41 protein-coding genes, 3 tRNA genes and 1 pseudogene (1 of these 45 running past the window's edge) are annotated in these 43,457 nt (G+C 68.1%); 21 read left to right on the plus strand and 24 right to left on the minus strand.

The features are described from left to right. Together ABZV40_RS28315 and ABZV40_RS28320 are read right to left on the minus strand one after the other, a co-directional pair. Nucleotides 1–71, minus strand: partial view of an NADP-dependent oxidoreductase gene (locus tag ABZV40_RS28315; protein WP_355447855.1) — the start only. Its footprint begins 742 nt before the window's first position; the window shows 71 of its 813 coding nt (coding positions 1–71); the start codon lies at nucleotides 69–71; the stop codon falls past the left edge of the window. A gap of 88 nt (nucleotides 72–159) precedes the next feature. Beyond that, a tRNA-Leu gene (locus ABZV40_RS28320) sits at nucleotides 160–242 on the minus strand. 117 nt (nucleotides 243–359) lie between these two features. Between ABZV40_RS28320 and ABZV40_RS28325 the strand changes: the two genes are divergently transcribed. From ABZV40_RS28325 to pknB, 7 genes are read left to right on the plus strand one after another with little or no spacing between them, the layout of a single operon-like run. Then, nucleotides 360–1,595, plus strand: a complete 1,236-nt coding sequence (locus ABZV40_RS28325) for a DUF3662 and FHA domain-containing protein (protein ID WP_355447858.1) — start codon at nucleotides 360–362, stop codon at nucleotides 1,593–1,595. A gap of 50 nt (nucleotides 1,596–1,645) precedes the next feature. Further along, nucleotides 1,646–2,107, plus strand: a complete 462-nt coding sequence (locus tag ABZV40_RS28330) for an FHA domain-containing protein (RefSeq protein WP_355447861.1) — start codon at nucleotides 1,646–1,648, stop codon at nucleotides 2,105–2,107. Continuing rightward, nucleotides 2,104–3,537, plus strand: coding sequence for a PP2C family serine/threonine-protein phosphatase (locus ABZV40_RS28335; RefSeq protein WP_355447864.1), 1,434 nt, complete (start codon nucleotides 2,104–2,106; stop codon nucleotides 3,535–3,537). Before ABZV40_RS28330 ends, ABZV40_RS28335 begins: the two co-directional genes overlap by 4 nt. A gap of 3 nt (nucleotides 3,538–3,540) precedes the next feature. Beyond that, nucleotides 3,541–5,013 carry an FtsW/RodA/SpoVE family cell cycle protein gene (locus ABZV40_RS28340; protein WP_355447867.1) on the plus strand — a complete coding sequence of 491 codons (1,473 nt, stop codon included), beginning with the start codon at nucleotides 3,541–3,543 and terminating at the stop codon, nucleotides 5,011–5,013. Continuing rightward, nucleotides 5,010–6,485, plus strand: coding sequence for a penicillin-binding protein 2 (locus ABZV40_RS28345; RefSeq protein WP_355447870.1), 1,476 nt, complete (start codon nucleotides 5,010–5,012; stop codon nucleotides 6,483–6,485). Before ABZV40_RS28340 ends, ABZV40_RS28345 begins: the two co-directional genes overlap by 4 nt. Beyond that, on the plus strand, nucleotides 6,485–7,960 hold the full coding sequence (locus tag ABZV40_RS28350) for a serine/threonine-protein kinase (protein ID WP_355447873.1): 1,476 nt from the start codon (nucleotides 6,485–6,487) through the stop codon (nucleotides 7,958–7,960). The genes ABZV40_RS28345 and ABZV40_RS28350 overlap by 1 nt, the downstream gene beginning before the upstream one ends. A gap of 58 nt (nucleotides 7,961–8,018) precedes the next feature. Then, nucleotides 8,019–10,031 (plus strand): Stk1 family PASTA domain-containing Ser/Thr kinase, encoded by a 2,013-nt coding sequence (gene pknB / locus ABZV40_RS28355; protein WP_355447876.1) that lies wholly within the window; start codon nucleotides 8,019–8,021, stop codon nucleotides 10,029–10,031. Between the two features lie 48 nt (nucleotides 10,032–10,079). Here the strand turns inward: pknB and ABZV40_RS28360 are convergent, their stop codons facing one another. After that, on the minus strand, nucleotides 10,080–10,721 hold the full coding sequence (locus tag ABZV40_RS28360; protein WP_355447878.1) for an aminodeoxychorismate/anthranilate synthase component II: 642 nt from the start codon (nucleotides 10,719–10,721) through the stop codon (nucleotides 10,080–10,082). Between the two features lie 104 nt (nucleotides 10,722–10,825). On the opposite strand from ABZV40_RS28360, the gene ABZV40_RS28365 reads away from it, so the two are divergent. Next, nucleotides 10,826–12,142 (plus strand): FAD-dependent oxidoreductase, encoded by a 1,317-nt coding sequence (locus ABZV40_RS28365; protein WP_355447966.1) that lies wholly within the window; start codon nucleotides 10,826–10,828, stop codon nucleotides 12,140–12,142. A gap of 112 nt (nucleotides 12,143–12,254) precedes the next feature. On the opposite strand, the gene ABZV40_RS28370 is transcribed toward ABZV40_RS28365, so the two are convergent. Continuing rightward, complete coding sequence (locus ABZV40_RS28370; protein WP_355447881.1) at nucleotides 12,255–12,410, minus strand: hypothetical protein; 156 nt, start codon at nucleotides 12,408–12,410, stop codon at nucleotides 12,255–12,257. Continuing rightward, nucleotides 12,410–13,366: a class E sortase gene (locus tag ABZV40_RS28375; RefSeq protein ID WP_355447884.1), complete on the minus strand. Its 957-nt coding sequence runs from the start codon at nucleotides 13,364–13,366 to the stop codon at nucleotides 12,410–12,412. The genes ABZV40_RS28370 and ABZV40_RS28375 overlap by 1 nt, the downstream gene beginning before the upstream one ends. Before the next feature lie 430 nt (nucleotides 13,367–13,796). Between ABZV40_RS28375 and crgA the strand changes: the two genes are divergently transcribed. Together crgA and ABZV40_RS28385 are read left to right on the plus strand one after the other, a co-directional pair. Beyond that, nucleotides 13,797–14,063 (plus strand): cell division protein CrgA, encoded by a 267-nt coding sequence (gene crgA, locus ABZV40_RS28380; RefSeq protein ID WP_355447887.1) that lies wholly within the window; start codon nucleotides 13,797–13,799, stop codon nucleotides 14,061–14,063. A 243-nt stretch (nucleotides 14,064–14,306) separates the two neighbouring features. Further along, nucleotides 14,307–14,702, plus strand: a complete 396-nt coding sequence (locus tag ABZV40_RS28385) for a PH domain-containing protein (RefSeq protein ID WP_355447890.1) — start codon at nucleotides 14,307–14,309, stop codon at nucleotides 14,700–14,702. Here ABZV40_RS28385 and ABZV40_RS28390 read toward each other — a convergent pair whose 3' ends face one another. Continuing rightward, entirely contained in the window at nucleotides 14,703–15,626 is a 924-nt protein-coding gene (locus ABZV40_RS28390; protein ID WP_355447893.1) for a rhomboid family intramembrane serine protease, read from the minus strand. Continuing rightward, nucleotides 15,623–16,171 carry a peptidylprolyl isomerase gene (locus ABZV40_RS28395; RefSeq protein WP_355447896.1) on the minus strand — a complete coding sequence of 183 codons (549 nt, stop codon included), beginning with the start codon at nucleotides 16,169–16,171 and terminating at the stop codon, nucleotides 15,623–15,625. Before ABZV40_RS28395 ends, ABZV40_RS28390 begins: the two co-directional genes overlap by 4 nt. 94 nt (nucleotides 16,172–16,265) lie before the next feature. Here ABZV40_RS28395 and ABZV40_RS28400 point away from each other — a divergent pair, with 94 nt between their 5' ends. Next, nucleotides 16,266–16,835 carry a hypothetical protein gene (locus ABZV40_RS28400; RefSeq protein WP_355447899.1) on the plus strand — a complete coding sequence of 190 codons (570 nt, stop codon included), beginning with the start codon at nucleotides 16,266–16,268 and terminating at the stop codon, nucleotides 16,833–16,835. A gap of 73 nt (nucleotides 16,836–16,908) precedes the next feature. Here the strand turns inward: ABZV40_RS28400 and ABZV40_RS28405 are convergent, their stop codons facing one another. From ABZV40_RS28405 to ABZV40_RS28415, 3 genes are all read right to left on the minus strand, one after another. Then, the gene (locus tag ABZV40_RS28405; RefSeq protein ID WP_355447901.1) at nucleotides 16,909–19,518 is read right to left on the minus strand and encodes a hypothetical protein; all 2,610 of its coding nucleotides are present in this window, start codon (nucleotides 19,516–19,518) and stop codon (nucleotides 16,909–16,911) included. Nucleotides 19,519–19,643: 125 nt separating this feature from the next. Beyond that, nucleotides 19,644–20,342: a hypothetical protein gene (locus tag ABZV40_RS28410; RefSeq protein WP_355447903.1), complete on the minus strand. Its 699-nt coding sequence runs from the start codon at nucleotides 20,340–20,342 to the stop codon at nucleotides 19,644–19,646. 104 nt (nucleotides 20,343–20,446) lie between these two features. Continuing rightward, nucleotides 20,447–20,980, minus strand: coding sequence for a DUF2020 domain-containing protein (locus ABZV40_RS28415; RefSeq protein ID WP_355447906.1), 534 nt, complete (start codon nucleotides 20,978–20,980; stop codon nucleotides 20,447–20,449). Nucleotides 20,981–21,071: 91 nt separating this feature from the next. Between ABZV40_RS28415 and ABZV40_RS28420 the strand changes: the two genes are divergently transcribed. Continuing rightward, on the plus strand, nucleotides 21,072–21,467 hold the full coding sequence (locus tag ABZV40_RS28420) for a DoxX family protein (RefSeq protein WP_355447909.1): 396 nt from the start codon (nucleotides 21,072–21,074) through the stop codon (nucleotides 21,465–21,467). Nucleotides 21,468–21,650: 183 nt separating this feature from the next. Here ABZV40_RS28420 and ABZV40_RS28425 read toward each other — a convergent pair. The 11 genes and pseudogenes from ABZV40_RS28425 to dnaA form a co-directional block, all read right to left on the minus strand. Beyond that, nucleotides 21,651–21,723, minus strand: a tRNA-Ala gene (locus tag ABZV40_RS28425). A gap of 34 nt (nucleotides 21,724–21,757) precedes the next feature. Next, nucleotides 21,758–21,916 (minus strand): annotated as a pseudogene (locus tag ABZV40_RS28430) (DLW-39 family protein); the annotation flags it as partial. A gap of 160 nt (nucleotides 21,917–22,076) precedes the next feature. Beyond that, nucleotides 22,077–22,150: transfer RNA gene (locus ABZV40_RS28435), tRNA-Ile, on the minus strand. Between the two features lie 73 nt (nucleotides 22,151–22,223). Then, nucleotides 22,224–22,901, minus strand: a complete 678-nt coding sequence (locus ABZV40_RS28440) for a DUF3566 domain-containing protein (RefSeq protein WP_355447969.1) — start codon at nucleotides 22,899–22,901, stop codon at nucleotides 22,224–22,226. 294 nt (nucleotides 22,902–23,195) lie between these two features. Further along, nucleotides 23,196–25,751 carry a DNA gyrase subunit A gene (gyrA, locus tag ABZV40_RS28445; protein ID WP_355447912.1) on the minus strand — a complete coding sequence of 852 codons (2,556 nt, stop codon included), beginning with the start codon at nucleotides 25,749–25,751 and terminating at the stop codon, nucleotides 23,196–23,198. Between the two features lie 54 nt (nucleotides 25,752–25,805). Continuing rightward, the gene (gene gyrB / locus ABZV40_RS28450) at nucleotides 25,806–27,776 is read right to left on the minus strand and encodes a DNA topoisomerase (ATP-hydrolyzing) subunit B (RefSeq protein ID WP_355447915.1); all 1,971 of its coding nucleotides are present in this window, start codon (nucleotides 27,774–27,776) and stop codon (nucleotides 25,806–25,808) included. 228 nt (nucleotides 27,777–28,004) lie between these two features. Next, nucleotides 28,005–28,538: a DciA family protein gene (locus tag ABZV40_RS28455; RefSeq protein WP_109630154.1), complete on the minus strand. Its 534-nt coding sequence runs from the start codon at nucleotides 28,536–28,538 to the stop codon at nucleotides 28,005–28,007. A gap of 97 nt (nucleotides 28,539–28,635) precedes the next feature. Then, complete coding sequence (gene recF / locus ABZV40_RS28460; protein ID WP_355447919.1) at nucleotides 28,636–29,742, minus strand: DNA replication/repair protein RecF; 1,107 nt, start codon at nucleotides 29,740–29,742, stop codon at nucleotides 28,636–28,638. Between the two features lie 3 nt (nucleotides 29,743–29,745). Then, nucleotides 29,746–30,660, minus strand: a complete 915-nt coding sequence (gene gnd / locus ABZV40_RS28465; protein WP_355447922.1) for a phosphogluconate dehydrogenase (NAD(+)-dependent, decarboxylating) — start codon at nucleotides 30,658–30,660, stop codon at nucleotides 29,746–29,748. A 41-nt stretch (nucleotides 30,661–30,701) separates the two neighbouring features. After that, the gene (gene dnaN / locus ABZV40_RS28470) at nucleotides 30,702–31,826 is read right to left on the minus strand and encodes a DNA polymerase III subunit beta (protein ID WP_355447925.1); all 1,125 of its coding nucleotides are present in this window, start codon (nucleotides 31,824–31,826) and stop codon (nucleotides 30,702–30,704) included. A gap of 734 nt (nucleotides 31,827–32,560) precedes the next feature. Further along, complete coding sequence (gene dnaA, locus ABZV40_RS28475) at nucleotides 32,561–34,156, minus strand: chromosomal replication initiator protein DnaA (RefSeq protein ID WP_355447927.1); 1,596 nt, start codon at nucleotides 34,154–34,156, stop codon at nucleotides 32,561–32,563. A gap of 349 nt (nucleotides 34,157–34,505) precedes the next feature. Between dnaA and rpmH the strand changes: the two genes are divergently transcribed. From rpmH to ABZV40_RS28500, 5 genes are read left to right on the plus strand one after another with little or no spacing between them, the layout of a single operon-like run. Beyond that, nucleotides 34,506–34,649 (plus strand): 50S ribosomal protein L34, encoded by a 144-nt coding sequence (gene rpmH / locus ABZV40_RS28480; protein WP_090060594.1) that lies wholly within the window; start codon nucleotides 34,506–34,508, stop codon nucleotides 34,647–34,649. A 26-nt stretch (nucleotides 34,650–34,675) separates the two neighbouring features. Further along, entirely contained in the window at nucleotides 34,676–35,017 is a 342-nt protein-coding gene (rnpA, locus tag ABZV40_RS28485; protein ID WP_355447930.1) for a ribonuclease P protein component, read from the plus strand. Continuing rightward, nucleotides 35,014–35,271, plus strand: a complete 258-nt coding sequence (yidD, locus tag ABZV40_RS28490; protein WP_030480223.1) for a membrane protein insertion efficiency factor YidD — start codon at nucleotides 35,014–35,016, stop codon at nucleotides 35,269–35,271. The genes rnpA and yidD overlap by 4 nt, the downstream gene beginning before the upstream one ends. A gap of 4 nt (nucleotides 35,272–35,275) precedes the next feature. Then, nucleotides 35,276–36,301 carry a membrane protein insertase YidC gene (yidC, locus tag ABZV40_RS28495; protein ID WP_355447933.1) on the plus strand — a complete coding sequence of 342 codons (1,026 nt, stop codon included), beginning with the start codon at nucleotides 35,276–35,278 and terminating at the stop codon, nucleotides 36,299–36,301. 31 nt (nucleotides 36,302–36,332) lie between these two features. Beyond that, nucleotides 36,333–36,896, plus strand: a complete 564-nt coding sequence (locus ABZV40_RS28500; protein WP_355447936.1) for a R3H domain-containing nucleic acid-binding protein — start codon at nucleotides 36,333–36,335, stop codon at nucleotides 36,894–36,896. Nucleotides 36,897–37,040: 144 nt separating this feature from the next. On the opposite strand, the gene ABZV40_RS28505 is transcribed toward ABZV40_RS28500, so the two are convergent. Further along, on the minus strand, nucleotides 37,041–37,526 hold the full coding sequence (locus ABZV40_RS28505) for a hypothetical protein (RefSeq protein WP_355447939.1): 486 nt from the start codon (nucleotides 37,524–37,526) through the stop codon (nucleotides 37,041–37,043). A gap of 176 nt (nucleotides 37,527–37,702) precedes the next feature. Between ABZV40_RS28505 and rsmG the strand changes: the two genes are divergently transcribed. The 3 genes from rsmG (at nucleotide 37,703) to ABZV40_RS28520 (ending at nucleotide 40,280) form a co-directional block, all read left to right on the plus strand. Next, complete coding sequence (rsmG, locus tag ABZV40_RS28510; RefSeq protein WP_355447942.1) at nucleotides 37,703–38,350, plus strand: 16S rRNA (guanine(527)-N(7))-methyltransferase RsmG; 648 nt, start codon at nucleotides 37,703–37,705, stop codon at nucleotides 38,348–38,350. Nucleotides 38,351–38,442: 92 nt separating this feature from the next. Beyond that, nucleotides 38,443–39,318, plus strand: a complete 876-nt coding sequence (locus ABZV40_RS28515) for a ParA family protein (RefSeq protein WP_355447972.1) — start codon at nucleotides 38,443–38,445, stop codon at nucleotides 39,316–39,318. Further along, nucleotides 39,315–40,280 carry a ParB/RepB/Spo0J family partition protein gene (locus ABZV40_RS28520; RefSeq protein WP_355447945.1) on the plus strand — a complete coding sequence of 322 codons (966 nt, stop codon included), beginning with the start codon at nucleotides 39,315–39,317 and terminating at the stop codon, nucleotides 40,278–40,280. The genes ABZV40_RS28515 and ABZV40_RS28520 overlap by 4 nt, the downstream gene beginning before the upstream one ends. An 89-nt stretch (nucleotides 40,281–40,369) precedes the next feature. Here the strand turns inward: ABZV40_RS28520 and ABZV40_RS28525 are convergent, their stop codons facing one another. Continuing rightward, complete coding sequence (locus ABZV40_RS28525) at nucleotides 40,370–41,314, minus strand: D-alanine--D-alanine ligase (RefSeq protein ID WP_355447948.1); 945 nt, start codon at nucleotides 41,312–41,314, stop codon at nucleotides 40,370–40,372. Between the two features lie 21 nt (nucleotides 41,315–41,335). Continuing rightward, on the minus strand, nucleotides 41,336–42,652 hold the full coding sequence (locus ABZV40_RS28530) for a PLP-dependent aminotransferase family protein (protein WP_355447951.1): 1,317 nt from the start codon (nucleotides 42,650–42,652) through the stop codon (nucleotides 41,336–41,338). Nucleotides 42,653–42,787: 135 nt separating this feature from the next. On the opposite strand from ABZV40_RS28530, the gene ABZV40_RS28535 reads away from it, so the two are divergent. Next, complete coding sequence (locus ABZV40_RS28535; protein WP_355447954.1) at nucleotides 42,788–43,420, plus strand: GNAT family N-acetyltransferase; 633 nt, start codon at nucleotides 42,788–42,790, stop codon at nucleotides 43,418–43,420. Nucleotides 43,421–43,457 lie beyond the last annotated feature (37 nt).

Here is a 43,457-nt window from a genome sequence, read left to right on the forward strand (position 1 = left end):
AGTTCGAGCTGAGCACCGAAGTCCGCCGCCGCTATCGCCCACATGTCGACCCCCGAACGAGTGACAGACATCACCTGTTGGATCAAGGAATCCGATACAGCCGATCAACGAAAGAACCCCCCTCGCGATTCCGCGAGAGGGGTTCCATCTGTCTTTCGATGGGCAAGGGGGGAGTTGAACCCCCACGTCCTTTCGGACACACGGACCTGAACCGTGCGCGTCTGCCATTCCGCCACTTGCCCCTGGAGACGTGGAGAACACTAGCACGCGTCCAAACCAGGTTCCTAATCGCCCCCTGTAGGGCTGGTCGCACCCGGATACGATCGGCACAGGAGCCCGTCCGAGCGGAAGGAGTTGACGTGGGCCTGCAACGTTTCGAGCGCAAGCTGGAAGGTCTGGTCGGCAACACCTTCGCGCGCGTGTTCGGAGGCAACGTGGTGCCCCAAGAGGTGGCACAGGCGCTGCAACGGGAGGGTGACAGCAACATCCGCGAGCTCGCGGGTGGCAGACTGCTAGCCCCCAACCACTTCAAAGTGTTGCTCGGACCCCAGGACCACGAGCGTCTTGCGGGCGATGAGCAGGATGAACTACGCATCACCCAGCTACTCGCAGAGGGCCTGCGGGAGCACCTGGCCGAGTCCGGATGGGATACCTATGGTGACGTCGTAGTCTCCCTGGAGCGCTCCGAGGCGCTGCACACCGGACAGTTCCGAACCAGCTCGTCCGTCGACCCCGACGTGAAAGCGGCCAGCCGACGGTCAGCACCACCTCGCACCGCAGGAGACCGATCCATGAGCCAGCCACCCGGCTACGGACAAGGACAGGGCCAGCCCGGCCAGGACCCTTATGGTCAGGGCGGCTACGGCCAGCAGGGCTACGACCAGCACCAGCAGCAGGGCTACGGCCAGCAACAGGGCTATGGCCAGCAGCAGGGCGGGTATGACCAGGGTTACGGCCAGCAGCAGGGCTACGACCAGGGCTACGGCCAGCAGGGCGGCGGCTACGGCGGCGCCCAGCAGGGCTACGACCAGGGTTACGGGCAGCAGCAGGGCTACGACCAGGGCTACGGCGGCGGCCAGCAGGGCGCCGGCTACGACCAGGGCTACGGCCAGCAGCAGGGCTACGGCCAGCAGGGCTACGACCAGGGTTACGGCCAGCAAGGCGGTTACGACCAGGGTTACGGCCAGCAGGGCGGGTATGACCAGGGTTACGGCCAGCAGCCGGCCTACGGCCAGCAGGGTGGCTACGACCAGGGCTACAACCAGGGCGGATACGCCCCTCCCGCCACCCAGGGTGCCAACCGCCAGCTCAACGCGACCCTGCACCTCGACGACGGTTCCAACCGGACGTACAACCTCAAGCAGGGTGGAAACGTCGTAGGACGTGGGCAGGAAGCCGACTTCCGCCTCCCGGACACGGGAGTCTCCAGGCGCCACCTGGAAATCTCCTGGGACGGGCAGAATGCGATGCTCGCTGATCTCGGTTCGACCAACGGCACCACGGTGAACGGCACGCCAGTGCAGACTTGGCAGCTCGCGGAGGGCGACGTCGTCCGCATCGGCCACTCGTCACTGGTCTTCCGCACCGCGGGCTGAGGTCGACACGGGCGTCGGTATGCAACTCAAGGCAGGAGCGGTTACAACCGGTGCAAGAGCTGGTGATGCAGCTGACCAGAGTGGGCTTTCTCGTGCTCCTCTGGCTCTTCGTGCTGGCCGCCCTACGTGTGGTCCGCTCTGATCTCTACGCAGCCTCAGGGCTCCGGGCGTCAGGTCTGCCCGGATTCCGGAGGTCCGAGAAGTCGGCGAGGGGAAGCAAGGCGCCTCGGCAACTCGTGGTCACCCACGGGGCGCTGACCGGCACCCGCATCTCGCTCGACGGCAGGCCGATCCTGATCGGCCGCGCTGACGACTCCACTCTCGTCCTGGACGACGACTTCGCGTCGACCAGGCACGCGAGGCTGTCCATGCGCGGCACCGACTGGTACGTGGAGGATCTCGGCTCCACGAACGGCACCTACCTAGACCGAGCGAAGGTCACCGCACCCCTGCGCGTACCTCTCGGCACCCCGATCCGCATTGGCAAAACGGTGATCGAGCTGCGCTCATGACCTTGGTTCTTCGATACGCGGCCCGCAGCGACCGGGGCCTGGTTCGCTCCAACAACCAGGACTCCGTGTACGCGGGCCCTCGCCTGCTCGCAGTCGCCGACGGCATGGGTGGCCACGCCGCCGGTGAAGTCGCGAGCAAGGTGGTCATCGCCTCGCTGGCCCACGTCGACGACGACGAGCCTGGCGACGACCTCCTCGGCAAACTCCGCGACGCGGTCGCGGCCGGCAACGGCGCCATCTCCGAACTCGTCACGAGCGACCCCGACCTGGAGGGCATGGGCACCACGCTCACGGCCATCCTGTTCGCGGGCAACAGGCTCGGGCTGGTGCACATCGGCGACTCGCGCGCGTACCTCCTGCGGGAGGGCACGTTCGCGCAGATCACGCACGACGACACGTTCGTCCAGTCGTTGATCGACGAGGGCCGGATCACCCCGGACGAGGCCGCCACGCACCCGCAGCGCTCGTTGTTGCTGCGCGCGCTGACCGGCCACGACTTCGAGCCGAGCCTCACCGTGCGCGAGGCGCGCGCCGGTGACAGGTTCCTGCTGTGCTCGGACGGCCTGTCCGGTGTCGTCTCGATGGAGACGCTGGACGAGGCGATCCGCATCCCCGACCCGCAGGCCTGCGCGGACCGGATGATCGAGCTCGCGCTCAAGGGCGGTGGCCCCGACAACGTCACGGTGATCGTGGCGGACGTCGAGGACATCGACTTCGGCGACGACTACCCGATCGTCGGTGGCGCGGCCGGTGACGGGAGCGAGGAGCACAACGCTCCACCGGACTCCGCGGCGTCACGGGCGAGCGCGCTCACGCAGCAGCGCCCGCCGATGCCGCAGCGCATGGAGGCACCGCCGCCCCCGGCGCAGGATCCGAAGCGCAAGAAGCGCAACGCCATCAAGGCGTTCGTGATCATCTTCGTGCTGTTCCTGCTCATCGGTGCCGTGGCGGTCGGCGGCAAGCTGTGGCTCAACACCCAGTACTACGTCGGCGCCACCGAGGACGGCCAGGTCGCGATCTTCCGCGGTCTCAACGGTTCCGTTCTCGGCTTCAAGCTGTCGTCCAAGGTCGAGGACTCGTGCCCGCCCGGATCGACCGGCTGCAAAGAGATCACGCTGAAGGACCTGCAGGAAGGTGGTCGCAAGACCATCACCGCCGGCATCCGCAGCGACAACGGGATCGACGGCGCGCGCGCCGCGGTCAGGTTGCTGCGCACAGAGCACCTCCTGCCGTTGTGCAAGGACACGTCGTCGACGTCGAGCACCACCACGACGACCCCGCCGCCCACGACGACGACCGGTACTCCGTCGGGCAGCACCACGGCGACCACGACCACGACCGGTTCGCCGAACACGGAGGCCGGTACCAGCGAGCCTTCGCTCACCCCCTCCCAGCAGAAGCCGGGTGTGGAATGCCGGGAGGGTCCGTAGTTGATGGGCTCGCCCGTCCCCACCGGGGAAGGTTCACCAGGCGCGTCGGTGGCGACGAGCACGTCGCCGGGGCTGCGACCGCCGACACGGCGGGGCACCGAGCTGGTGATGCTCGCGTTCGCGGCCGGGATCGTGACGCTGGCGCTGATCCTGGTCGAACTCAACCAGGAGCGGTCGCTCAGCCTGACGATCCTCTGGCTGGGTCTCGCCTACCTCGGCCTCTTCGCCTGTGCGCACGTCGCCGTGCGCAGGTGGGCGCCGTACGCCGACCCGGTGATCCTGCCGTGCGTCGCGTTGCTCAACGGGCTCGGCCTGGTGACCATCCACCGGATCGACCTCGCCCTCGAAGGCACGGTCTTCCCGGACGGCTCGACCTGGGACCCGGTGGCGTTCAAGCAGGTCATCTGGACCGCCGTCGGGTTGTTGCTGTTCGCGGCCACGCTGAAGTTCCTCTCCGACCACCGCACGCTGGCGCGGTTCGGCTACACGTTCGGCCTCATCGGTCTCGTCGCGCTGATGCTGCCCGGTGTGCTGCCCGGCTTCATCGCGCCGGAGATCAACGGCGCGAAGATCTGGCTGCGCATCGGCCCGTTGTCCATCCAGCCGGGTGAGTTCGCCAAGGTCCTGCTGATGGTCTTCTTCGCGGCGTTCCTGGTGTCGAAGCGGGACCTCTTCACCACCGCCGGCCGCCGGTTCCTCGGCATGGACCTGCCGCGCGCCCGCGACCTCGGCCCGCTGTTCGCGGCGTGGGGCGTCACGGTCGCGGTCATGGTGCTGCAGAAGGACCTCGGCTCCTCGCTGCTGTTCTTCGGCATCGTCCTGGTGCTGCTCTACGTCGCCACCGAACGCGCGGCCTGGGTCGTGCTCGGCCTCGGTCTCTTCTCCGGTGGCGCGGTCATCGCGTGGAAGCTCTTCCTGCACGTCCAGCAGCGCGTGGCGAACTGGCAGGACCCGATCGGGCGCTACGACGTCGTCGGTGGCGGTTACCAGATCGCGCAGTCGCTCTTCGGCCTCGCGACCGGGGGCATCGGTGGCGCCGGCCTCGGCGCGGGCCGCCCGGAGATGATTCCCGAGGCGAACACGGACTTCATCACCGCCGTCATCGGCGAGGAGCTCGGGTTCGTCGGCTTCGCCGCGGTGATCCTGGTCTACATGATCCTCTCGCTCCGGGGCCTGCGCGGTGCCATCTCGGTGCGCGACAGCTTCGGCAAGCTCCTCGGCGGCGGTCTGGCGTTCGCGCTCTGCTTCCAGGTGTTCATCATCATCGGCGGTGTCACCAAGCTGATCCCGATGACGGGCATCACCGCGCCGTTCCTGTCCTACGGCGGTTCGTCGCTGCTCGCGAACTACATCCTGGTCGCGTTGCTACTGCGAATTTCTGCCGCGGCGAGGGCTCCGCAGCGGGCTCCCAAGCCGAAACCGCAACAACCGGCTATCGCCGACCAGCACACTGTGATGGTGGAGCGTCCCAAATGAACACACCGCTCCGCCGCGTCGGCATGGCCATGATGGTCATGATCCTGCTGCTACTGGGCAACGCCACGTGGGTGCAGGTCATCAACGCCGACGAGTGGCGCCTGAACACCTACAACCGCCGCGTGCTGCTCGACGAGTACGCCCGCAAGCGCGGTCTGATCACGGTCGCGGACGGCACGGTCATCGCGGACGTCAAGGAGACGACCGACCGTCTGCGGTACCTGCGCACCTACAACAACGGCAAGGTGTTCGCGCCGGTCACCGGCTACCTGTCGGTCACCTACGGCACCTCCGGCATGGAGCGTGCGGAGAACGACCTGCTGAACGGCTCGGACGACCGGCTGTTCGCCCGCCGCGTCTCCGCTCTGATCACCGGTCGTGACCCGGTCGGCGGCAACGTCCAGCTCACCCTCGACTCGAAGGTGCAGCAGGTCGCGTACGACCAGCTGACCGCGAAGGGCTTCACCGGCTCCGTCGTCGCGATCAGGCCCTCGACCGGCGAGATCCTCGCGATGGTGAGCACGCCGTCCTACGACCCGAACCTGCTCGCGAGCCACGACGCCGACGAGCAGGCCGCGGCGTGGAAGCAGCTCACCGCCAAGGACGCGAACGACCCGTTGATCAACCGCGCGACGCAGGCCCTGTACCCGGCCGGCTCGACGCTGAAGACGGTCGTGGCCGCGGCCGCTCTGGCGGACGGCAAGACCAAGGACTCCCAGTACACCGCCAAGGGCACGATCAACCTGCCCGGCACCTCGAACGCGCCGTTCCCGAACTTCAACGGCCAGCCCTGCGGCCCCGGTGACACGGTGCCGATGGAGACCGCGCTCGCCAAGTCGTGCAACACGGCGTTCGGCGAGATGGCGGCCCAGGTCGGCGCGGCCAAGCTGCGCAGGCAGGCGGAGAAGTTCGGCTTCAACGACACCACCCTGAAGGTGCCGCTGCCCGTCGAGACCTCGACGCTCGGCCCGATCCCGGACGAGGCCGCGCTCTACCAGACCGGTATCGGCCAGCGCGACGTGCAGATCACGCCGCTGGAGAACGCCGTCGTGGCCGCGACGATCGCCAACGGCGGCAAGCGGATGCAGCCCTACCTGGTGTCGAAGATCCTCGGCCCGGACCTGAAGCCGATCGACGAGACCGACCCCGACGAGGTCGAGACCGCGATGAGCAAGGACAACGCGTCCGTGCTGCGCGACATGATGATCCAGTCCGAGGCCAACACCGGTGGCGAGGGCCGCAACAACAACATCCAGGTGGCGTCGAAGACCGGCACCGCCGAGCACGGCAACGACCCGCTGAAGACCAAGCCGCACGCCTGGTACATCGCGTTCGCGCCCGCGCAGAAGCCGGAGATCGCGATCGCGGTGATCGTCGAGGACGGTGGCGACCGCGGTCTGGGTGCCACCGGTGGCAAGGTCGCCGCCCCGATCGGGCGCGCCGTGATGAACGCGTACCTGGCGGGTCGCTGATGCTCACCAAGGGCCAGCTCCTCGCCGACCGCTATCGCCTGACCAGGCGGATCGCGGTCGGTGGCATGGGCGAGGTCTGGGAAGGCGCCGACGAGCGGCTCGACCGGCGGGTGGCCGTGAAGGTCCTCAAGGCCGAGCTCTCCGGCGATCCCGAGTTCCTGCACCGCTTCCGCACCGAGGCGCGGATGACCGCGTCGCTCAACCACCCCGGCATCGCGTCGGTGCACGACTACGGCGAGACCGCTTCCGTCACCGACGGTCCGGAGGACACGGCGTACCTCGTGATGGAGCTCGTCGAGGGCGAGCCGCTCGCGACGATCATCTCGCGGGGCCGGCTGACCGCCGACGTGACGCTGGATCTGCTGGAGCAGACCGGAAACGCGTTGCAGGCCGCTCACGAACGCGGACTCGTGCACCGGGACGTGAAGCCGGGCAACATCATGGTCACGCCGTCGGGCAAGGTGAAGATCACCGACTTCGGCATCGCGAAGGCCGTGGACGCGGCACCCGTGACACGATCCGGAATGGTCATGGGAACCGCGCACTACATCGCACCCGAACAGGCTCTCGGCGGAGAGGCCGAACCCGCGAGCGACGTTTACTCGTTGGCGGTGTGTGGCTACGAATGTCTTGCCGGGCACCGGCCTTTCCTGTCCGACAACGCGGTGACCGTCGCGATGATGCACATCCGCGACATCGCGCCGCCGTTGCCGCCGGACGTGCCGCCGGGTGCGCGGGCGTTGATCGAGGCGACGCTGGTGAAGGACCCGCGGCAGCGCTACCGGACGGGCGGCGAGTTCGCCGCCGCGGTGAGCGCGGTGCGGGTGGGCCAGCCGCTGCCGACGCCGTCCGGGTTCACGATGCCGCAGATGGTGCCGCAAGGTGTGCCGCCGCAGGTGCTGCCACCCCAGCCGCCGCCTCCGCAGGTGTCGCAACCACTTCCGGTTCCGCCGCAGATGCCGCACCACCCGACGGGGGCGGTACGCCAGGGCACCCACCCCGGCATGCAACCCGCGCACCAGACCGGGACGTTCGCCCCCATGCAGACACCACCGGGGAGAAACCGGACCGTCATCTGGGTTATGGTCGCTCTCCTGGTGGCCGTGCTGCTGGCGCTCGGTGGGGTCCTCCTGTGGAAGTGGGTCCTGGAGCCGAAGAGCGGCAACGGACAGGTCAGCCTGCAGACGACGATCTCGAGCTCGGCGAACCCGAAACCATCGGCGAACGGGCAGGGCAAGCCCGACTCGGCCGACCGGATACCGGGCAACGCGCTGAAGCAGGTCGACGAGGACGACTACCTCGGTCGTTCCGGCGAGGAAGCCAGGAAAGACTTGATCGACAACGGTCTGGAGCCCAGGGTGCAGAGCCCGCAGGGCACAGCGCCGGGCGATCTGAAGAAGTGCCGAGTCACCGCCATCTCGCCGACAGGCGGGCTGCCAGTCGGCTCGCAGGTGAAGGTGACGTGCGCGCCATGAGCCAGATCAGAACCACCGAGTTGGGAACACCGTCGACGAGGAGCGGGACGAAGCACCGATGAGCACTCCGCGACTGCTCTCAAACCGCTACGAACTGGGTGAGACCCTCGGGTACGGCGGTATGTCCGAGGTCCACAAGGGGCGGGACGTCCGCCTCGGCAGAGACGTGGCGATCAAGGTGCTGCGCGCAGACCTCGCCCGCGACGCCCAGTTCCAGGAGCGGTTCCGGCGCGAGGCCCAGAACTCCGCTGCCCTGAACCACCCGGCCATCGTCGCCGTCTACGACACCGGCGAGACGCAGACCGAGTACGGCCCGCTGCCGTACATCGTCATGGAGTTCGTCGACGGGCGGACGCTGCGCGACATCGTGAAGACGCAGGGCCCGCTGTCCGGCAAGCGCGCGATGGAGGTCATGGCCGACGTCTCGGCCGCGCTCGACTTCAGCCACCGGCACGGCATCGTCCACCGCGACGTGAAGCCGGCGAACGTCATGATCACCAAGTCCGGCGCCGTGAAGGTGATGGACTTCGGCATCGCCCGTGCCGTGCACGACGGCCAGGCCGCGGTCACCCAGACCGCCGCCGTCATCGGCACGGCCCAGTACCTGTCGCCGGAACAGGCGCGCGGCGAGTCCGTCGACGCCCGTTCCGACGTCTACGCCGCGGGCTGCGTGCTGTTCGAGCTGCTGACGGGTGAGCCGCCGTTCACCGGTGACTCCCCGGTCGCGGTCGCGTACCAGCACGTGCGGGAGGACCCGAAGCCGCCGTCGTCGCTGAACCCGAAGGTGTCGCCGCAGCTCGACGCGATCGTGCTGAAGGCGATGGCGAAGGGCCCGGCGAACCGCTACCAGTCAGCCGCGGAGATGCGTGCCGACCTGGTGCGCGTGCTGTCCGGTCAGCGCCCCTCCGCGCCGGCCGTGATGACGGCCGAGGACCGCACCGCCGTGATGAACGAGCAGGCGTCCCGCACGCCGCGCACCCAGGTGATGTCCGGTGGCGGCGGCAGGCACCGCCCGGCGGCGCTGAAGTCGGAACCCGAGGACGAGTACGACCCGATCGCCGACGAGGAAGAAGAGCGGCGCGCTCGGCGCAAGAAAGCCATCATGATCACGTTGGTGGTCATCCTGTGCGTGGCCGTGCTCGGCCTCGCCGCGTGGATCACCAACAACATCATGAACAACAGCAACCAGGCCTCCGAGAAGGTGCCGGTTCCGTCGATCGTCGGCAGGAGCCCCCTGGAGGCCAGGGAGCTGTTGACGAAGGCAGGCCTGGTGCCGCAGCAGCAGGACGTGGCCTGCGAGCCGGGCCCGAACGGCGCGGCGGCCCCGTGCACCTCGGACCAGATCAACAAGGTGATCAGGACCGACCCGCCGGACGGCAGCCAGGTGCAGAAGGGCTCCCAGGTCACGATCTTCGTCGGCCAGCCTGCCGGCGAGGCCACCGTGCCTGATCTGAAGGGCAAGACTCCGCAGGAAGCCCAGGCGATCGTCGACAAGGACCCCGGCGGCTTCAAGCTCACGCAGAGCGCCGACGCCGTCGAGGTCGACGACTCCAAGCTGCAGGGCAAGGTCGTGTCGCAGAACCCCGAGTCCGGCCTGAAGCTGAAGAAGGGCAGCACGATCACCATCCAGCTCGGCAAGGCACCGGACAAGCAGAACGTGCCGGATGTCGTGGGCCAGAACGTGGACGACGCCAAGCAGACGCTTCAGGGCTCCGGCTTCAAGGTCGACGTCCAGCAGGTCGACAGCACCAAGACCGCGGGTGTGGTCATCTCGCAGAGCCCGACCGGCAACAGCAAGGTGACCAAGGACACGACCATCACGATCCGGGTGTCGAAGGGCAACCAGATCGAGATGCCCGACCTCACCGGCATGTCGCAGAAGGACGCGGAGCAGAAGCTGAAGTCGCTCGGCTGGAACGGCGTCCTCAACGTTCAGGACCAGCAGGTGAACCCCGGGTCCCCGCAGGCGGGGAAGGTGATCTCGCAGCAGCCTGCCAGCGGCACGGCGATCTCGAAGGGAACTTCGGTGACGGTGACCATCGGCAAACAGGGCATCGTTCCGACCAACTGACCCGAAACGCGAAAGGGCGGTCCCGGACTCCGGGGCCGCCCTTTCGCCTTACTGGCGTGCGGCCGCGGCGAGCGTGCGCATGCCGTTCTCGAGCTGCACGACCGTCGCCTCGGGTACCTCGTAGCCGCAGACCTTGAGCCAGTTGGCGAGCATCCGGTGACCGCCGTCGGTCAGCACCGACTCGGGGTGGAACTGCACGCCCTCGACCGGAAGTTCCTTGTGGCGCATGGCCATCACGATGCCGGTCTCGGTCTTGCCGGTGACCTCGAACTCCGCGGGAATCGTCTCCGGCAGCACCGTCAACGAGTGGTAGCGCGTCGCGATGAACGGCTTCGGCACGCCGTTCAGCACACCCTTGCCCTCGTGGAAGACGATGCTCGTCTTGCCGTGCAACAACTCGGGCGCGCGGTCGACCGTTCCGCCCCACACCACGCCGATGGCCTGATGGCCGAGGCACACGCCGAAGACCGGCTTACCGGTGTCGGCACAGGTCTTGATGACGTCGATGCTCGACCCCGCCCGCTCCGGTGTACCGGGCCCGGGGCTCACGAGCACGCCGTCGACGCTCTTGATCTCGTCGAGGTCCACCTCGTCGTTGCGCCGCACGACGCACTCGGCCCCGAGCTGGGCGAGGTACTGGACGAGGTTGTAGACGAAGCTGTCGTAGTTGTCGACCACGAGCACGCGCATGGACAGAGCCTAGTCGGTCGAGTCGAGTGAGTTAGCTCTCGTCTTCGTTGAGGTTAGGCTTCCCTAAAATAGGTGTCATGAGTCGTCCCTTGCGCGTCGCGGTCATCGGCGCCGGTCCGGCCGGTGTGTACGCGGCCGACATCCTGACCAAGTCCGACGTCGACGTGCAGATCGACCTCTTCGAGAAGCTGCCGGCGCCCTACGGCCTGGTCCGCTACGGCGTCGCCCCCGACCACCCGCGCATCAAGGGCATCGTCGGCGCCCTGCAGAAGGTGCTGGACAAGCCGTCGGTCCGGTTCTTCGGCAACGTCGAGTACGGCGTCGACGTCAAGCTCGACGACCTCCGCCAGTTCTACGACGCGGTCATCTTCTCCACCGGCGCCTCCGCCGACCGCCCGTTGGACATCCCGGGCATCGACCTGCCGGGCAGCTACGGCGCCGCCGACTTCGTGTCCTGGTACGACGGCCACCCGGACGTGCCGCGCACCTGGCCGCTGACCGCCACGTCGGTCGCGGTGCTGGGCGTGGGCAACGTCGCGCTGGACGTGGCACGGATCCTGGCCAAGACGGCCGACGAGCTGCTGGTGACCGAAATCCCCTCGAACGTGTACGAGGGCCTGGCCGCCTCCCCGGTCACCGACGTGCACGTGTTCGGCCGCCGCGGCCCGGCCCAGGCGAAGTTCACGCCGCTGGAGCTGCGCGAGCTCGACCACTCACCGAACGTCGAGGTGATCGTCCACCCGGAGGGCATCGAGTTCGACGAGGCGTCGATGGCCGCGATCCGCTCGAACAAGCAGGTCGAGATGATCGTGAAGACCCTCCAGGAATGGGCGATCCGCGACGTCGGCAACCGCCCGCGCCGCCTGCACCTGCACTTCCTCGAAGCCCCGGTCGAGGTGCTCGGTTCGGACCACGTCGTCGGCCTGCGCACCGAAACCCAGGAGCTGACCGGCGACGGCAACGTCCGCGGCACCGGCGTCTTCACCGACTGGGACGTCCAGGCCGTGTACCGGGCGGTCGGCTACCTCTCGACCCACCTGCCCGACCTCCCGTTCGACCACGTCGCAGGCACCGTCCCCCACCTCGCGGGCCGCGTCCTGGACCTGGACGAGGTGCCGATCCCCGGCGTCTACGTGACCGGCTGGATCAAGCGCGGCCCGATCGGCCTCATCGGCCACACCAAGGGCGACGCGCTGGAAACCATCACCAGCCTGCTGGAGGACGCCGCCGCCCTCCCCCGCGCCACGTCGCCCTCGCCCGACGCGGTGGTCCAGTTCCTCGAACAACGCGCCGTGCCGTTCGTCACCAACGAGGGCTGGCGCAAGCTCGACCTGCACGAGATGGCTCTGGGCGCTGTTGAGGGCCGCGAGCGCGTGAAGGTCGTGTCGCGCGAGGAGATGACCGCGATCTCGAACGGCTGACGCCGTCTCCTGATGAAGCCGCCACGCGCGTGGGAGCGGTGGCGGCTTCACATACCCGTCAGCTCACGTGCAGGCGCCCAGGTAGCGACATCACCGGACCGCGGACTCCAGGTCACTCGGTGGTGACGTGGTTGAACGGCAGCTTCGGTTCCACCCACGGGAAGATGACGAACATCAGCAGCGTCACGATGCCGAGGACGAGCACGACGGCCTCGATGATCCGCAGATACAGCGGGCCCGGCAGGTGCCGCCAGATCCAGCTGTACATCAGCTCTCCTTCATCTCCGGCGGCACGAAGCCGTCGGCCACCGGGTAGCTCTTGGTCTCGATGGCGTGCACGATCAGGCGCTGCCGGTCGGAGAAGCGCGGGTGGCAGGTCGTCAGGGTGAGCAGGCGGGCCATCTTGTCCGCCGGCACGTTCGCGTTCACCGCATGCGGGATCGGGGCGATGACCTCGCCCTGGGTCGGCACGACGATCTCCTGGCCGACGGTCTTCGCGTAGGCGTCGCCGAGGGTGGTGGACAGCGGGGCGACGCCCGCGCAGGCGGGGTCCTTCGACTTCGGGTTCGACGCCCAGCCCGCCACCTCGTTGCTCATCGGGAGCACTCGGTAGACGAACCACTGCGTCTGGGTCTGCACGACGATGGCGTTGCAGGACTGGAGCAGGTCGAGGTCGTTGAACGGGGCGCCCTTGCCGACGCGGTGGCCGGCGATGGCGAAGTTGCCCGCCTGCCCCGGTTGCGCGGTGTCGACGTAGTGGCCGGGACCGATCTCCAGGTGCTTGTCGGTGGTGCCCTCGACGACCGAGAACTTCCAGTCGTTGCCGAAGATCGGGATGTACATCTTCGCGAAGGCCTTGCCCTCGATCAGGTTCAGCTTGTTCTGCCGGTTCGGGTCGGCCGGCGGTGGCGTGACCGTGTTCGAACCCCACTCGGAGTCGAGGGCGGCGGTGGCCTCCTGCTGCTTCTCCGCGGAGAGCAGGTCCGTCACGTAGACCTCGTAGACGACGAACAGCAGCACGACCAGGCCCATCGTGATGAGGGCCTCGCCGACGCCGCGCACGGCCTTGCGCGCGAAGCTCTCCGGCGGCGGGGCGGGCTTGGCCTCTTCCTCGTCGTAATAGTCGTCATCGTCGTAGTACTCGTCGTCGTAGTCGTCCTCGACGCGCGGGATCACCTCGGTGGGCGGGTCGACCGGGCGGGGACGGGGCGGACGAGGAGGCATGCCGCGAGGTGGCACGCCCTGCGGTGGCATCCCGCGCGGCGGGGTTCCGGGTGGCGGGCCGGGCGGCATCCCCGGCGGCATTCCGCGCGGCGGAGTGCCGGGAGGCGGTCCCAGGGGGCGCGGCGGAGCCCCCGCAGGTGGCAGGCTGCCGGAAAAAGCGCTGGTGAACTGGGTCGCGTCGGGCGGAGGCACCGGGCGCGGTGAAGGTGTGGCCCGCACGTGCTGCAGGTCATCACGACGGGGTGCAGGACGCCGTGGAGGCGGCTGCTGCGGTCCCGAGTTCACCTGAGAACCTCCGAGCGGACTGTGAACTGAAAACAACTGCGTCTGCCAGGTGGTTCGCTGACCACCTTCGCTACGTTAACGTGTTCCCCGAGTAGTGCACGTAAACTTGCGTCACTCAGGGATATCCACGTCAGGCGAGGACAGCATGCCCAAGTCCAAGGTCCGGAAGAAGGCGGTCTACACCGCACCCACTGACCGCCGCACGCCGGTCAAGGTCAAGGCAGCGGGACCGTCTCACCCGGTCTACGTCGTCATCATGCTCGGCTTCATGGTGCTGGGCCTCGCGTGGCTGGTCGTCAACTACATCGCGGCCGAGAAGATCCCGTTCATGCTCGAGCTGGGCGCGTGGAACTTCGCCATCGGCTTCGCGCTGATGATCATCGGTCTGCTGATGACGATGCGCTGGCGCTAGCCACGCCGAGCCCGCGACTGCTCACTGTTCGTCGAGGTCGGCCCGGACGTCACACGTCCGGGCCGACCTTTGTTATCGCCAGGTTCACCTGGTTCATCTGAGCGTCACCGAAGCACACGGCTGTAAGTCATCCCCATTGGGGACAAGTCCTGTGGACAACTTTGCGAGAAAATGCACAAGCGACGGTTTCCCCTCATCCCGAGCCGTTCGGTTGTCCACATTGAATGCGGGACACTCGACGGTGTGACTCGCACCTGGTCCACTCCCGCCCCGCTCGTCGCGGCCGCGTGGGTGCTCGCCCTCCTGCTCGCCGTCGCCACGATCCTCGCCGACGACAACGCGGGCCGTCTCCTCGTCGGACTGGCAACGCTGCTGGTCAGCTACCTCGCGGCGTTCGCGACGATCGCCCGGCCACGGCTGTCCGCGGACGCGAACGGGCTCGCCGTGCGGGGGTTCGCGAACACCACGCACCTGGCGTGGCACGAGGTGAAGGTCAAGCTGCAGACCACCCGCCGGCTCGGCAGGGAACAACGGACATTGGAACTCGACGCCGACGACCGTCTCGTGGTGCTCACGAAACTGGACCTCGGCGCCGATCCCGAAGAAGTCGCCGGAGTTCTGCACGCACTTCGCCCCTGATCAGTTCGGGCGACACGTCCGGGAGATCTCGGCGATGACCTCGGCCGCGGTGTCGAGCTCGGTCGCGCGCAACCAGAACATGCCGCAGAGCAGCACGACCGCGGCCGCCACGGCGGCGATTTGGTAGAGGTTGCGGTTCTGCGCGGGTGCCCTGACCATCGCGAGCGTCAGCAGGCCGCCGATCACGAACCCGCCGAGGTGCCCGAGCAGCGAGGCGTTCGTGAACAGGTTCGACACCAGGTTGATCCCGACGACCACGACGATCGTGGAGATGTCCCGCCGCTGCCGCTTCCACAGGATGAGCAACGCGCCCATCAGGCCGAACACCGCACCGGACGCACCGGCGAGCTCCTGGCAGACCGTGCCGAAGTAGAACGCCGACGCGCTGCCGCCGAGCAGCGACAGGAAGTACACCGCGACGAACCGGAGCTTGCCCAGCTCCTGCTCGACGTGCTGACCCACGACGTAGAGCACGGCCGTGTTCAGTGCCAGGTGAATCAGGCCGAAGTGCATGAAGCCCGACGTGAGGACCCGCCACCACTCGCCCTGCGCGGTGAGCTCCGGAACCATCGAGGTCGCCGAGAACAGACCTGCCCGGTCGTTGTTCATCGGGCTGCCCGACTGGAAGACCGTCACCACGTACGCCAGCACGTTGAGCGCGATCAGCACCAACGTGACGATCGGGCGGCCGTTCGACACCTCGGCGCCCACGAGCGTGCGGGCGGTGCGGACCGACCGCTTGCCCTCGTTCACGCAGTCGACGCACTGAAGGCCGACCGCGGCCTCGCGCAGGCAGTCCGGGCACGCCGGACGGTCGCACCTGGTGCAGCGCAGCCGGGTGGGCCGATCGGAATGACGTGCGCAGACCGGGGTTTCCGGCTCCGCTCCGATCGGCCCGTCCGGTGGCACGAGCTTGTCACTCACGCGCGTTCGATCGTGATCCGCTCGATCTTGATGTCGTTGACCGGACGGTCGCCCGCGCCGGTCGTGGTGTTGCCGATCGCGTCGACGACGTCGCGCGACTCCTGGTCGGAGACCTCGCCGAAGATCGTGTGCTTGAAGTTCAGCCACGTCGTGGGCGCCACGGTGATGAAGAACTGGGAGCCGTTGGTGTTGGGCCCGGCGTTCGCCATCGCGAGCAGGTAGGGACGGTTGAACTGCAGTTCCGAGTGGAACTCGTCCGCGAAGCGGTAGCCGGGGCCACCGCGGCCGGTGCCGGTCGGGTCGCCGGTCTGGAGCATGAAGCCGGCGATGACGCGGTGGAACAGGGTGCCGTCGTAGAACGGGCCCGAGTTCGTGCCGCTCGCGTTCGCCTCGGTGTAGTCCTTGGTGCCCTCGGCGAGCCCGACGAAGTTCGCCACCGTCTTGGGGGCGTGGTCGGGGAACAGGTTGAGACGGATGTCGCCCTGCGTGGTGTGCAGGGTCGCCGTCACCTTGGTCCCGACGAAGGATTCGTTGCTGTCAGCCACCACCCCATCGTGCCATCCACGGGCGGTGATGTTCAGAAAGGGGCACGATGGGTACCTCTATGACATAACCGGACGACAACGTGTGGAGCACAGGATGGACGAGGTGGACGTCATGACCCGCGCCGGCGAGTCCGTTGGCAAGGCTGTCGGCACCGGTCTGAAGGCCGCGCGTCAGGGTGTCGTTCGCGCTGGTCACGCCGCTGAGGTGAAGCTCGCGGAGCGTGGCATCACGGCTGACCAGGTACGCGGCGCGCTCGTCGAGCGGGCCGACACGCTCATGAGCAAGGCCGAGGACTGGGAGAAGCAGACCCGCCGCTCCCGCAAGCGCCTCGCCAAGCAGAGCGCGAAGAAGCGCGCTGAGCTCATGAGCAAGGCCGAAGAAGTGCGCAAGGAAGTGAAGAAAGCGGCCAAGCACGCGCGCAAGGACGCGAAGTCGCGTGCCAAGGAGATCCGCAAGGCCGCGGCGAACCTCGGTGCCGACGCACCGAAGCGCCGTCGCTGGCCGTGGGTGATGGGTCTGCTGATCGCGGCCGCGGTGGCGGGCTACGTCGCGTTGACGCGCAGGCCGGAGGAGGTCCACCTGCAGGACGACGAGGAGCAGGCCCCGATGGCGGAGCCGGTCCTCAACGGGCAGGTGCCGACTCAGAAGGAACCGGTCAAGTAGCTCGCAGGAACAGCGGAACGGGTGGTCTTCCAGACGGAAGACCACCCGTTCGTGTGTTCGGCTGGCTAGTCGGTCAGACCGCCATCGGCAGCATGCCGGTCACCGAGCCGAGGTTGTTGAACTGGCTGAACGACGGCACGTCGGTGGCGCCCATCAGACCGTCGGCGAACGACAGGTCCATCGGCAGCGCGCGGGTCAGCGACTTGCCCTCGTCCTCGCGGTCGGACAGGTCCTTCACTTCCGTGACGGCCTGGCCCAGCAGCTCCACCGGCAGGTTGTAGATCATCAGGTCGCCCGAGACCGGCACGTCCATGATGCGGCCCGACAGCTTGTCGCCGGCGGGTGCCGTGGTGTGCACGTACTCGGCGGAGGCCGCGGTGAACGTCTCCGCGACGGCGGTGGCGTTGCCCGCGGCGGCGACCGCGACACCCACGACCTTGACGACGGCCGGCACCTCGGCGCCGATGCTGTTGCCGGCGACCGAGCCCTTCTTGGAGCTCGTGGTGTCGTCGCCACCCGCCATCGCGACGGTGTGGTCGTGCGCCCACGCCTCGGCCTGGCCGCCCAGCGTGGCCGCGAGGGAGACGACCTGCACGACCGGAGCCGCGTAGGCGCGCACGACGTTGCCCGAGACCGAACCGGCGTCGCCGTGGGTCTCGCTGGCGCCACCGGCACCGGAGAACGTGTCGACCGACGACTTCGTGCCGTCGATGCCCGGCGCGGACGCGGCCACGCCGAAGACCTCGGCGACGCCCGCCCACGCGACCGGGATGATGTTGCCGGACAGCGAACCGTTGGTGCCGTCGGTGGCGTGGTCGCCGCCCGCGACGTGGTTCACGACGCCCTCGTGCTCGGCGAACGCGTTGCCGCCGACGGTGCCCGTGATGCCGGCCGGGTTCACGAGCGGCTGGGTGACGGCGCCTTCGACGATGTTGCCCGACAGCGAGCCGCGGTTGCCGTTGGTGACGGTGTCCCCACCGGCGACGAAGTTGGCGAGCTGGTTGCCATCGGCCTGGGCGAAACCGACACCCGACAGCGCGTTGTCGGCCATCAGGAACGACGCGACGACAGGCACGTTGGCGACGTTGCTCGCGACGGTGCTGTTCTCGGGGGTGCCGTCCGGCGTGCCCGCGACGGTGTCGCCGCCTACCGTGACGTACTTGACCGAGTCCGGCGCCTTGGCGTTGGCCATGCCGACCAGGGTGTAGGCCTGGCCGACGGCGTTCGCGGCGGCGATGACCGGAACCTGGGCGATGTTGCCGCCCAGGACCGACTCCGTGCCCTTGGTCTCGAGCGGCCCACCGGCGGTGACGTGCTGCTCGCTGGTGGCGTTCGAGTTCGCCTGACCGGCGGCCGAGATGGCGTCGGAGAACAGCTCGGCGAGCAGCGCGACCGGGGCGGACGCGATGTTGCCGCCGAGGGTGCTCTTCTCACCGGTGGTCTGGACGGGACCACCCGAGATCATCGTGTTGGTCTCGTCGTACTGGGCCGTCGCGTTGCCCGCGCCCGCCACCGCGGTGCTGGACAGACCGTGCGGCAACGAGACGGGCACCTGCGCGACCTGGCCGGATCCGGCGCTCTCGGCACCACCGGTCTTGATCGGGCCGGGGCTCGCGGTCGACAGCTTCGTCTTCGACCCGCTCGCGTCCGAGTTGCCGGCGACCGTGACGGCGTCACCGCACAGCTCGCAGGGCAGGGCCAGCGTCGGCTGCGCGACCAGGCCGGACAGCACACCGCGGCGGCCCTCGGTGAGGACGTACTCACCACCGGAGCGCGAGGGCAGCGGCGTGCCGACCTCGCCGATGCCGGTGTCGTGCGAGTGCGACGTCGCGTTGCCGCCGGCGCTGTAGGCACCGGTGTTCAGGCCGATCGGGTGACCGTGCGAGAAGTCGACGACCGACCCGCCGGCCGCGCTCTCGGTGCCGTCGGACTTGAGGCCGCCGTCGATGCGTGCGATGTCGGTGCTGCAGCCGTGGGTCTGGGCGGTGCCGAGACCCGCGATGGCGTTGTTGTTGAAGCCGACCGGCAGGGCCTGGCGGATCGCGGCGATGATGCCGTTCGCCGTGCCGCGCCGACCGCTGGTCTCCCAGTCACCGCCGCCGTGGACGCCCATGAGCGCGCTGTTCTGCGTCTTGGCGGCGCCGCCGAGGCCGATCGCGTTGCCGGTGATCTGGGTGGGCACGTACCCGGTGATGCCGGCGATGATGCCGGTCAGGGTGCCGTTGTCGCCGTTGGTCTTCACGGCGTTCGGGCGGTGGTACCAGTACTCGGACTCGTTCGTCGTCTCGACGTCACCGAGGATGCCGATCGCGTTGCCCGAGATGTCGATCGGCACCATGCCGTCGACGGGGATGGTGGTTCCGCTCAGCGGGTGGCCGGCGGGCAGCGCCTTCACCGGCGGCACCAGCTTGCCCAGCGGACCGGTCTTGATCTGCTCGTTGTGGATCGGCGGCGGGGCGATCTCGCCGAGCGGCGTGCCGATCTTGTTGTTGGCCGCGTGGATCGGGACGTCCACGCCGGGCCCGCTGAGCAGGCCGGCCGGTGCCGAGCCGTCCACGGGGACGTGCGGCTGCGGCGGGCAGGTCGCGTCGCAGCCGCCGGCGTTCGCGACGCCGGTGCCGAGAGCGATCATTCCTCCGGTAACCAGTGCGGCTTGGATACCGCGCTTGGCCCAGATGCGCATTGCTACTCCTGTTCGGGATGTCTCTGTACGAGAGTTCGCAACTGCGCGGTTCGACGGCGCTGGCACAACGCTGACCGAGGGGGGCGGCGAAGCCTCAGCGGGCTTCCGCGAACCGCGCGCTCGGATCAGTCAGGGGTGCGGCCGGGCTGCTTCCCGACCCGCACCGACATGACGCGGACGACGGACGTCCAGGTGCGGCACGCCAGCTGACCGGCTTCGGTCGTGCGCGTGGCGTGGCACGTGCCGTTGAGCTCACCCCGGCGAGGGACGACAGGCGAAGAGTCGTCCCCCTTCCCGTTGGTGGCGTTCGACAACGGCGGCGTCGAAGCCGCCTCCGACACGAGGACGTCGGTGGCGGCCGGTGAGGGAGGAACCGGTTCGGTGCTGAACCGGAGCGCCGGCGTGCTCGACGCCGGTGATCCCGCGTGGGCCTCCTCGAGGCTCAGGACGGGAGGAACAGGCGCGACGACGTCGCCCTGCCGGAGTCCGGCGGGCGACGTGAGCGGCAGGTCGGTGGCGACCTCGTGGAGCAGCGCTAGGCCGGTGTCCAGCGAGATCGGCACGACCGGTGCCGGCAGAAGAGCGCGCCCGGCGTCGAGCACCTGGCTCGGCAGCTCGTCGGGCGTCGTCGCGTCGGTGACCGAGCTGATCACAGTGGTGGTCGTCGTCGCGGTGACGGTCGCACCGTCACCGATCACGTCCGCCCACGCGGGAGCGGACGTGATGATCGCCGCGGCGATCGCTCCACCGACGACCAGCAGCACACGGCGAAGCAGCCGCGGCAGGCGGCTGTCCTTCCCCGTTTGCCGGTCTTCGGCGCGCACGCAACCCTCACTGCAGATCAGTTGACGATCTACAGCATGTAGGCCGAATGGCCCAATGGGCGCGATGGACGCCCGTTGATCACCACAACGGGTGATCAAATTCCTCAGAGCTTGAGGTTGGTGATCGCGGTCTCGGCAATGCGCCGAGCCTTGATCGACTGCTTCTGGTTGCTCGTCACGACCACCGCGGCATCGCCTTTCGAGACGGCGTAGACGACACCGGTGTCGTTGCTGACGTACCCTCCGGTCCACCCCGCGGGCGAGCTCGCGGGCTGCGAACCGTCCGGCGCCGCCTCGTTCACGATGGTCTTGGCGACGCGCTCGTCACCCACGTAGACCCGCACGGTCAACTGGATCTCAGTTGCGTTGGCGTAGAAGAAGCACGCAGGGTGAGGCTCGTCCGTTGACAGTTTCACTTTGGGTACGCGCTGCCCGTTCGCTTCGGCCACGAACGCCGTCGCGAGGTACGGGCAGGTGCCGTCCTTCGCGGGCTGGGGTGCGGGCGGCACTGTCGGAGCCGCGCTGGTCGTGGTGGTGACCTGCCTGGTCGGCGTGGCGGGAACCGGCGTGGTCTGAACGACCTCGGTGCCGCACGCGGCGAGGACACCGAGCAGGGGCAGCAACAGTGCTCGTTTCATAGGGGCAACAGTCAACCAGATCCGGAAACCGCTCCAAGCGGCACATTCTTGGGTTGGTCGCCACTCCCCTGCCTCCGGAAGGACCACCACGATGCAGTTCCTGGAACAACGACGTGATCAGGCCTTAGCCCTGTTCCGTATCGTGATCGGCTTCTTCTTCCTGATCCACGGAGTCCAGAAGATCTCGGCGGGCACTTCCCTGCTGTCCTGGCCGGCCGGCCCGATGAGCCTCATCGAACTGATCGGCGGCGGCCTCATCCTGGTCGGCCTGTGGACCCGCTGGGCCGCGTTCATCAGCTCCGGCGCCATGGCCTACGCCTACTTCGTCGTGCACCAGCCCCGAGGACTGCTGCCGATCGCGAACGGCGGCGAGCTCGCCGCGGTCTACTCGTGGGCGTTCCTGCTGCTGGTGTTCACCGGCGCCGGCGCGTGGAGCATCGACGCACTTCGCAGCAAGTCGTCGAAGAAGTCTCTAGCGAACGTCTGAACGCACCGAAGCCCTGTTCGCCACACCGCGAACAGGGCTTCACCACACCCACACCCAGAGGCGAAGCCTCCAGGGGGTCTGGGGCGCAGCCCCAGCTGGGGCCTGGGGGCTCGGCCCCCAGAAAACACTTCGGGCCGAGGAGGTCTGCGCTTTCAGCAGACACTCCTCGGCCCGAGGAACGAATGGAGACGAGGGGAATCGAACCCCTAACCCCCGCCTTGCAAAGGCGGTGCTCTGCCAATTGAGCTACGTCCCCGGAGATCCGGGGCGGCAAGCCGCCCGCGAGATCAGTCGGTGGGGGCGGTGGCCTCGCGCCACAGGTCCGCGTCGGCCTTGGCCGAACGGTTGCGCTTCACGAAGAACAGGACCGCACCGGCAACCACGACAAGTGCGATGATCTTCTTAGCCACTTCGAATCCCTCCCAAGACCGTAAAACGAGCGACCCCATCACGTTACAGCAAGGCGACGGCTGCCGAGCGAACTATGTTGACGGGGGTCCGGGGGCTCGCCCCCGGCGGGGGGTCTGGGGGCTTGGCCCCCAGATAAAAAGGACGATGATTCGGCCAGGGTCGGTGCATTCCGCCGACATAGATATCCGCCGAATCGAGTGGGCCTAGGAGGACTTGAACCTCCGACCTCTTCATTATCAGTGAAGCGCTCTAACCGCCTGAGCTATAGGCCCTCGATCTTGTCACCCCCTCGGGGGCGACGAAGAAGACCTTACAGGATCGTCCTTCGTCGCCCCAAATCGGGGGTCACTCACGCTCGGAGAGCGTCAACTCCAAGCCACCGGCCAGATCCGCGGACACGTTGTAGACGAACGCACCCACGGTGGCGAGGGCCGTGAAGAGCACGATGTTCACCGCGCCGATGATCGCCGAGACGCCGAACACGCGGCCGGCGCTGATCAGCGGTTCGCCCGGCTCGTTGGCCTGGAGCAGGTCGTTCGCGGTGCTGTTGATCTTGTCCCAGACGCCCATGCCGTGCAGCACGCCGTAGAGCACGCCGACCGCCACGAGCCAGACGAAGAACAACGCGACGCCGAGGACCAGGGCGAGCTTGAGCACCGACCACGGGTCGACGCGCTTCACCTGGAGCGAGGCGCGGCGCGGGCCGCGGCCGGGACGGCGGGCCGACGGGGTGGCCGCGGCCGGACGGGCCGCGGAGTTGCCGAGGTTCACCGACGTGCGGCTGCTGCCCAGGCCCACCGGCACGGCCGAGCCCGTGACCACGGGCTTCTGCACCTTGACGGTGTCCGGGTCGGTCTGCGGGAACGCCGGCTCGGCGCTCGGGACGGGCGGTGCGGCCGGAGCCACGTACGCCTCGGTCGAGTCCTGCTGAGTGGCCTCCGTGTCGTTCGTCACGCGCTGCCAGGGCGGCGGCGCGGAGACGACCGGTTCCTCGGCGACGGCGGCAACCGGTGCGACCGGCACGGCCGGCTCAGCGGCGGGAGCCGGAGCGGGCGTGTCGATCGCGACCGTCTTCTCCTCGACGGGAGCAGCGGGAGTCTCCGCAGCAGCTGCTGCGTCGGCCGCCTTGTCCGCCGACACGGGCTTGGTCTTGTCCCCACCCGAGGAACCGGAGGCCGCAGGCGTGGCCTCGGCCGCGGACTCCCCTGACTTCTTGGGAGTCGGCTTGGTGATCACCGCGGTCTTGTCCGCGTCCCGACCTTCGCGGTTCTCGGGTGGAGTCACGAGCTGTCCTTAGCCTCTCGCTAGCGATTCCGACTACTCGGCCGAGTCGGTGGGGGTGGCTGCCTGGTCGGCGCCGGAGTCCGCTGCTGAGCCCTCCGCGGCAGACGTCTCACCGTTAGTGACGTCGCTGGGCTCGTCCGCGTTGCGTGCGACGGCGATCAAAGTGGTGCTCTCGCCGAGGTTCATCAGCCGCACGCCCTTCGTCTGCCGTCCCGCCTTGCGCACCTGCTCGGCGCGGGTCCTGATGACCCCACCGCTCGAGGTGATGGCATAGAGCTCGTCGTCGACGTCGACGATGAGCGCGCCCACCAGCCTGCCACGTCGGCGGTCGTGCTGAATGGTCAGCACACCCTTGCCGCCACGGCCCTGAACCGGGTAGTCCTCGATCGGCGTGCGCTTCGAGTACCCGCCGTCGGTGGCCACCAAAACGAAGAGGCCCTCCTGCACGACGCCCACCGAGAGCAGCTCGTCGTCGGCGTTGAACCGCATGCCCTGCACGCCTGACGTGGCACGACCCATCGGCCGCAGCACGTCGTCGGTCGCGTGGAAGCGGATCGACTGGCCGTCCGCGGACACCATCAGCAGATCGTCGTCGGCCGAGCAGAGCACGGCACCGACCAGCTCGTCGTCCTCGCGCAGGTTGATGCCGATAAGACCACCCGATCGGTTGGAGTCGAAGTCGGACAGCTTCGACTTCTTCACCAGACCCTTGCGGGTGGCGAGCACGAGGTACGGCGACACCTCGTAGTTCTTGATCTGGATGACCTGCGCGATCTCCTCCTCCGGCTGGAACGCGAGGAGGTTCGCGACGTGCTGGCCGCGCGCGTTGCGGTTGGCCTCGGGCAGCTCGTACGCCTTCGTGCGGTACACGCGGCCCTTGTTCGTGAAGAACAGGATCCAGTCGTGCGTCGAGCACACGAAGAAGTGGGCGACGATGTCGTCCTGCTTGAGCTGCGCACCCTGCACGCCCTTGCCGCCGCGCTTCTGCGCCCGGTAGAGGTCGGTCTTGGTGCGCTTCGCGTAGCCGGTGCGGGTGATCGTGACGACCACGTCCTCGACCGCGATCAGGTCCTCCATGGACACGTCGCCGTCGAACGGGATGATCTTCGTGCGGCGGTCGTCGCCGTACTTCTCCACGATCGCGAGCAGCTCTTCACGCACGATGGCGCGCTGCCGCTCCGGCTTCTCGAGGATGTCCTTGAGGTCCGCGATCTCCAGCTCGATCTCGGCCAACTGGTCGATGATCTTCTGGCGCTCCAGGGCGGCCAGGCGGCGGAGCTGCATCTCCAGGATCGCGTTGGCCTGGATCTCGTCGACGTCGAGGAGCTCCATCAGGCCCGTGCGCGCGATGTCCGGCGTCTCGGACCGGCGGATCAACGCGATGACGGCGTCGAGCTGGTCGAGCGCCTTCACCAGACCGCGCAGGATGTGCGCGCGCTCTTCGGCCTTGCGCAGGCGGAAGCGCGTCCGCCGCACGATGACCTCGATCTGGTGCTTCACGTAGTGGCGGATCATCTGGTCGATCCGCAGCGTGCGCGGCACACCGTCGACCAGCGCCAGCATGTTGACGCCGAACGAGTACTGCAGCTGGGTGTGCTTGTAGAGGTTGTTCAGCACGACCTTCGCCACCGCGTCGCGCTTCAGCGTGATCACGATGCGCATGCCGATGCGGCGGTTCGACTCGTCGGCGATGTTCGCGATGCCGGTGAGCTTGCCGTCCCGCACGAGCGCCGCGATGTTCTCGACGAGGTTGTCCGGGTTGACCTGGTACGGCAGCTCGGTGACGACCAGGATCGTGCGGCCCTTGGCGTCCTCGTCCACCTCGACGACCGCGCGCATGCGGACCGAGCCGCGACCGGTGCGGTACGCGTCCTCGATGCCGGAGGTGCCGAGGATCTGCGCGTACGTCGGGAAGTCCGGGCCCTTGATCCGGGCGATCATCGCTTCGAGGGTCTCCTCGTCGGAGGCCTCGTGGTTGTCCAGCGCCCACACGACACCGTCCGCGACCTCGCGCAGGTTGTGCGGCGGGATGTTGGTCGCCATGCCGACGGCGATGCCGGAGCTGCCGTTGATCAGCAGGTTCGGGATGCGCGACGGCAGGACCGTCGGCTCCTGGATGCGGCCGTCGTAGTTGTCGCGGAAGTCGACGGTCTCTTCCTCGATGTCGGCCAGCATGTGCATGGCCAACGGGGAGAGGCGGCACTCCGTGTACCGCATGGCGGCGGCGGGGTCGTTGCCCGGCGAGCCGAAGTTGCCCTGACCGTCGATCAACGGGTAGCGCATCGCCCACGGCTGGGCGAGACGCACCAACGCGTCGTAGATCGCCGAGTCGCCGTGCGGGTGGTAGTTGCCCATCACGTCGCCGACGACGCGCGCGCACTTGTTGTAGCCGCGGTCGGGACGGAAGCCGGAGTCGAACATCGAGTACAGAACGCGGACGTGCACGGGCTTGAGCCCGTCCCGCACGTCCGGCAGCGCACGACCCACGATGACGGACATCGCGTAGTTGATGTACGAGGTCTGCATCTCCTGCTGGATCTCGACCGGCTCGATGCGGTCGTGATCCGGGGGCAGCGTCGTCTCGGTCACTGATCTCTTTCCTTCTCGCCAGAAACGCCAGGGGGCCTAGGGACCAAGACCGGACTAGATGTCCAGGAACTTGATGCTCTTGGCGTTGCGGGTGATGAACGAACGGCGTGCCTCGACGTCCTCGCCCATGAGCACGCTGAACAGCTCGTCGGCGGTGGCCGCGTCGTCCATGGTGACCTGCCGCAGGATCCGGTTCGCCGGGTCCATCGTGGTCTCCCACAGCTCCTCGGCGTTCATCTCACCGAGACCCTTGTACCGCTGGATGTTGTCGTCCTTGCCGAGCTTCTTGCCGGCCGCGATGCCGTCCTTGATCATGGCGTCGCGCTCGCGGTCGGAGTAGCAGTACTCCGGCTCCGCGCGCTGCCACTTGATCTTGTAGAGCGGCGGCTGCGCGAGGTAGACGTGGTTGTGCTCGATGAGCGGCTGCATGAAGCGGAACAGCAGCGTGAGCAGCAGCGTGCGGATGTGCTGGCCGTCGACGTCGGCGTCGGCCATCAGCACGATCTTGTGGTAGCGCAGCTTGGCGAGGTCGAACTCGTCGTGGATGCCGGTGCCGAGCGCCGTGATCAGCGACTGGACCTCGTTGTTCTTGAGCACGCGGTCGATGCGCGCCTTCTCGACGTTGATGATCTTGCCGCGGATCGGCAGGATCGCCTGGTACATCGAGTCGCGGCCTTCTTTGGCTGAACCGCCCGCGGAGTCGCCCTCGACGATGTAGAGCTCGCAACGCTCCGGCTCGGTCGAGCGGCAGTCCTTGAGCTTGCCCGGCAGGCCGCCGATGTCCAGCGCGCCCTTGCGGCGCACCAGCTCGCGGGCCTTGCGCGCGGCGATGCGGGCCTGCGCCGACGACACCGCCTTGGTGACGATCGTCTTGGCCTCGTTGGGGTGCCGCTCGAACCAGTCGGCCAGGTGCTCGTTCGTCGACTTCTGCACGAACGACTTGGCCTCGCTGTTGCCCAGCTTGGTCTTCGTCTGGCCCTCGAACTGGGGCTCCTTGAGCTTCACCGAGATGATCGCGGCGAGACCCTCGCGGATGTCGTCACCGGTGAGGTTGGCGTCCTTCTCCTTGAGGACCTTCTTCTCGCGCGCGTACTCGTTGACGACACGCGTCAACGCGGCGCGGAAGCCCTCCTCGTGGGTACCGCCCTCGTGCGTGTTGATCGTGTTCGCGAACGTGTAGACCGACGGCGTGTAGCCGGTGTTCCACTGCATCGCGACCTCGACCTGCAGGTCCTCGCCCTGCGCCTCGAAGGAGATCACCTTCTGGTGCACTGCCTCGCGCGTGTGGTTGATGTGGCGGACGAAGTCCTCCAGACCACCCGGGTAGTGGAAGACGCGCTCCTTCACCGCGGCCTTGTGGCCCTCGGCGTCGGCCTCCTCGTCCTCGGCCGAGACCCGCTCGTCGCGCAGGATGATCGTGATCCCCTTGTTGAGGAACGCCATCTCCTGCAGGCGGCGTGCGATCGTCTCGACGTTGTACTCGGTGGTCTCGAAGATCTCCGGGTCGGCCCAGAACGTGACGGACGTGCCGGTCTCGTCGGTCGGTTCGCCCCGGCGCAGCTCGTGCGCGGGCTTGGAGGCCTCGTAGCGCTGGGTCCAGTGGTAGCCGGCGTGCTTGATCTCCAGGTCGACGGCCGTGGACAGCGCGTTCACCACCGAGATGCCGACGCCGTGCAGACCACCGGACACCGCGTACGAGTCGCTGTCGAACTTGCCGCCCGCGTGCAGCTTGGTCATGACGACCTCGACGGTGGGCACGCCCTCGACCGGGTGCATGCCGGTCGGGATGCCGCGACCGTCGTCGATCACCCGGACGCCGCCGTTGGCCAGCAGGGTGACGTCGACCGTCGTCGCGAACCCGGCCATCGCCTCGTCGACCGAGTTGTCCACGACCTCCTGGACCAGGTGGTGCAGACCGCGCTCGCCGGTCGAGCCGATGTACATGCCCGGCCTCTTGCGCACTGCCTCGAGACCCTCGAGGACGGTGATCGAGGACGCGCCGTACTCATTCTTCTTAGCTGACACGGGCCTGGAGTCTCCTCGCTGATGCGGGCCGGGCCCGCACGGTGATGGGTGACGCTCCCCTTGATTCTACCGGTGCGCACCGACAGAACGGGGTCAAGGACACCTTTGATTCGGTCACAGAGGCCCGCAAGTCGCACCGGACGGGTCAGGACGGCCGAAAAGGGGGTTCAAATCCGCTGGTGAACGCTCATTGCGCCACAGAACGGCCGCTGAGCCCTTGACAGGACCTCACCCGTAGGTGTCACGCGGACCGCGCCCCGGAACGTGCCTGGGGCCGTGTCGCCAGTTCGGAGCGTCCGGCCCCTTGATCTTGAGCCGCTTCACGACGCCGTGACCCACGCCCGCGGCGATCCGTTTGAGCAGGTCGCGCTGCAGCAGGCGCAGCTGAGTGGCCCACGCCGTCGACGACGCCTGGACCGTCAGTTCCCCGTCACTGAGAGCGATCGGTTTCGCGTGCTCGGCGACGTCCTCTCCCACCAATTTTGCCCATCGGCCGAAGACCTGGCCACCCTGAAGTTGCTCGACCCAGCCCCGGTCTGCGGCGATCCGCGACGCGATCCGGCCGATCGTCTGGGGGTCGCGGTCGTCCGGTCCGGGCCCCGACCACCGGCGCCGCCTGCGGTTGACCGGACGGCCCTTCGACTTGCTGCCGGGGGTGCGTCCACGGGCCTTCGCGCTGGCCTTGGCCGCTTCGAGAGCGGCCCGTGCGAGGTCAGACCCCTTCAGTGGCTCACCCTCAGGTGTGAATGAACCTGTGGACAAGTCCGGATTTGTGACGGAGTTATCCACACCATCCACAGACTTGTCCCCAGATGTGTGGGCGGACACACCCGATCGAGCTACATCTTGGGGATCTGAGTTAGACACGTCGGACCTCCCCGCCACTTACCTCAAACCGGGCACCGCTCAGCTCGTCGGGAACGTCTTCCGCCACCGCGGCGGTGATCAGCACCTGCTCCGCGGCGGCCGCGACCTTCGCCAGCTGCTGCCGTCGGCCGCGGTCGAGCTCCGCGAAGACATCGTCCAGCACGAGCACCGGTTCGATGCCGTCGACACGCATCAGCTCGTAGCCGCCGAGCCTCAACGCGAGCGCGAACGACCATGACTCTCCGTGACTGGCGTACCCCTTTGCGGGGAGTTCGCCGAGCGTCAGGTCGAGGTCGTCGCGGTGCGGGCCGACGAGGCACACCCCGCGTTCGATCTCCTGCCGCCGCACCCGGTCGAGCTCGGCCAGCAGCAGGTCCTCGATGCTCTCCCGGTCCTCGGGGAGCTCACCGACGCTCGACCGGTACGAGATGAGCGCCGGACGTGACTCCGGTGCCACCTCCGCGTACGCCGTGGTCACGTGGTCGGCCATGTCGCGGACGAGCTTCATCCGCGCGGCGAGCAGCTCCGCGCCGTGCTTGGCGAGGTGCCCGTCCCAGACGTCGAGCGTGGACAGGTCGGCCGATCGCGAGTGCTTCACCGTCTTCAACAACGCGCTGCGCTGCTTCAGGACACGGTCGTAGTCACTGCGAACGCCCGCGAACCGCGGCGCGCGCAGCACCAGCATCTCGTCGAGGAACCGCCGCCGGTCACTCGGATCGCCTCGCACAAGAGAGAGGTCCTCCGGTGCGAACAACACGGTGCGCAAGATCCCGAGCACGTCACGCGGACGCGGCACCGGACCGCGGTTGATCCGCGCCCGGTTCGCCTTGCCCGCCGTGATCTCGAGCTCCACGAGCAGCTCGCGGTCGTCGTTGACCACGGCCGCCCGCACGACAGCGCGCTGAGCGCCGTGCCGGATCAGCGGCGCGTCCGTGGCGACGCGGTGCGAGCCCAGCGTCGCCACGTACCCGATCGCCTCGACCAGGTTCGTCTTGCCCTGACCGTTGCGCCCGACGAGCACCGACACGCCGGGCTCGAACGCCAGGTCGGCGAGCTCCCAGGACCGGAAGTCGCTGACCTGGAGGTGTCTGACGTGCACTCCCTAGCCCTGGGTGCTGCCCGAACCGGACGACGGACCGGCGAGGTGCACCGCGTGGCCACCGAACTGGTTGCGCAGCGCGGCGACCGCGCGCATCGCGGGCGAGTCCTCCTGCCGCGACTGGAACCGCGCGAAGAGCGCGGCGGAGATCACCGGGAGCGGCACCGCGTTGTTGATGCCCTCCTCGACGGTCCACCGGCCCTCGCCGGAGTCCTCGACGTAACCGCGCAGGTCGTCGAGTTCCGGGTCGGACTCCAGCGCACGCACCAGCAGGTCGAGCAGCCACGACCGCACGACGGTTCCGCGCTGCCACGCCGAGATCACCGCGGGCACGTTGTCCACGACGTCGGTCTTGTCGAGCAGCTCGAAGCCCTCGGCGTACGCCTGCATCAGGCCGTACTCGATGCCGTTGTGCACCATCTTCGAGTAGTGGCCGGCGCCGACCTTGCCCGCGTGCGCGAAGCCTTCCTCGCGCGGCCCTTCCGGACGCAGCGCGTCGAAGATCGGCATCGCCTTCTCGACGTCCGCGGCGTCACCGCCGACCATCAGCGCGTAGCCGTTGTCGAGACCCCACACGCCGCCGGACACGCCGCAGTCGAGGTAGCCGATCTCCTTCTCCGCCAACAGGTCCGCGTGGATCCGGTCGTCGGTGAACTTGGAGTTGCCGCCGTCGATCACCAGGTCGCCGGGTGACAGCAGCTCGGACAGCTCCTTCACCGTGTTACGGGTGATGTCGCCGGCGGGCACCATGACCCACACCACGCGCGGCGCCTCGAGCTTGGCAACCATGTCCGCCAACGACTCCGAGTCGCTGACCTCCGGGTTGCGGTCGTAGCCGATCACCTCGTGACCGGCACGACGCACCCGCTCGCGCATGTTGAAACCCATCTTGCCGAGGCCGACGAGTCCGAGCTGCACGGTGTTCTCCCCTAAACGTTTCTCGTTACCCGGTAAGGGTCTTAGCCGGGCAGGCGAACGGGCATCAGGAGGTACAGGTAGCCCGGCGCCACGTTCCCATCCTCGTCCACCGGCTTGAGCAACGCCGGTCGGCTGGGCGTGGTGAACGAAAGGTGCACTTTCTGGGTGCGCACCGCGCCGAGACCGTCGAGCAGGTACCCGGGGTTGAACGCGATCGTGACCGCGTCGCCGGTGTACTCGACGGGCAGCTCCTCCTCGGCCGAACCCTCGTCGTCGCCACCGGCGGACAGGCGCAGACCGCCGTCCACGAACTCGAGCCGGACCTGGGTGCCGCGCTCGGCGACGAGCGACACGCGCTTGATCGCCTGGACGAGCGTGTCGACCTCGATGATCGCCGCGGCCGAGTGCTCGGTCGGCAGGAGCTGGCGGTACTTCGGGAAGTCCGCGTCGAGCAGGCGGGTCGTCGTGCGCTTGCCGGAACCGGACAGGCCGAGCAGTCCGTCGTTCGCCGCGAGGGACATCTCGACCTTGCCGCCGGACGAGCCGAGGGTCTTGGCCGCGTCGCCGAGCGTGCGGGCCGGGACGAGCACGGCGACCTCGCCGAGGGAAGCGTCCGGCTCCCACGGGAACTCGCGCATCGCGAGCCGGAACCGGTCGGTGGCGACGAGGGTCAGCTTGCCCTCGCCGATCTCCACGCGCACACCGGTCAGCATCGGGAGCGTGTCGTCCTTGCCGGCCGCGACGGCGACCTGGGCGACGGCCTCGCCGAAGACCTCACCGGGAAGCTCACCGATGAGCTGCGGCATCGACGGCAGCGCGGGGTAGTCCTCGACCGGCATCGTCGGGAGGCTGAACCTGGCGCTGCCACAGCTGATCATCATGCGAGCGCCGTCGACGGCGATCTCGACCGGGTGGTTCGGGAGCGCCTTGGTGATGTCCGCGAGCAGACGACCGGAGACGAGCGCGCGGCCGCCGTCGGCGATCGTCGCCGGGACGCCGACCTGGGCCGAGACCTCGTAGTCGAATCCCGAGACCGTCAGCGACTCTTCCGACTCCGCGTCGAGCAGCACGCCGCCCAGCACGGGGACCGGCGGACGGGACGGAAGGCTGCGAGCGACCCAGGCGACAGCGTCGGCGAGGCCGTCGCGTTCGACGCGGATCTTCATGAGGCGTCCTTTCCTCGACAGTCGACAAGCCCAACCACAGCAACGTTCCAGTGGGGGTCGGGGAGCCTCGTCCCTCGAGGTCGGTTTCTCGACTCCGAGGGCGGAGCATCCACCGTAGAGCGTCCTGGCCCTCCCCGTCACTTCGGGGTTCGGGCACCGATCCCCGGGAGCTGTCCCCCGCTGTTTTGCTTTTGAAGTTCTTCTTGGAAGAGATCAACAGCAGTAACAGTAAGGGCTGTGGATTGTGGGGACAGCCGTTGAACGCGCAGGTCGGAGGCCCACCGTCCATGTGGACTAAGGGGGGATGGCACCCGGGGACAGATCGGCGCACCCGGGGACAGCCGGTTGTGCACACCTCTCGATCCACAGATCGTCCACAGTTGTCCCCGGGTGCGTCCCCGGGTGCGGCGCAGTTGTACCCGGGTGTTCAACAGGCTTCTGTGGCCAGATCGTGGCCGGGGCCACAAACTTTTCCAGTTGTCCCCACCCCTTCGAGTGCGGACCGCAAACAGTAAGCCCCTCCGCGTGGCCGAGCACCCCTCGACTCCACCCGGGTTCGAGCGCGCGCGTACGGCTCGTGCGGCACGTTTGCTCGACCGCACGCGGGGGCCTTTCGTGCGCTAGTGCCGCACGCGGGGACCCCGCGTGTGTTCCCCGCGTGCGCGGAGATGCCGCGTGTGCAACGAAAAAGGGGCCCTCCGTCGTGGAGGACCCCTCGGCGTACCCGGGTTGGATCAGGGTGCGTGGCGGGCGCGCTGCTTGATCCGCGACGTCAGTTCCTGCACCTGGTCGTAGATCCGCCGGCGCTCCGCCATCTCCTTGCGGATCTTCTTGTCCGCGTGCATGACCGTCGTGTGGTCGCGGCCGCCGAACGTCTGCCCGATCTTCGGCAGCGACAGGTCGGTCAGCTCGCGGCACAGGTACATGGAGATCTGCCGCGCCTGGGCGAGCGCCTTCGTCTTACCCGGGCCGCAGAGGTCGTCGATCGTGACGCCGAAGAACTCGGCGGTGACCGCCATGATCGTCGGCGCGGTGATCTCCGGTGCGTGCGAGTCGGGGATCAGGTCGCGCAGCACGATCTCGGCGAGCTGGACGTCGACCGGCTGGCGGTTGAGCGACGCGAACGCCGTGACGCGGATGAGCGCGCCTTCCAGTTCGCGGATGTTGCGCTCGATGCGGGCGGCGATGAACTCCAGCACCTCGGCCGGGGCCGCGAGCCGGTCCTGCGCCGCCTTCTTGCGGAGGATCGCGATGCGGGTTTCCAGCTCGGGCGGCTGGATGTCCGTGATCAGACCCCACTCGAACCGCGTGCGCAGGCGGTCTTCCAGCGTCTCCAGCCGCTTGGGCGGCCGGTCGCTCGACACCACGATCTGCTTGTTCGTGTTGTGGAGCGTGTTGAACGTGTGGAAGAACTCCTCCTGCGTACCTTCCTTGCCCTCCAGGAACTGGATGTCGTCGACGAGCAGCACGTCGATGTCCCGGTAGCGGCGCTGGAAGGCGACCTTGCGGTCGTCGCGCAGCGAGTTGATGAAGTCGTTGGTGAACTCCTCGGTCGACACGTACCGCACGCGCATGCCGGGGAACAGGCGCTGGGCGTAGTGCCCGACGGCGTGCAGCAGGTGCGTCTTGCCGAGGCCGCTCTCACCCCAGATGAAGAGCGGGTTGTACGCCCGGGCGGGAGCCTCGGCCACCGCGACGGCCGCGGCGTGCGCGAACCGGTTCGAGGCGCCGATGACGAACGTGTCGAAGTTGTACTTCTCGTTCAGCCGGGTCTGCGACGGCGACGGGTTGGCGGGCCTGGTGTACGGGAGGTTCCCGTTCGGCGTCGCCGCCCCCGCCGTGTTGGCGGTGTTGAACGTCGGCCAGATCTCGGTGACGGCGGCGAGGGCGTCGCCGGCTTCGTCGACCTCTTCCGAGTCCGCGTTCTCGGTTGCCGCGTCAGTGTTCGTCGCAACACCCGCGACCGCGTCGTCCGTGATCACGGACACGGGCGTGTCGCCGTTGGAGATGCTGGGCACCGACTGGACGGTCTGCACCGGGATGGGCGTGGTCGGCGGGCTCGCCGGTTCCGGCGAGTCGACCTTCACCGCGAGGGAGACCGTGCGGCCGAGCCTGCGGGAGAGTGCGTCGGTGATCGGATCGCGCAACGCGCGTTCGATCGCCTCTTTCGCGAAATCGCTCGGGGCCGCGAGCAGGGCCGTTCCGTCGAGCAAACCGATCGGACGGGTGACCCTCATCCACGCGCGCTGCTGAGGGGACAGGTGGCTCGTGGCGAGCTCCTGCACCACCTCGGCCCACACGAGACCAAGGTCGACCTGCTGGCTAGACACCTCCGCGCTCCCCTCCCCTCCACTGGAGCCCATGACTCCACATGTGGACACGGAGAATAGAGGCATCCACAGAGTTATCCACAACTGTGCACTAAACGGTGCGTTGTGTTGCCGGTGCGATGGCGGCTCCCACGCCGGCCCGGCATGCGCGAGGGGAGAACGGTAACAAGGCCCGGCACGCCTCACAAGACGTGGCATCGGCCACCCCGATTTGGTCGGCGCACCCGGGGGTGCGTACCCTCGTACGAGTCTCCCGCTTGCGACGGGCGCCTTTCGCGCGCCTACGTCCACTGCCATCGGGGACAACCACACAGGCTTTGTCAGCAGTGAAGCAACGGGAGAACCGACCGTGAGCAAGGGTAAGCGCACCTTCCAGCCCAACAACCGCCGCCGCGCGAAGACGCACGGGTTCCGGCTGCGCATGCGCACCCGCGCCGGCCGCGCCATTCTGGCCGCGCGCCGCAGCAAGGGCCGTGCCCGCCTGTCCGCCTGATCGCGGCTGGTAAGCGCAGCGTCGTCGTGCTCCCACCGGCCGCCCGGCTCACCCGCAGCCAGGACTTCGGCCTGGTGGTCCGCCGAGGCCGCCGCGCCGGACGACCCCGGTTGGTCGTCCACGCCTTGACGCCAGACGTGCCCACCTTGGATTCGTCCAAGGTGGGCTTCGTCGTGAGCAAGGCAGTTGGCAACTCGGTGGTCCGCCACCGCGTCTACCGGCGCCTGCGCCACATCGTGCGTCCCTGCCTGGCGGACATGCCACCGGGAACTCTCGTCGTGGTTCGGGCGTTGGCACCGGCAGCCGAGGCGTCGAGCTCGGAGCTCGCCGCCGACTTCTCCTCCGCCCTGCGCAAGGTGCTGCGATGACGACGTTGCCAGCGAAGGTCGCGCTGCTGCCGGTGCACTTCTACCGGAAGTTCATCTCACCGCTGCTGCCGCCGACCTGTCGCTTCTACCCGAGCTGCAGCGCGTACGCGGTGGAAGCTCTGACCGTCCACGGTGCGCTGCGGGGAACCTGGCTGACCATCCGCCGGTTGCTGCGCTGCGGACCCTGGCACCCTGGAGGCCTGGACCCCGTTCCGCCGAGGCGGCAGGTCCCCGACGTATCCACCGAGGAGTAGCTCCGTGCTCAACTTCATCTACTACCCGGTGTCCTTCATCTTGTGGTGTTGGCACTGGGTCTTCGGCCACATCTTCGGTGAGTCGAGCGGCTTCGCCTGGGCGCTGTCGGTGATGTTCCTGGTCTTCACCCTCCGTGCCATCCTCTTCAAGCCGTTCGTCGGCCAGGTGCGCTCCATGCGGCGGATGCAGGAGTTCGCGCCGGAGATGCAGAAGATCAAGAAGAAGTACCCGAACGACCGCCAGCGCCAGGCGCAGGAGATGCAGAAGCTCCAGGCCGAACACGGCGTGAACCCGCTCGGCGGCTGCCTGCCGATGCTGGTGCAGGTTCCGGTGTTCATCGGTCTGTTCCACGTGCTGCGCTCGTTCAAGCCCGGCTGGGGAGAGGTCTACTTCTTCGACGCGAAGGGCGTCGAGTCGTTCGTCAACGCCAAGCTCTTCGGCGCGAACCTCTCCACCTTCATTTCGATGCCCGCTGAGCAGCTCGCCCAGTTCGGCACCGAACGCACGAACGTGATCCTTGTATCCGTGCCGTTGATGATCGTGGCGTCCATCGCGACCCACTTCACGGCCCGCCACTCGGTCGCCCGTCAGAACCAGACCGCCCTGGACAACCCGCAGACGGCGATCATGAACAAGCTGACGCTCTACATCTTCCCGCTGGGCGTCCTCGTCGGTGGCTTCTTCTTCCCCGTCGCGATCCTGCTGTACTGGCTCTCCAACAACGCGTGGACCCTCGGCCAGCAGCACATCGTCTACAAGAAGATCGACGCCGAGGAAGAGACGAAGAAGGCCGCGGCCGTCGAGACCCGCCAGGCCCTCGCTCCGAAGCCGGGCGCCAAGCCGGTCAACCCGAAGAAGCCCGCTCCCGGCGCCAAACCGGCCAACGGAGCCAAGCGCATGCCGACCGCGGGCCCCGGCGGCCCCTCCGCTTCCGCGGACACGAACGGCAGCAGCTCCAACACCGAGATTCCCGGCCTGATCTCAGGCCGATCCACCAGCAAGAAGCCGGGCAACAAGAAGCGCCGCTGATTTCGGGCTTCTGCCCCGGAGAGGAGACATCGTGTCGGAGACCTTGCAGGCGACCGACGACGTGGAGGCGTCGTCGCCGGCCGAGGCTGAGGCCGACGCCTCGGCCGAGCCGCAGTCGCAGAGCAAGACCGAAGACCTGCTCGTCCAGGAAGGCGACATCGCCGGCGACTACCTCGAGCGCCTGCTGGACCTGCTCGACTACGACGGCGACATCGACCTGGACGTGGAAGGTGGCCGTGCCGTCGTCAGCATCGACGGCGGCGAGGACCTGTCCAAGCTGGTCGGCCCCCGAGGCAACGTCCTCGAATCCCTCCAGGAACTGACCCGCCTGGCCGTGCAGCAGGAAACGGGCGTTCGCTCCCGCCTGATGCTCGATATCGCCCAGTGGCGAGCGGGCCGTCGCGCGGAGCTGGCCGAGCTCGGCCGCTCGACCGCGGAGAAGGTGCTGGCTTCCGGCGAGCGTGCCCGCCTGCACCCGATGACCCCGTTCGAGCGCAAGGTCGTGCACGACGCCGTCGCCGCCATCGCAGGCGTGCACAGCGAGAGCGAGGGCGAGGAGCCGCAGCGGCGGGTCATCATCTTCCCCAAGCCCTGACGCTTTCCGCTCACGGCCCCTGGTTCCCTCCGGAACCAGGGGCCGTTTGCCGTCCCGGGCCGTGACATGTCGACACGACGTGAGCGCGCCTAGAAGTTCCGCAAGCGTGGTGAGCATCCACCCAACGGCAGCGCCGAGCCTCGGTCACCGTTCCACGTGAAACATCCGCCCGGCCCACCACTCCCCCAGCCATCTCTCCTGCTCGACCGTGTCCGGAACGTCAAACCCCCGAGCCGCCGAGATCAACCTCCAGGCTGACGAAGGCGCCACCCCGTCCATCCCCAACAACAACGCGGCCAACAACGAGGATCGCCCAATCCCAGCCCAACAGTGGAACACCACATGGGCCCCACGCCGGTACATCGCGTAGATCGGCTCCATTGCGGCAACAGCCTCCACGATCCCAGGCACGCCTCGGTCCTCGATCGGAAAGCTGACGAACCGCATCCCCGCCGCAGCGACCACATCCGCCTCGTGCACGAGGTCGCACTCGACCCGCTCCTCATCGGTCTGTGCCGACACGAGGACGTCAACACCGAGTCGCCGCAGCCCCCGAACTTTGACGTCGAGGAGCGCACCGCCAGCCGGATGAGCCATCGTCGAAACAGTCCCTGGCCCGTCGTGAGCCACGGTGAAGATGGTCGGACGCAACTTTCCCCCAAGTTTCACGTGAAACGGCGCTCAGGATTTGGCGGAGCGCACGGTCGATCCGTCATGATGGTCCCCTGGCATTCGCCAGCTTTTCCACCGGCCGCCGGAACGTCGCCGCCGCGTGGTTTCACGTGAAACGCTCACGGACGGAGAACATGGCCGGGGAGTTGCCCGACAACGCGAAGCTCGTATTCGGCGAGCACTTGGATCGTGCTGCCGAGTTCGTCTGGCTCCTGGAGGAGCATGGCGTCGAACGCGGACTGATCGGTCCTCGCGAGGTCGACAAGATTTGGGATCGGCACGTGCTCAACTCGGCGGTGGTCGAGCGGGTGATCGAGCCGAACGCACGCGTGGCGGACGTGGGGTCTGGGGCGGGGTTGCCGGGTGTCCCCCTGGCCATCGCGCGGCCGGACCTCAGGGTCACACTGCTGGAGCCGATGGCGCGTCGCATCGCCTGGCTTGAGGAAGTGAAGGACCGGCTGAGCCTCGACAACGTGACGGTCCTTCGCGGCCGGGCCGAGGAGGGGCCGGTCCGGGCTCAGTTGAAGAATTGCGACGTGGTCACCGCGCGTGCGGTGGCTCCGCTGGAGAAGTTGGCGAAGTGGTGCCTTCCGCTCCTCAAGGGTGGCGGACGGATGGTGGCGCTCAAGGGTGAGCGCGCGCAGGAGGAGCTTGACCGCGACGGGGCTGCCGTGGCACGCATGGGTGGCGTCAACGGCGAGGTGGTCGTCGTGGGAGCGGATGTACTTGAGGTGCCGACGACTGTGCTGATCGTCGAGCGCCAGACGAGGAGGGATCGGTGAGCGTGTACCCGGAGTTTCAGGCCGCCGATGTTCCACGTGAAACCGAACCCCAGCAGAAGCCGAAGTCGACCAACAACGGAGATGACAGCGCCGTGGTGTGGACCCCGATTGCAGAAGAGGCGGCTCGTGCGGCAAGCGTGCTGCACCCCGACGAGTCACTTCTCCCCCGACCTGCTCACCGGCGGGTCATCACCGTCGCCAACCAGAAGGGTGGCGTCGGCAAGACGACGAGCACGGTGAACCTCGCCGCGGCGCTCGCGATCCACGGGCTCAAGACGCTCGTGATCGACCTCGACCCGCAGGGCAACGCCTCCACGGCGCTCTCGGTCGAGCACCGCTCCGGCACGCCGTCGGTCTACGAGGTGCTCATCGGTGAGATCTCGATCGCCGAGGCCGCTCAGGTCAGCCCGACGTCCCCGAACCTCTACTGCGTCCCCGCCACGATCGACCTCGCCGGCGCCGAGATCGAGCTCGTCTCGATGGTCGCCCGTGAGTCGCGGCTCAAGGAGGCGTTGAGCCCGGAGGCGCTCGACCAGCTGCAGCCCGACTACGTCTTCATCGACTGCCCGCCGAGCCTCGGCCTGCTGACCGTCAACGCGATGGTCGCGGCCCAGGAGGTGCTCATCCCGATCCAGTGCGAGTACTACGCGTTGGAGGGTCTGAGCCAGCTGCTGCGCAACATCGAGCTCGTGCAGCAGCACCTCAACCCGGATCTCGGCATCTCGACGATCCTCCTCACGATGTACGACGGCCGGACGAAGCTCGCCGACCAGGTGACCAGCGAGGTGCGCGGTCACTTCGGCGACGTTGCCCTCAAGACGGTGATTCCGCGCAGCGTGAAGGTCTCCGAGGCGCCAGGATTCGGACAGACGGTGTTGACGTACGACCCGGGCTCGCGCGGGTCGATGAGCTACCTCGACGCCGCCAAGGAGATTGCTGTGCGCGGGGCGAAGAAGGAGGGCGCATGACGGAGCAGCGCAAGGGCGGACTCGGGCGCGGCCTGGCCGCGTTGATCCCGCAGGGTCCTCCGCCCGGTGCGCCCAGCACCATCCGGCCCGCCGCGGCCGGCAACGGGGCGGCGGCGACGAAGACCAAGCCGGTCGGCGAGGTCGCGGGGGCGGTGTACCGCGAGGTCGCGGTCACCGCGATCAAGACCAACCCCAAGCAGCCGCGCCAGGTGTTCGACCAGGACGCGATCGACGAGCTGTCGTTCTCCATCAAAGAGTTCGGGCTCATGCAGCCGATCGTGGTGCGCGAGCTCGGCAACGACACCTACGAGCTCGTCATGGGCGAGCGCCGGTGGCGGGCCACGCAGCAGGCCGGGCTCAAGACCATCCCGGCGATCGTGCGGCAGACCGCCGACGACGTCATGCTGCGCGACGCGTTGCTGGAGAACATCCACCGCGTTCAGCTCAACCCGCTCGAAGAGGCGGCGGCCTACCAGCAGCTGCTGGAGGAGTTCGGGGTCACGCACGAGGAGCTCGCGGACCGCATCGGCCGCAGCCGCCCCGTCGTCACGAACACGATCCGCCTCCTCAAGCTCCCCCTCCCCGTCCAGCGACGGGTGGCGGCTGGTGTGCTGAGTGCCGGTCACGCACGCGCACTGCTCGGGCTGGACGACGCCGGCGCGCAGGAAGACCTCGCGGCCAAGATCGTCGCGGAGGGCATGTCGGTCCGTGCGACAGAAGAAGCGGTGACGCTCGCCAAGAACGAGAGGCCGAAGAAGGAGAAGGCCGCTCCGCGCAAGCAGATGCACGCGCCCGGTCTGCAGGAGCTCGCCGAGCGCCTCTCGGACAACTTCGACACCCGCGTGAAGGTCGAACTCGGGCAGCGAAAGGGCCGGATCGTCGTCGAGTTCGGGTCAGTTGACGATCTTGAACGGATCATCGGACTGATGAGCCCAGAAACGACAATTCGGGCATCGGAATAGGCCCATAGGATCACCCACGGGCCTTATGTCACGGTGACGATGACGCCCCGCAGCCGATGCGGCTACGGGGCGTCACCTATGAGAAGAGATCAACGAGCGACAGCGCGCTCGATCAAACCCGCGTAGATCTCGCCCAGCGACTGCCCCGCCGCCTCCACGGCCATCGGCAGCAACGACGTCTCGGTGAGTCCGGGCGACACGTTCACTTCCAGGAAGTAGACGGTGCCGTCCTCGGCCACCACCGCGTCGGTCCGCGAGACGTCTCGCAGCCCGAGCAACCGGTGCGCCGCCACGGCCAGCTCCCCCACCGCTTTGGCGGAGGCGGGCTCCAGCCGTGCCGGCGCGTGGAAGTCGGTCAGGCCGGCGGTGTAGCGCGCGGTGTAGTCGTACACGCCGCTCTCCGGCACGATCTCGACCGCGGGCAGCGCCGTGGGGCCGTCCTGGCCGTCGACCACCGTCACGGCCACCTCGACGCCGGAGATGAACTGCTCGGCCAGCACCGTCTCGCCGTACGCCAGGCAGCCGACCATCGCGGCGGGCAGGTCTGCGGCGTCGCGGACCACCTGGGCGCCCAGCGCGGAGCCGCCCTGGTCCGGCTTCAGCATCAGCGGGAGGCCGAGGGTCTCCACCATCGCGTCCAGCACCGGCTTGGCGCCCAGTTCGCGGAACGTCGCGTGCGGCAGGACGACCCACTCCGGCGTCGTCAGCCCGGCGCGGGCCAGTTCGGCCTTCGCGGTCGGCTTGTCCCACGCACGACGGCACGCCCGCGAGTCGGTGCCCACGTACGGCACGCCGAACATCTCCAGGATCGCCTGCACCGACCCGTTCTCACCCTCGCCACCGTGCAGTGCGACGACGACGGCGTCCGGACGTGAAGCGCGAAGACGGGTCAGCAAGGACGAGTCGGCGTCCCACTCCTCCACCGTCACGCCCACCGACCGCAGGGCAGCCGACAGACGGCGACCGGAGCGGATCGAGACCTCGCGTTCGTGGGACAGCCCACCGGACAGCACAGCGACCATGCGGTCAGCCACAGCACAACTCCAAAGGAAAGATCAGGCGGTGTCGGGCGACGGGGTCTGCGGGCCGGACAGCTGGCGGCCCGGCGTCGCCCCGAACGTCGCGTGCAGCTGCATCTCGTCCTCGATGACGTTCGCCAGGCGGCGGACGCCCTCACGGATGCGCTCCGGCGTCGGGTAGCAGTAGGAGATCCGCAGCTGGCGCGAGCCGAAGCCGTCCGCGTAGAACCCGGTGCCGGACGCGTAGGCCACGCGAGCCGTCACGGCACGGGGCAGCATCGCCTTCGTGTCGATGCCCTCGGGCACCGTCACCCAGACGTAGAAGCCACCGTCGGGAATGTTCCACGTGGAACCTTGCGGCATGTGCTGTTCGAGAGCCGAGATCGCCGCGTCCCGACGGTCCCGGTACGCCTCGCGGTAGGTCTTGATCTGACCCTTCCAGTCCTGGGTCGAGAGGTACCGCGACACGATCATCTGGTTCAGCGTCGGCGGGCACAGCGTGGCCGACTCGGCCGCCAGCACGAGCTTCTCGCGCACCGCGTGGGGCGCCAGCACCCAGCCGACCCGCAGGCCGGCCGCGAAGGTCTTCGAGAACGACCCGAGGTACACGACGTTGTCGGGGTCCATCGACCGCAGCGCCGGGTACGTCTGCCCGTCGAAGCCCAGCAGCCCGTACGGGTTGTCCTCCACGACCAGCACGCCGTAGGTCCGGCAGATCTCCAGGATCTCGGCCCGCCGTGACACCGCCAGCGTCACGCCGGCCGGGTTGTGGAAGTTCGGGATCGTGTAGAGGAACTTGACCCGCTGACCAGCGCGTTTACACGCCTCAAGGGCCTCGCGCAGCAACGACGGCACGAGCCCGTCAGCATCCATCGCGACGTGGACGACTTGCGCCTGGTACGCGGTGAACGACCCCAACGCGCCGACGTACGACGGCCCTTCGGCGATCACCACGTCACCGGGGTCGCAGAAGATCCGCGTGACCATGTCGAGGCCCATCTGCGAGCCGACGGTCACGACCACGTCGTCCGGGTGTCCGTTGATGCCTTCCAGTGCCATGACGTCGCAGATCTGCTCGCGCAGCAACGGAACTCCGTGCGCGGAGCCGTACTGCAGCGCCACCAGGCCTTCGGAGGCCACCAGGTCGCCGATCTCCGCGGACAGCGACTCCAACGGCAGCGCGGCCAGGTGCGGCATGCCGCCGGCCAGCGAGACCACCTCGGGACGCGATGCCACCGCGAAGAGTGCCCGGATCTCCGATGCCGTCATCCCCGCCGTGCGCGCTGCGTAGCGGCGGAGGTGGGGGTCCAGGCTTCTGGGGCCCTGCTTGGCGGGCTGTCCGGGCATCGTCATGTGGGACTCCTGAATGGGAAATGTCCCGAGCGAGTGTAACCGTCGTCCCGTTCAGGGCACGTGCCTTCCCGGTTCCGTCACATTCGCCTACCCTCGTACGGGTCTGCTGTGCGTGCCAAAGGGGTGGAGGTCGGGGTGTCGCGACGCGTTGTGGGCGTCACGCTGGACAACCTGGAGCATCTCTCCAAGCACAGCAGGACGTGCGTTTACTGGGAGCTCGCCCCTCACCTGCGTGAACAGGCCGAGGAGTACGGCGACACCGAGTTCGAGAAGGAAGCCTGGGTTTCCAGCGTCCTGCTCGAATGGGGTTCGTGCGGTCGCCTCATCTACTGCGACGGTATTCCCGCCGGGTCGGTCTTCTACGCACCTCCTGCCGCGGTTCCGCGCAGCTCCGCGTTCCCCACGTCTCCCGTGAGCCCGGACGCCGTCCTCATGACGTCGCTGGAGGTCCTCCCGGAGTTCCGAGGGGGAGGACTCGGGCGAGTGCTCGTCCAGGCCGTGGCGAAGGATCTGACGCGTCGTGGCGTGAAGGCCATCGAGGCGTTCGGCGACATGCGCCCGGACGAAGAAGAGCGCAGTTGCGTCACGCCCGCGGAGTTCCTCACGAGCGTGGGCTTCAAGACCGTGCGGCCGCACCCCCGCTGGCCCCGGTTGCGCCTGGAGCTGCGCAGCGCCATCACCTGGAAGGAAGACGTCGAGGCAGCCCTCGAACGCCTTCTCAACAGCGTCACGGTCTCGACCGCGGAACCGAGCTTCCGCCCGGTCTGAAAGTAACGCGGGGGCCCTGCGTTTCCTCCAGGGAAAC

It is taken from the genome of Lentzea sp. NPDC004782, from assembly GCF_040609115.1.
GTDB lineage: Bacteria > Actinomycetota > Actinomycetes > Mycobacteriales > Pseudonocardiaceae > Lentzea.

Coding starts and splice junctions, on each gene's coding strand:
- ABZV40_RS28335 (WP_355447864.1), top strand. CDS start 2,104: ATGACCTTGGTTCTTCGATACGCGGCCCGCAGCGACCGGGGCCTGGTT.
- ABZV40_RS28340 (WP_355447867.1), top strand. CDS start 3,541: ATGGGCTCGCCCGTCCCCACCGGGGAAGGTTCACCAGGCGCGTCGGTG.
- ABZV40_RS28345 (WP_355447870.1), top strand. CDS start 5,010: ATGAACACACCGCTCCGCCGCGTCGGCATGGCCATGATGGTCATGATC.
- ABZV40_RS28350 (WP_355447873.1), top strand. CDS start 6,485: ATGCTCACCAAGGGCCAGCTCCTCGCCGACCGCTATCGCCTGACCAGG.
- pknB (WP_355447876.1), top strand. CDS start 8,019: ATGAGCACTCCGCGACTGCTCTCAAACCGCTACGAACTGGGTGAGACC.
- ABZV40_RS28360 (WP_355447878.1), bottom strand. CDS start 10,721: ATGCGCGTGCTCGTGGTCGACAACTACGACAGCTTCGTCTACAACCTC.
- ABZV40_RS28370 (WP_355447881.1), bottom strand. CDS start 12,410: ATGTACAGCTGGATCTGGCGGCACCTGCCGGGCCCGCTGTATCTGCGG.
- ABZV40_RS28375 (WP_355447884.1), bottom strand. CDS start 13,366: ATGCCTCCTCGTCCGCCCCGTCCCCGCCCGGTCGACCCGCCCACCGAG.
- crgA (WP_355447887.1), top strand. CDS start 13,797: ATGCCCAAGTCCAAGGTCCGGAAGAAGGCGGTCTACACCGCACCCACT.
- ABZV40_RS28400 (WP_355447899.1), top strand. CDS start 16,266: ATGGACGAGGTGGACGTCATGACCCGCGCCGGCGAGTCCGTTGGCAAG.
- ABZV40_RS28405 (WP_355447901.1), bottom strand. CDS start 19,518: ATGCGCATCTGGGCCAAGCGCGGTATCCAAGCCGCACTGGTTACCGGA.
- ABZV40_RS28415 (WP_355447906.1), bottom strand. CDS start 20,980: ATGAAACGAGCACTGTTGCTGCCCCTGCTCGGTGTCCTCGCCGCGTGC.
- ABZV40_RS28420 (WP_355447909.1), top strand. CDS start 21,072: ATGCAGTTCCTGGAACAACGACGTGATCAGGCCTTAGCCCTGTTCCGT.
- dnaN (WP_355447925.1), bottom strand. CDS start 31,826: ATGAAGATCCGCGTCGAACGCGACGGCCTCGCCGACGCTGTCGCCTGG.
- yidD (WP_030480223.1), top strand. CDS start 35,014: ATGACGACGTTGCCAGCGAAGGTCGCGCTGCTGCCGGTGCACTTCTAC.
- rsmG (WP_355447942.1), top strand. CDS start 37,703: ATGGCCGGGGAGTTGCCCGACAACGCGAAGCTCGTATTCGGCGAGCAC.
- ABZV40_RS28520 (WP_355447945.1), top strand. CDS start 39,315: ATGACGGAGCAGCGCAAGGGCGGACTCGGGCGCGGCCTGGCCGCGTTG.
- ABZV40_RS28530 (WP_355447951.1), bottom strand. CDS start 42,652: ATGACGATGCCCGGACAGCCCGCCAAGCAGGGCCCCAGAAGCCTGGAC.